At 70.9% G+C, this 56778-nt stretch carries 48 protein-coding genes, 1 tRNA gene and 2 pseudogenes (1 of these 51 only partly in view); 19 read left to right on the top strand and 32 right to left on the bottom strand.

Going from position 1 to position 56778, the window contains the following annotated elements:
• The 4 genes from ACIPYQ_RS37260 to sigK form a co-directional block, all read right to left on the bottom strand.
• On the bottom strand, positions 1-1727 hold the 5' portion of the coding sequence (locus ACIPYQ_RS37260; RefSeq protein ID WP_401258670.1) for a glycoside hydrolase family 15 protein. The gene continues 109 nt to the left of window position 1, outside the view; 1727 of the gene's 1836 nt are visible here — the first part of the coding sequence; the start codon lies at positions 1725-1727; its stop codon lies beyond the left edge, outside the window.
• A gap of 178 nt (positions 1728-1905) precedes the next feature.
• Positions 1906-3987 carry a PQQ-binding-like beta-propeller repeat protein gene (locus tag ACIPYQ_RS37255; protein ID WP_401258669.1) on the bottom strand — a complete coding sequence of 694 codons (2082 nt, stop codon included), beginning with the start codon at positions 3985-3987 and terminating at the stop codon, positions 1906-1908.
• Between the two features lie 127 nt (positions 3988-4114).
• The gene (locus ACIPYQ_RS37250; protein ID WP_401258668.1) at positions 4115-4864 is read right to left on the bottom strand and encodes an anti-sigma factor; all 750 of its coding nucleotides are present in this window, start codon (positions 4862-4864) and stop codon (positions 4115-4117) included.
• Positions 4861-5448 (bottom strand): ECF RNA polymerase sigma factor SigK, encoded by a 588-nt coding sequence (gene sigK, locus ACIPYQ_RS37245; RefSeq protein WP_401258666.1) that lies wholly within the window; start codon positions 5446-5448, stop codon positions 4861-4863. The genes ACIPYQ_RS37250 and sigK overlap by 4 nt, the downstream gene beginning before the upstream one ends.
• Positions 5449-5753: 305 nt before the next feature.
• On the opposite strand from sigK, the gene ACIPYQ_RS37240 reads away from it, so the two are divergent.
• Together ACIPYQ_RS37240 and ACIPYQ_RS37235 are read left to right on the top strand one after the other, a co-directional pair.
• On the top strand, positions 5754-7376 hold the full coding sequence (locus ACIPYQ_RS37240; RefSeq protein ID WP_401258665.1) for a molybdopterin-dependent oxidoreductase: 1623 nt from the start codon (positions 5754-5756) through the stop codon (positions 7374-7376).
• 84 nt (positions 7377-7460) lie between these two features.
• The gene (locus ACIPYQ_RS37235) at positions 7461-8111 is read left to right on the top strand and encodes a fasciclin domain-containing protein (protein WP_401258664.1); all 651 of its coding nucleotides are present in this window, start codon (positions 7461-7463) and stop codon (positions 8109-8111) included.
• Positions 8112-8139: 28 nt separating this feature from the next.
• Here ACIPYQ_RS37235 and ACIPYQ_RS37230 read toward each other — a convergent pair whose 3' ends face one another.
• Complete coding sequence (locus ACIPYQ_RS37230) at positions 8140-8799, bottom strand: hypothetical protein (RefSeq protein WP_401258662.1); 660 nt, start codon at positions 8797-8799, stop codon at positions 8140-8142.
• A gap of 169 nt (positions 8800-8968) precedes the next feature.
• On the opposite strand from ACIPYQ_RS37230, the gene ACIPYQ_RS37225 reads away from it, so the two are divergent.
• Positions 8969-9613: an L-threonylcarbamoyladenylate synthase gene (locus tag ACIPYQ_RS37225; RefSeq protein ID WP_401258660.1), complete on the top strand. Its 645-nt coding sequence runs from the start codon at positions 8969-8971 to the stop codon at positions 9611-9613.
• A 134-nt stretch (positions 9614-9747) separates the two neighbouring features.
• Positions 9748-11154, top strand: coding sequence for a serine hydrolase domain-containing protein (locus tag ACIPYQ_RS37220; protein ID WP_401258659.1), 1407 nt, complete (start codon positions 9748-9750; stop codon positions 11152-11154).
• Between the two features lie 63 nt (positions 11155-11217).
• On the opposite strand, the gene ACIPYQ_RS37215 is transcribed toward ACIPYQ_RS37220, so the two are convergent.
• Entirely contained in the window at positions 11218-11682 is a 465-nt protein-coding gene (locus tag ACIPYQ_RS37215; protein WP_401258657.1) for a hypothetical protein, read from the bottom strand.
• A 236-nt stretch (positions 11683-11918) separates the two neighbouring features.
• Between ACIPYQ_RS37215 and ACIPYQ_RS37210 the strand changes: the two genes are divergently transcribed.
• From ACIPYQ_RS37210 to ACIPYQ_RS37190, 5 genes are all read left to right on the top strand, one after another.
• Positions 11919-12539 carry a TetR family transcriptional regulator gene (locus tag ACIPYQ_RS37210; RefSeq protein ID WP_401258655.1) on the top strand — a complete coding sequence of 207 codons (621 nt, stop codon included), beginning with the start codon at positions 11919-11921 and terminating at the stop codon, positions 12537-12539.
• A gap of 78 nt (positions 12540-12617) precedes the next feature.
• On the top strand, positions 12618-12800 hold the full coding sequence (locus tag ACIPYQ_RS37205; RefSeq protein WP_401258654.1) for a hypothetical protein: 183 nt from the start codon (positions 12618-12620) through the stop codon (positions 12798-12800).
• Between the two features lie 360 nt (positions 12801-13160).
• Entirely contained in the window at positions 13161-14189 is a 1029-nt protein-coding gene (locus tag ACIPYQ_RS37200) for a hypothetical protein (protein WP_401258652.1), read from the top strand.
• A gap of 49 nt (positions 14190-14238) precedes the next feature.
• Positions 14239-15249 (top strand): TauD/TfdA family dioxygenase, encoded by a 1011-nt coding sequence (locus ACIPYQ_RS37195; protein ID WP_401258651.1) that lies wholly within the window; start codon positions 14239-14241, stop codon positions 15247-15249.
• Positions 15250-16170: 921 nt separating this feature from the next.
• Positions 16171-16401 (top strand): hypothetical protein, encoded by a 231-nt coding sequence (locus tag ACIPYQ_RS37190; protein WP_401258649.1) that lies wholly within the window; start codon positions 16171-16173, stop codon positions 16399-16401.
• Between the two features lie 6 nt (positions 16402-16407).
• On the opposite strand, the gene ACIPYQ_RS37185 is transcribed toward ACIPYQ_RS37190, so the two are convergent.
• The 3 genes from ACIPYQ_RS37185 to ACIPYQ_RS37175 all read right to left on the bottom strand — a co-directional run bounded on the left by ACIPYQ_RS37185 (position 16408) and on the right by ACIPYQ_RS37175 (position 19513).
• The gene (locus ACIPYQ_RS37185; RefSeq protein WP_401258648.1) at positions 16408-17115 is read right to left on the bottom strand and encodes a hypothetical protein; all 708 of its coding nucleotides are present in this window, start codon (positions 17113-17115) and stop codon (positions 16408-16410) included.
• An 8-nt stretch (positions 17116-17123) separates the two neighbouring features.
• A complete protein-coding gene (locus ACIPYQ_RS37180; RefSeq protein ID WP_401258646.1) occupies positions 17124-18560 on the bottom strand; it encodes a hypothetical protein in 1437 nt (478 codons plus the stop codon).
• An 879-nt stretch (positions 18561-19439) separates the two neighbouring features.
• Positions 19440-19513: transfer RNA gene (locus ACIPYQ_RS37175), tRNA-Pro, on the bottom strand.
• 110 nt (positions 19514-19623) lie between these two features.
• Between ACIPYQ_RS37175 and ACIPYQ_RS37170 the strand changes: the two genes are divergently transcribed.
• Entirely contained in the window at positions 19624-20109 is a 486-nt protein-coding gene (locus tag ACIPYQ_RS37170) for a DUF309 domain-containing protein (protein WP_361752012.1), read from the top strand.
• On the opposite strand, the gene ACIPYQ_RS37165 is transcribed toward ACIPYQ_RS37170, so the two are convergent.
• From ACIPYQ_RS37165 to ACIPYQ_RS37150, 4 genes are read right to left on the bottom strand one after another with little or no spacing between them, the layout of a single operon-like run.
• Entirely contained in the window at positions 20086-20481 is a 396-nt protein-coding gene (locus ACIPYQ_RS37165; RefSeq protein ID WP_361752010.1) for a VOC family protein, read from the bottom strand. The two genes, ACIPYQ_RS37170 and ACIPYQ_RS37165, sit on opposite strands and share 24 nt — an antisense overlap.
• 4 nt (positions 20482-20485) lie before the next feature.
• Positions 20486-21139, bottom strand: a complete 654-nt coding sequence (locus ACIPYQ_RS37160; RefSeq protein WP_401258644.1) for a lactate utilization protein C — start codon at positions 21137-21139, stop codon at positions 20486-20488.
• On the bottom strand, positions 21136-22629 hold the full coding sequence (locus tag ACIPYQ_RS37155) for a lactate utilization protein B (RefSeq protein WP_401258643.1): 1494 nt from the start codon (positions 22627-22629) through the stop codon (positions 21136-21138). The genes ACIPYQ_RS37160 and ACIPYQ_RS37155 overlap by 4 nt, the downstream gene beginning before the upstream one ends.
• Positions 22626-23381, bottom strand: a complete 756-nt coding sequence (locus ACIPYQ_RS37150) for a (Fe-S)-binding protein (protein WP_401258641.1) — start codon at positions 23379-23381, stop codon at positions 22626-22628. Before ACIPYQ_RS37150 ends, ACIPYQ_RS37155 begins: the two co-directional genes overlap by 4 nt.
• Positions 23382-23399: 18 nt before the next feature.
• Between ACIPYQ_RS37150 and cobF the strand changes: the two genes are divergently transcribed.
• Entirely contained in the window at positions 23400-24152 is a 753-nt protein-coding gene (gene cobF / locus ACIPYQ_RS37145) for a precorrin-6A synthase (deacetylating) (RefSeq protein WP_401258640.1), read from the top strand.
• On the opposite strand, the gene ACIPYQ_RS37140 is transcribed toward cobF, so the two are convergent.
• The 3 genes from ACIPYQ_RS37140 to ACIPYQ_RS37130 form a co-directional block, all read right to left on the bottom strand.
• Entirely contained in the window at positions 24139-25323 is a 1185-nt protein-coding gene (locus tag ACIPYQ_RS37140; RefSeq protein WP_401258638.1) for an aminotransferase class V-fold PLP-dependent enzyme, read from the bottom strand. The genes cobF and ACIPYQ_RS37140 overlap by 14 nt on opposite strands.
• Positions 25324-25540: 217 nt before the next feature.
• A complete protein-coding gene (locus ACIPYQ_RS37135) occupies positions 25541-27214 on the bottom strand; it encodes a glycoside hydrolase family 71 protein (RefSeq protein WP_401258636.1) in 1674 nt (557 codons plus the stop codon).
• A gap of 284 nt (positions 27215-27498) precedes the next feature.
• Positions 27499-28917, bottom strand: a complete 1419-nt coding sequence (locus ACIPYQ_RS37130) for a family 2B encapsulin nanocompartment shell protein (protein WP_401258635.1) — start codon at positions 28915-28917, stop codon at positions 27499-27501.
• A gap of 318 nt (positions 28918-29235) precedes the next feature.
• On the opposite strand from ACIPYQ_RS37130, the gene ACIPYQ_RS37125 reads away from it, so the two are divergent.
• Positions 29236-30417, top strand: coding sequence for a family 2 encapsulin nanocompartment cargo protein terpene cyclase (locus ACIPYQ_RS37125; RefSeq protein ID WP_401258633.1), 1182 nt, complete (start codon positions 29236-29238; stop codon positions 30415-30417).
• Positions 30418-30421: 4 nt separating this feature from the next.
• On the opposite strand, the gene ACIPYQ_RS37120 is transcribed toward ACIPYQ_RS37125, so the two are convergent.
• Positions 30422-30976 (bottom strand): hypothetical protein, encoded by a 555-nt coding sequence (locus ACIPYQ_RS37120; protein WP_401258631.1) that lies wholly within the window; start codon positions 30974-30976, stop codon positions 30422-30424.
• Between the two features lie 89 nt (positions 30977-31065).
• Positions 31066-32442 carry a hypothetical protein gene (locus ACIPYQ_RS37115; protein ID WP_401258629.1) on the bottom strand — a complete coding sequence of 459 codons (1377 nt, stop codon included), beginning with the start codon at positions 32440-32442 and terminating at the stop codon, positions 31066-31068.
• A 317-nt stretch (positions 32443-32759) separates the two neighbouring features.
• On the opposite strand from ACIPYQ_RS37115, the gene ACIPYQ_RS37110 reads away from it, so the two are divergent.
• The 3 genes from ACIPYQ_RS37110 (at position 32760) to ACIPYQ_RS37100 (ending at position 37065) form a co-directional block, all read left to right on the top strand.
• Positions 32760-34169: a family 2B encapsulin nanocompartment shell protein gene (locus tag ACIPYQ_RS37110; protein ID WP_401258627.1), complete on the top strand. Its 1410-nt coding sequence runs from the start codon at positions 32760-32762 to the stop codon at positions 34167-34169.
• 12 nt (positions 34170-34181) lie between these two features.
• Complete coding sequence (locus tag ACIPYQ_RS37105) at positions 34182-36461, top strand: germacradienol/geosmin synthase (RefSeq protein ID WP_401258626.1); 2280 nt, start codon at positions 34182-34184, stop codon at positions 36459-36461.
• 190 nt (positions 36462-36651) lie between these two features.
• The gene (locus tag ACIPYQ_RS37100) at positions 36652-37065 is read left to right on the top strand and encodes a hypothetical protein (protein WP_401258625.1); all 414 of its coding nucleotides are present in this window, start codon (positions 36652-36654) and stop codon (positions 37063-37065) included.
• 15 nt (positions 37066-37080) lie between these two features.
• On the opposite strand, the gene ACIPYQ_RS37095 is transcribed toward ACIPYQ_RS37100, so the two are convergent.
• The 8 genes from ACIPYQ_RS37095 to ACIPYQ_RS37060 form a co-directional block, all read right to left on the bottom strand.
• On the bottom strand, positions 37081-37857 hold the full coding sequence (locus tag ACIPYQ_RS37095; protein WP_401258624.1) for a hypothetical protein: 777 nt from the start codon (positions 37855-37857) through the stop codon (positions 37081-37083).
• A gap of 168 nt (positions 37858-38025) precedes the next feature.
• Complete coding sequence (locus tag ACIPYQ_RS37090; protein WP_401258622.1) at positions 38026-40245, bottom strand: NADP-dependent isocitrate dehydrogenase; 2220 nt, start codon at positions 40243-40245, stop codon at positions 38026-38028.
• A 201-nt stretch (positions 40246-40446) separates the two neighbouring features.
• Positions 40447-40800 (bottom strand): DUF805 domain-containing protein, encoded by a 354-nt coding sequence (locus ACIPYQ_RS37085; protein WP_361751979.1) that lies wholly within the window; start codon positions 40798-40800, stop codon positions 40447-40449.
• A gap of 312 nt (positions 40801-41112) precedes the next feature.
• Positions 41113-41928: a chitosanase gene (locus ACIPYQ_RS37080; protein ID WP_401258728.1), complete on the bottom strand. Its 816-nt coding sequence runs from the start codon at positions 41926-41928 to the stop codon at positions 41113-41115.
• 139 nt (positions 41929-42067) lie between these two features.
• The gene (locus tag ACIPYQ_RS37075; RefSeq protein ID WP_401258620.1) at positions 42068-42697 is read right to left on the bottom strand and encodes a GNAT family N-acetyltransferase; all 630 of its coding nucleotides are present in this window, start codon (positions 42695-42697) and stop codon (positions 42068-42070) included.
• An 86-nt stretch (positions 42698-42783) separates the two neighbouring features.
• A complete protein-coding gene (gene corA / locus ACIPYQ_RS37070; RefSeq protein WP_361751975.1) occupies positions 42784-43866 on the bottom strand; it encodes a magnesium/cobalt transporter CorA in 1083 nt (360 codons plus the stop codon).
• A 73-nt stretch (positions 43867-43939) separates the two neighbouring features.
• Positions 43940-44332: a TOBE domain-containing protein gene (locus tag ACIPYQ_RS37065; protein WP_361751973.1), complete on the bottom strand. Its 393-nt coding sequence runs from the start codon at positions 44330-44332 to the stop codon at positions 43940-43942.
• Positions 44333-44342: 10 nt separating this feature from the next.
• Positions 44343-45260: a LysR family transcriptional regulator ArgP gene (locus ACIPYQ_RS37060; RefSeq protein ID WP_401258619.1), complete on the bottom strand. Its 918-nt coding sequence runs from the start codon at positions 45258-45260 to the stop codon at positions 44343-44345.
• A 69-nt stretch (positions 45261-45329) separates the two neighbouring features.
• Here ACIPYQ_RS37060 and ACIPYQ_RS37055 point away from each other — a divergent pair, with 69 nt between their 5' ends.
• From ACIPYQ_RS37055 to ACIPYQ_RS37045, 3 genes are all read left to right on the top strand, one after another.
• Positions 45330-45953, top strand: coding sequence for a LysE/ArgO family amino acid transporter (locus ACIPYQ_RS37055; RefSeq protein WP_401258617.1), 624 nt, complete (start codon positions 45330-45332; stop codon positions 45951-45953).
• A 100-nt stretch (positions 45954-46053) separates the two neighbouring features.
• Positions 46054-47088, top strand: a complete 1035-nt coding sequence (locus tag ACIPYQ_RS37050) for an NUDIX domain-containing protein (RefSeq protein WP_401258616.1) — start codon at positions 46054-46056, stop codon at positions 47086-47088.
• Between the two features lie 54 nt (positions 47089-47142).
• Positions 47143-48348, top strand: coding sequence for an MFS transporter (locus ACIPYQ_RS37045; RefSeq protein ID WP_401258614.1), 1206 nt, complete (start codon positions 47143-47145; stop codon positions 48346-48348).
• A gap of 44 nt (positions 48349-48392) precedes the next feature.
• Here the strand turns inward: ACIPYQ_RS37045 and ACIPYQ_RS37040 are convergent, their stop codons facing one another.
• From ACIPYQ_RS37040 to ACIPYQ_RS37025, 4 genes are all read right to left on the bottom strand, one after another.
• A complete protein-coding gene (locus tag ACIPYQ_RS37040; RefSeq protein WP_361751963.1) occupies positions 48393-49838 on the bottom strand; it encodes a glyceraldehyde-3-phosphate dehydrogenase in 1446 nt (481 codons plus the stop codon).
• A gap of 140 nt (positions 49839-49978) precedes the next feature.
• Positions 49979-51646 (bottom strand): phospholipase D family protein, encoded by a 1668-nt coding sequence (locus ACIPYQ_RS37035; RefSeq protein ID WP_401258612.1) that lies wholly within the window; start codon positions 51644-51646, stop codon positions 49979-49981.
• A gap of 188 nt (positions 51647-51834) precedes the next feature.
• On the bottom strand, positions 51835-52749 hold the full coding sequence (locus tag ACIPYQ_RS37030) for a hypothetical protein (protein WP_401258611.1): 915 nt from the start codon (positions 52747-52749) through the stop codon (positions 51835-51837).
• On the bottom strand, positions 52746-54155 hold the full coding sequence (locus ACIPYQ_RS37025; RefSeq protein ID WP_401258609.1) for a phenylacetate--CoA ligase family protein: 1410 nt from the start codon (positions 54153-54155) through the stop codon (positions 52746-52748). The genes ACIPYQ_RS37030 and ACIPYQ_RS37025 overlap by 4 nt, the downstream gene beginning before the upstream one ends.
• Positions 54156-54607: 452 nt before the next feature.
• Between ACIPYQ_RS37025 and ACIPYQ_RS37020 the strand changes: the two genes are divergently transcribed.
• Complete coding sequence (locus ACIPYQ_RS37020; RefSeq protein ID WP_401258607.1) at positions 54608-55321, top strand: IclR family transcriptional regulator; 714 nt, start codon at positions 54608-54610, stop codon at positions 55319-55321.
• A gap of 707 nt (positions 55322-56028) precedes the next feature.
• On the opposite strand, the pseudogene ACIPYQ_RS37015 reads toward ACIPYQ_RS37020, so the two are convergent.
• Positions 56029-56499, bottom strand: a pseudogene (locus ACIPYQ_RS37015) (GNAT family N-acetyltransferase); the annotation flags it as partial.
• A 22-nt stretch (positions 56500-56521) separates the two neighbouring features.
• A pseudogene (locus ACIPYQ_RS37010) lies at positions 56522-56778 on the bottom strand (IS5/IS1182 family transposase); the annotation flags it as partial.

Below are 56778 nucleotides of genomic sequence, written 5' to 3'. Positions count from 1 at the left end.
AACAGGCCGAGGTGGTTTCCGTAGGTGAGCATCTTCTCGAAGGCGAGCCTGGCCTCCTCCAGCCGGCCCGCCCGGGCCAGCGCCTCCACGTACCAGAAGGAGCAGATCGAGAAGGTCCCCTCGGGGCCGTGCAGGCCGTCCGGGCTGGCGGTCGGGTCGTAGCGGTACACCAGCGAGTCGGAGACCAGGTCCGTGGTGAGCGCGTCGAGGGTGGAGAGCCACTTGGGGTCGGTGGGCGAGATGAACTTGGCCATCGGCATCATCAGCAGCGAGGCGTCCAGCACGTGGTCGTCCAGTCCCTGGACGAACGCCCCTCGCTCGGCCGACCAGCCGCGCCGCATGATCTGCCGGTAGATCGCGTCCCGGGACTCCCGCCAGCGGGGCAGGTCCGCCGGCAGACCGCGGCGGTTCGCCATGCGCATCGCGCGCTCCAGCCCCACCCAGCACATCAGCCGCGAGTACACGAAGTTCCGCCGGCCCGCCCTGGTCTCCCACACCCCCTCGTCGGGCTGGTCCCAGTGCTCGCAGAGCCAGTCCACCACGGCACCGACCTCGTCCCAGCGGTCACTGCTGATCGGCTGCCCCCACTTGTCGTAGAGGTAGATCGAGTCGATCAGCGCACCGTAGATGTCCAGTTGGAGCTGGCCGGTGGCGGCGTTGCCCACCCGCACCGGTGCGGAGCCGAGGTAGCCCTCCAGGTGCGGAAGCTCGTATTCGGGCAGGTCGGTGCGCCCGTCGATGCCGTACATGATCTGCAACGGGCCGCCCTCCCCCGTGCCCCGCAGGATGCCCCGCTCGGAGATGAACCCCATGAACGCCTCGGCCTCCGAGGTGAACCCCAGGCGCAGCATCGCGTAGACGCAGAAGGCGGCGTCGCGGACCCAGACGTAGCGGTAGTCCCAGTTGCGTTCGCCGCCGATCTGCTCGGGCAGGCTGGTGGTGGGTGCGGCGACGATCGCGCCGGTCGGCGCGTAGGTGAGCAGCTTCAGCACCAGCGCGGAGCGGTTCACCATCTCCCGCCAGCGCCCGTGGTAGCGCGAACCGGCCAGCCAGTGGCGCCAGAACCGGACGGTGGCGTCGGCCTGCTCCTGCGCCTCGGCGCGCGGGCACGACCGGGGCGGGGCCCCTTCTCCGATCTGGTCGAGGGCGAACACGTTGGACTCGCCCTCGAGGAGCTTGAAGTGCGACCACACGTCCAGGCCGTCGGTTTCCAGGGGTGCGGTGGCGGTCAGCGCGAGCGTCAGTGACGGGGAGCGGAACACCGCCGTGTGGCCGTCGAGGTGCGTGGTGTGCGCTTCGGTGCCGTAGCCGAAGCGGGGGGCGATGCGCGCCCTGAACGGGAGGGTTCCGCGGACGCAGATCACCCGTCGGATCAGCCGGTGCCGGGCCGCCTCGCGCGAGTCGTCGACCACGGGCATGAAGTCCTGGATCTCCGCCACTCCGTCCGCGGCGAAGAACCGCGTGATCAGCACGTTCGTGTCGGGGAAGTAGAACTGCCGGGTCCGGGTCGGGACCTCGGCGGCGAGCTCGAACGACCCGCCCCGGTCGGCGTCGAGGATGGACCCGAAGACGCTGGGCGCATCGAAGCGCGGGCAGCAGTACCAGTCGATGGTGCCGTTCGTGCCGACGAGGGCGGTCGTACGGAGATCGCCGATCAGGCCATGCTCGGAGATCGGGACGTATCGGCCGCCGTCCGCCTGCTCGAAACCAGTCGTGTCGAACGCCATACCGGCCTCCCTGCCGCTGTGGGCCCGGGCCTGGAGATGAAGCCTCGCTCTTCATGCTAGACCGCTGCCCGACGCGGGGGTCGTTGCGGACCGTGAAGCAGATCGACGAGGAAGCTCGTGCAGCCTCCTGCGCGAAGATCGAGCAGGTGGCCAGGTCAGCCGCACCGATCAAGGCCTCTCAGGCGGTTACGGAATATACGGTGCCGTCCGTGTCGGAAATGTAGACGACTCCGTCATACGCCGCGAAACTCGGGCTCCGGTCTTTCACCGCGGCCTCGAATCTCCAGCGACCTTTCCCTGTGGCGGTATCGAGCGCATGGAAGCGGCCCTCCGAGGTGCTGAAGCAAACGACATCGCCGGTCACCGAGAGCGGCGAATCCACAAATCCCTCATCGGGAGCCCATTTCCATTTCTCTTTACCGGTAGCCGCATCCATCGCATATAGATCGTAGGGCCCGGCGTATACGACACCACTTACCACCGCCAGCGCCTCGACACCGTTATTGCTGGCAAGTTTCCATTTTTCGCCACCGGTGGCCGCATCCAGTGCCCACATGTTTCCGTAGGACGATCCGACATACACGACATCCTCTGCGAACGCCGGATACATACGACCTGGCTCTCCGGTGCGGAATCTCCACTTCTCCTCACCGGTGGAGGCATCGAGCGCCGCCAGGTAGCCGTCCGAGATGCCGGCGTACACGACTCCGCCCGCCACGGCCAGGGATGCTCGTTCCGTTTCTTTCGCGGCGGCGTGCCTGGACTTCCACTTCTCTGCACCGGTCGCGGCATCAAGCGCGTACACGCTCTGGTCTTTTCCGCTGACGAACACGACACCGCCCGCCGCCGCAGGAACCGCCCACTGATCTTCCGCGGTGGCGAATTTCCACTTCTCTTCACCGGTGACGGCGTCGATTGCGTGCAGATAGTCATCGAAGCAAAGGTAGAGGTTGCCATCGGCCACAGCAGGGTCTCCACCCCGGGAACCGGTCTCCGTGCTCTTCTTCCAGTTCTGGTTGCCAGTGGCCGCGTCGAGCGCATAGAGGGTGTCGTTCGAACTGACGTAGACGACGCCGTCGGCCACCGCGGGCGCTGAAGGCGTGCCGCTCTCGGGGAGCTTGACCTTCCAGCGCTGCTCGGGCTCCGGCAGGCCGAGGAAGTCGTAGATTCGCCAGCCCGTCAAGCCCAGGCCTGCCGCAGCCGTGGCCCCGACGAGTGCCGTCAGTGCGCGTCGACGGGAGATCCACGGCTGGTGCGGACGTACCTCGATCGGCGGCTCGGGGCGTGGACCCTCGGCGGTCATGGACGGCGTAGGGCCGGTCGGGGGCGGCAGCGGTGCCAACAGCGGGGTGGGCGACTGGGGTTGTGCACTGCGGAGACGGACCGTGGTGGCGACCGGGGCGGGCAACCAGACCATGTCCGCGAGGACCGCGGTCACATCGGCATCGCCTCCGACGCCTGCGGCCTCGGCCAGCTGCTCCAGCAGAGCCGCGACAGCGGGCCGGTGACCGGGATTCTTGGCCAGGCAGCTGCCCACAGCGGCGCGCAGACCGGGCGGGAGCTGCTCCAGGTCCGGGCTTTCGTACACGGCACGGAAGTTCACCGCGTGTGCGGAGCCGGTCCCGAAGGGGCCGGATCCGGTGGCGGCGAAGGCGAGGACCGCGCCCAGAGCGAACACGTCACTGGGCGGGCCGACCGGCTTGCCGGTCACCTGCTCGGGCGACATGAACCCAGGGGTCCCCACCACCGTGCCGGTCTGGGTGAGAGCACTTGCCTCGGCCGCGAGCGAAATCCCGAAATCGATCACGCGCGGCCCGTCCGCGGCCAGCAGCACGTTCGACGGCTTGAGATCCCGGTGGATCACGCCGGCGCCGTGAATGGCCTCCAACGCCTCGGCCAGACCCGCGCCGAGGGCCAGCACGGAGCGGTGCGGCCATGCCCCGTGGACGCGCACCGCCTCCTCCAGCGACATCCCGGGTACGTACGCGGTGGCCAGCCAGGGTGGCGATCCGTCAGGGTCGGCATCCACGAGCGTCGCGGTGAAGAACCCGTTGACCCGGCGCGCCGCCTCGACCTCCCGGGCGAACCGTCGCCGGAACCCCGGGTCCTCCGCCAGTTCCGGACGCACCACCTTGACCGCCACGGCGCGTCCGCTCGCCGAGCGCCCCAGGTACACCCGGCCCATCCCGCCCGCCCCCAGGCGCGCGACGATCCGGTACCGGCCCACGTGCCCCGGGTCCCCCGTCTCCAGCCCTTCCAACGCCGCTGCCACCCCCAGCCGAGGACCCCGGCTGCGGGGCCTTGTGGCGACGATTAGACACCAAATCGCCCCTCCCGGAGGGCCGTTCTCCTGTCTACCAGCCTGGCGCGACCACGCCGGAAGTGGATCAGGCGGGGAGGGTCATCAGGAGCAGGGGGGCGGTGGTGGGCTGCGGGGATCCGCCGGCGGGTTCGAGAGTGAGGCCGACGGCGCCGGCGCCGGCGGGGTCTCCGTCGATCAGAACGGTGCCGTCCCGGCGGATGAATCCGGCCGGGCGCATGGTTCCGTCGTGGTCGAGCCACAGCTGGTACGTCCGGTCCGTGGCCGGGGCGGGCAGGCCGGTGGCGCTGAAGACGGCCTTGTTCCGCCGGTCGGAGGCGACGACGGTGGTGAAGGCTCCGTTGGCGGCCCGCCCGTGAACGGTGCGGGCGTCCGGGGCGGCGAGGACGGCGCTGACGGTGTCGAGGCGCTGCTCGGTCTGCCTGGCCTGCTGTTCGAGCCGCCGGTTCTCCTGGTTCTGCCAGGCGGCCAGGCCTGCGAACGACGCGGCGGCGGCCAGGCTCGCGGCCAAGGCGAGAGGGACTGCCCTGCGGCGCAGCATGCCGCGGAAGGAGACCGGTGAGGCGGTGGGGACGCGGGGCGGGAGCTGGCGGATGCCGTCGACCGTCGCCATCGTCCGCTGTTTCATCAGGGTGGGCGGGACCTCGGCCGTGGCAGCCGCCAGGCGCGCGGCGGTGGCCTCGAAGTCGGCTGCGTCCTGCCGGCATGCCTCACACCCGGCGAGGTGCGCGGCGAACTCCTCGCGCTCGTCGGCGTCGAGGGCGTTCAGCGCGTACGCGGCGGCCAGGACGTGGACATCGGATGCGTGGTGTTTCACGCGGTCACCCCCATGCAGTCGCGAAGCCGGATCAGCCCGTCGCGCATGCGTGTCTTGATGGTCGGAAGCGGCGTGCGAAGCGTTTGGGCGACTTCACGGTAGGTCAGGCCCCGGTAGTAGGCCAGGGTCACGGCCTGGCGCTGGAGCTCGGTCAGGCCGCGCAGACAGCGCCGGACCTGCTCGCTCTCCAGACGGGTCTCGACCTGCTCGGCGACCTCGTCGAACGCCGTCCGGTGCTCGCGGGCCGCCTGGGCGTGCTCGCGGTCGGCGGCGGCCTGCGCCGAGCGGACCCGGTCGACGGCCCTGCGGTGCGCGATGGTCGCCGCCCACGTACCCACACTGCCGGAGTCCGGGCGGTAGCGGGCGGCCTGCCGCCACAGGTCGATCATGACCTCCTGCGCGACCTCCTCCGACTGGGCCCGGTTGCGGACGACTCTGATCACGATCCCGAAGACCATGGGCGCGAGGGCGTCGTAGAGGGCCGAGAAGGCCTCCTTGTCGCCGTGGGCGACCCTCTGCATGACCTCGGCGAGGTCGGCACGGCTGGTGTGACCTGCGGAACCGAGCGGGAGGGGCTGGTTCACCGGGTGAACTCCGGCTGTGGCGACCAGGCGAAGGGGCGGCCGGAACCGGCCGCCCGGGGGCGGGGTGTCCATCGCATGGCGGTCCTTGTCCTAGGGCGGGCCGAACCGCCACCGTCGGGCGGTCCGGCCGCGGAGCCGTGTGGGTGTCTGCCCAGTACTTCGTAGCGGAAGCGCGTGCGGATGGGAGGAGATTGCCGTCACCGAAGCAGGTACGGCTCCCCTCGATCGAGGGAACCGCACCCGTTCGGAACGGAGGCTGTCACTCGTTCGGGTGGCTCACCAATCCGCCGGATGGGCGGAGCCGAATGCCGGGTGTGAGCAGCTTCCGCAACACCCTCGTCCGCACCGCACGTGGTGCATCGGCCGGGCCTCTGGCCGGGCTTCTGGCCGGGCTTCTGGCCGGGCTTCTGGCCGGGTTCACCGCGCTGGCCGTGGCCGAGCTGGTCGCGGGCCTGGTGCGGCCGGCCGCCGGACCGGTGACGGTGGTCGGCGGCGCTGTCATCGACCGGACCCCGGCTGCGGTGAAGGACTTCGCGATCCGCACGTTCGGCGAGAACGACAAGATCGTCCTGCAGCTCGGCATCCTGCTCCTGTTGGCCCTGTTCGCGGCCGTCCTGGGTGTTCTGGCCCTGCGCCATCGGCGCGCGGGGGCGGCCGGGGTGCTGGTGTTCGGGGTCGTCGGCGCGGCCGCGGCCCTGAGCAGGCCCGACTCCGAGGGGGCCGGTGACGTGCTTCCCTCACTGGCCGGGGCCCTTGCCGGCGCTGCCGTTCTGTACGTTCTGGCGGGCAAGGCCACCCCCGCCGGCTCCCCGTCGGGTGATGAGGGCACCGGGGGCGGCTGGAGTCGGCGGGGGTTCCTCACCACGGCGACCGTGACGGCCGCGGCCGCGGCCGGCGCAGGCGCGCTGGGTCGCTCCCTGTCCGGGCAGCGGGGCCAGGGCGCCGTCGCCTCCCGCCGGAATCTCGTCCTGCCCGCCGCCGCCTCGCCGGCTCCCGCGGTCGCGTCCGGAGCGCAGCTGAAGGTTGCCGGGATCAGCGCCTTCACGACGTCCAACCGGGACTTCTACCGGGTCGACACCGCCCTGGTCGTCCCGAAGGTCGATGCGGTCACCTGGCGGCTGCGCATTCGCGGCAAGGGCGTCACCCGCCCCCGCAGTTACACCCTCGACCAGCTCCTGGCGCGCCCGCTGATCGAACGGGACATCACCCTCGCGTGCGTCTCCAACGAGGTGGGCGGCCCGTACGTAGGAAACGCCCGTTGGCTCGGTGTTCCGCTGGCCGGCCTGCTCGCCGAATGCGGTGTCGAGCCGCCGTCGAAGGGCGGCGGGGCCGACCAGCTGGTCGCCCGCTCCGTGGACGGCATGACGCTCGGGTCCCCCGTCGAGGAGGTCATGGACGGACGGGACGCGATGCTCGCGGTCGCGATGAACGGCGAGCCCCTCCCCTTCGACCACGGATTCCCCGTCCGCATGCTCGTCCCGGGCCTGTACGGGTACGTCTCCGCATGCAAGTGGATCACCGACATCGAGCTCACCACGTTCGACGCCTACGACCCGTACTGGGTCCGACGCAAGTGGGCCCGCCGGGCTCCGGTCAAGACCCAGTCCCGCATCGACACCCCCAGGCCGTTCGCCCGCCCCGCCGCCGGCACGGTCGTGATCGCCGGAGTCGCCTGGGCCCAGCACCGCGGCATCACCCGCGTGGAGGTCCGCGTGGACGAAGGGCCCTGGCAGGACGCCGACCTCGCCGCCCAGGACACCGTCGACACCTGGCGCCAGTGGTCCCACCGCTGGCAGGCCACCCCCGGCGGGCACACGCTCACCGTCCGCGCCACCGACGGCACGGGAGCGGTGCAGACCGACCAGCGCGCCCGGACCATCCCCGACGGGGCGAGCGGCCGGCACAGCGTCTTCGTCACCGTCCCCTGAGACCCCCGGACCGGCCTCACCCGACGCACGGTCCGGCACGCACCACCCCGCGAACCGAACCACCCCTCCAAGGAGAAAATGATCATGAATAGCATTCAGATCCGCCGTGCCGGTATCGCCGTGGCCGCAGCCGTCCTGCTGCCCTTCTCCCTGGCCGCCTGCTCCGATGGCTCCAGCGACACCAAGGCCGCCCCCGGCGCGGCGGCCGGCGACCCGGCCGGGACGGACGGGAGCACCCCCGGCACGGACGCGATGACGGCGGACCGGCCCTTCGGCCCGGCCTGTGCCGGGGTACCCGCGGACGGGGCGGGCTCCTTCGACGGGATGGCCAAGGACCCGGTCGCCACTGCCGCGTCCAACAACCCCGCCCTGTCCACCCTGGTCACCGCCGTCAAGAAGGCCGGCCTCGTGGACACCCTGAACAACGCCGAGGACCTCACCGTCTTCGCCCCGACCAACGACGCCTTCGCGAAGATCCCGAAGGCCGACCTCGACAAGGTCCTGGCCGACAAGGCGATGCTGACCAAGATCCTCACCTACCACGTCGTAGGCGAGCAGCTGACGCCGAAGCAGCTCGAGAACGGCGCCTTCGAGACCCTGCAGAAGGGCATGGTCACCACCAAGGGCTCCGGCGAGTCCTACCAGGTCAACAACACCGCCGCCGTGGTGTGCGGCAACGTGAGGACCGCCAACGCGCACGTCTACATCATCGACACCGTCCTCATGCCGAAGTAGATCCGCACCGCCTTGTCCCTCCCGGTGATCAGAACGTGTAGCAGGGGCCCGGCGTGGCCGGCACGTCGTTGCGCAGCTCGAAGAACGTACGCTCGGCGGAGGCGGTGAAGGTGTTCACCGCCTCGGCGGAGAGCGTCACGCAGAACCGCTTCTCTACGGCGTCGGGGCTGCTGGCGCGGTGGAGCACCAGCACGCCGTCGTACCGGCCGGGCCTGATGGTCCAGGCGTGCGAGTTGAACAGGATGGTCGGCTGCTGCGGACTGCCCTGGCTGATCACCAGGGGCGAAGGGTCGGACGTGCGCTGGTAGCTGAGCCGGTTGGAGGCGTGTTCATAGGCCCAGGCCCCGGACTCGTCCCAGTAGAACTGCGGGGCCTTCCCCGCGGAGCCGGCCGGGCTCAGCCTCAGCTCTGCGTCCGTGACGATCTCGACGTCCTCGGTGCGGACGCGGCTGGAGATCGTCGGCTGGAGGAAGAGGTGGACGTTCCCGCCCGGCGCCCTCGGCTCGATCCGCACCAGATGCGGCAGCGCAACGTCGATGTCCGGCTGCCGTTGCAGGACACTGAAGTTGTAAAGCGAGATCCCCAAGGCGACCACGCCGGCGGCCGTACTGGCCCACAGGTGCACGGCTTCGAAACGGCCTCGCCGCTCCCGCCGCGGCTGCGGCCGGTCAGGATCCGCATCGGTCATGAGGCGATTCTGGGCCGTGTTCGAGGCGGAGCACGCGCGGCACGCGGCGCGTCGCCCTTCTTCGTACAGTCGCCGGTCGGGAGCAAGTGCGCGCACGGTAGGTGCCAGTACCCTGCCGGGGTACGTCGGCAGGTGCGGGCCCGAGCGCCCGGCGCGATGGAGGTAGGAAATGGCTCTTCGGTACGACTGCTCCACGGCTTCGGGGCGGAGCGACGGACTGCGTGACGCCGCCCTGGCGGTGCGCCGGGGGGAGCTCGTGGTACTCCCGACGGACACGGTCTACGGCATCGGTGCGGACGCGTTCAACCCGGACGCGGTGGACCGGCTGCTGGGAGCCAAGGGCCGGGACCGTGCGATGCCCTCACCGGTCCTGGTCGCCTCCCCGGACGTCCTGAACGACCTGGTCGCCGAGTTCCCCAAGCAGGGGTGGGCCCTGGTGGAGGCGTTCTGGCCGGGCGGGCTGACCCTGGTCGCCCGCCATCTGCCGTCGCTGAACTGGGATCTCGGGGAGACCCACGGCACGGTCGCGGTCCGGATGCCGTCCCATCCGGTGGCGCTCGAACTGCTGGCCGAGACCGGGCCCATGGCGGTCTCCAGCGCCAACCTGACCGGCCGGCCGTCCCCGCAGGACTGCGACGCCGCGCAGGGCATGCTGGGCGACTCGGTCGCCGTCTACCTCGACGGCGGGCCGACCGACGCCGCCGTCGCCTCCTCGATCGTGGATCTCACCGGCCCGGTGCCGGTTCTCAAGCGTGCCGGGGCGATCAGTGCCGACACGTTGCGCGGCGTCGTACCCGACCTGCTGGAGCGGTGACCGCTCGCCAGGTGGCATCAACACCCTGCCCCGCCCGCTGACGGACCGCTGTCAGCAGGCGGTCAGCGGCCTGTCAGCGGCCGGGGGCATCGTCGGGGTCATCGAGAACGACGACATCCGATCAGGAGGCCCCCATGAACGCCGACAGCACCCAGAAGTCCCAGGCCGAGCTCGCCGAGTTCGTCGAGCAGGCCGCCACGAAGTCCGGTGTCCCCGGCGTCACCGTCGGTGTGTGGGCGGACGGCCGTGAGACCTTCGCGAGTCACGGGGTGACCAGCCTCGACAACCCGTTGCCCGTCGACAAGGACACGCTCTTCCAGGTGGGTTCCGCGACGAAGACCATCACGGCGGTGGCGCTGATGCGGCTGGTCGCCGAGGGCCGCGTCGAACTGGACGCGCCGGTGCGCCGCTACGTTCCCGAGCTCGTCCTCGCGGATGAGAAGACCGCAGCCGGGATCACCGTCCTGAACCTGCTCAACCACACCTCGGGCCTCTCCTGGAACGTCATCGTCAACACCGGTGACGGTGACGACGCCCTGGCCGCCTTCGTGGCGGAGATGGCCGGGCTGCAGCTCATCGGCGAGCCCGGCGCCCGGGCCTCGTACAGCCAGGCCGGGTACAACCTGCTCGGGCGCGTCCTGGAGAACGTCACCGGTCTGACGTACGAGCAGGCCGTCTCCTCGCTCGTGTTCGAACCGCTGGGACTGTCGAACAGCTTCTTCGGGACCGCCGATGTCATGACCCGGCGGTTCGCCGTGGGCCACAACGCCGACGAGGACGGCAACCTGACTGTCGCGAAGGAGTGGCGGCTCACCCGGGGGAACAACCCCGGCGGGGGGCTCGCGTCCTCGGCAGCGGACATCCTCCGCTGGGCACGGTTCCAGCTCGGCGACGGTCTCGCGCCGAACGGCGAGCAGCTCCTGCCGGCCGAACTGCTGCACGGGATGCGGGAGCAGACGGTCGAGCTGCGCGGCAGCAATCTCGGCGACGGCTTCGGCATCTGCTGGTTCCTGCGCGAGGTGGACGGTGTGCGGACGATCGAGCACGGCGGTTCGGCCAACGGTCAGTTCGTCGAGCTGCTCATCGTGCCCGAGCGGAACTTCGCCGTCGTCGCCATGGCCAACGCCGGCCCGGACGGCATCGCCTTCAACCGGAGTGCCGTCCGCTGGGCCCTGGAGCACTACCTCGGCTTCGTGGACAAGGACCCGGAGCCGCTGCCGTACGACGAGGCCAGGGCCCGGGAGGTCGTCGGGGCCTACGACAACGACGCCATGACGCTCACCGTCGCCGTCGACGGGGCGGGGCTGACCATCGCGGCCACGATCAAGCCGGAGATCCGCGAGGCGGCCGACTTCGAGATGCCCGCGGACTACGAGCCGGCCGCCATGGGCCTGCTGCCCGGCGACGGCGACGAGTTCATCGTCACCGCCGGTGGACTGCAGGGACAGCGCGGCTTCTTCTCCCGGGACACGAGCGGCGCCGTCGTCGGCATCGACCTCGGCGGCCGGATGTTCAACCTGGTCCCCGCCGCCTCCGCGTGACGGACACGCTCACGACGTCCCGCCTCGTCCCGACTCGTAACGACTCGCGGGTGGTGCTGCTGCTCATCGCTGCGTGCGGCGGGTGAGGCGGGCGGCGGCGAGGTGGACCACATTGTCGATGGCGGTCCGGGGCGGGCTGTCGAGATGGACGGCGTGGCTGCGCAGCATCGAGACCAGGTGCCGGCCGACCGACGGGGCTTCGATGGGGACGCCTCGGTCGAGGGCGGCGGCGAGCATGTCGGCGAGCTCGCGGGTGTGGTGGGCGAGGGCGTCGGCGGTGTGCCGGGCGGCCTCGGCGGGGCGGTGGCGGCGGGTGAGCTGCTGGGCGAGGGTGGCGAACGCTTTCCCGGGCAGGGCGGGGAGGAGCTGCTCGGCGTCGAGCTCGTCGGCGAGGCGCCGCAGCAGGGTGGCGGCGGTGGCGCGCGGGAGGTTCGAGCGTACGTCGGCGGGGCCCTGGTTCGGGAGGGTGACGATCAGGCGGTGAGTGTCGAGGGAAGCGAGGGTGACGACGTCGGGCGTGCGGTTCACGGGGGTGGGACTCCTTGTCCGGGGTCGAAGTGGTGCTCACGCACGCGGACACGGCGAGGGGCTGGAACGGCACCTGTGAGCTGTTGTGCGGGGCCCATGGGTCGTGGGCGGAGCGGATCTCGCCCCAGACGGACACCTTCATAATTTCCTCACATGTGGAAACTAATTTCAACGTATGCTGAAACTCTCGCCGAGGGGAAGCCCCCTCCTGCAACCGTTACGGAAGGTGATGCGGAGTGACCGGCCGAGGCCCTCGGGGTGAACGCGGAGAGCAGGCGGACAAGATCGTCGCCGCCGCCCGCAGATCCTTCGCCACGCGCGGCTACGCCGCGACCTCACTCCGGTCGGTCGCCCAGGAGGCCGGCGTCGACCCCGGCCTGGTGACCTACTACTTCCGCACCAAGACCGGGCTGCTGGAAGAGGTGATGCAACCCCCCGAGGCATTCGGCGCAGCCGTGGCCGCCGCCGCCGAACAGCCCCTGGAACGCCGGGGGCACGCCTTCGTGCAGGCCGCCCTGAACCTGTGGGAGGACCCCGTCTCCGCCGATGTCCTGCGCTCGATCATCCTCACCGCCGCCCAGGAACCCGCCGCCCTGGAACGCCTGCGGCAGCTGTTCTCCGAACTCGTACTGGCCGTCGTCTCCCACAGCCTGCCCGACACCGAACGCAACCTGCGGGCCGGCCTCATCTCCACCCAGATCGTCGGCATGGTCATGAACCGCTACATCTGGCAGATCGGCACCATCGCCACCCTCCCCGCCGCTTCCGTCACCGACCTCATCGCCCCCACCATCCAGCGCTACCTCACCGACCCCCTCCCCCCGAGCCCCAGCGACGACAGCCGGAGCCGGGGCTGACCCGACCGCTTCACCGTCATCGCGGCCTGGCACCGAGAGCGCCGCGGGCTTCGCTTCGTGGCCGAGGGCGCGGCAGTCGTGGACCTCGAACTTGTCGATGGCACACCGACCGGCCTGGTCGCCCGCCCCTATCTCGCGTCCGTCACGGACGAAGACGCCCACATCATCGCCAGGAGCGGGACCGACACCCTGAGGATCACCAACGGTTTGATCAGCGAGGTGTCGTCCGTTTCCTCCGGCCCCGCCGGCCGGACGTTCTAGCGCTAGTTGCTGCCGGCGCTCGACGGCGTTATCCGGTACGGCGTCATCCGGTACGGCGTCATCCGGTACGGCGTCATTGCCGAACGCCGGGAGCAGGAGCAGAAGTCGGGCGTGGGGGTCGGTGCAGCGCCTGTGACGATGGGTGACACGCCGGCTCACAGAACGAACGAAAGCCTGGGCGCCACCTGGCCCTCCCTCCCGACCGCCGCACCGAAATCATCTTGCGGATCAGGGTTTCGTGTGGAGTGTTCTTGGCGAAGTACTTCAACCATGGGCTTATCGCCGGTTGCCGGTCATCCTGCTGTCGCTGTTTTCCGTGAGCCCCGGGGCGGTCGGCCCGTACCAGTGCTGGGTCCACGGGTGGATGCCGAGGCGAAACGGACCGCGTGCGTGCTGGCCGGGGTGGCGGCCCATGCCAGACCTGTCGAGCGGACCCTCGCACTACGGCAGGCCACCGCGACTGCCGGTGAATGGGTGGCCGCACTGTCGGCGCTGGCTCCGGCCTCGGCCGGTGAGGAACTGCCGGCGGAGTCGACCAGTCAGTCCTACTTCCGGGTCCGCGAGGGGGAGCTGTCAGATCAACAGGCCGCCCTGCACGGCGCCCTGGTCATCCACCGCGGTCTGGAAGACCTCTGTGACGCTCCCCTGTCGGGCGCCGACCTGACCTTGGAAGTGGCCGGGATGCGGCAGGCGGTGCTCGACCTCACCGGCGCAGCGCCGGACGCCGACCGTGACGACGCACCGCCGGTGGCCGTCCCCGAGCCCGGCGCGGGGGCGTCGTTGGAGAGTGTGTGGAGTGCCCGGTGGCTCATCGGTCACCACGTCCATGTCCTGTTCAACATCTGCGCCGCGGTCGCCGTGGCCGACGCAACCCGCCATCTGCGGGACGGCGACGACGACACCGCTCTGCTGCGGCTGGCAGATGCGACGGCATACGTACGGGGCTTCCCGGCGGCCATGACCCACGCCAGTACGATCCCGGCCGACTACTACATGGCGGCGATACGCCACACCATGGCGCCCCCGTCGGTGGACATCCCGTTGAGCGGGCGCCAACATCGCGGATACAAGCTGTTCCGGGCGGCGATGAAAGACCTGCTGTCCGTGGTTCCCGACTCCTACGAGCAGTTGGCAGCTCGCGCCCCGGAGCTGGCCGAGGCACGGGGCGCGCTCCTGGAAGCCGACATCGTGGACGGTGAACGGCACGTCACCCTCGCGTACTCGATGGTGCATCTGCGTCGTTCCATCGCTCAGAAGCCCGAAGGCCCCGACAACGCCGTCGCCGAACTACGGCTCATGCGCCATCGCCGCGCAGCCCAGTACGCCTCGCTGATCCGCTTCGGGGACCACTACATCGCCGACGCCGTGGCCGGCCTGCGCCACTCGTGAGTCCGCCGCCCACACCTCCGGCAGGAGAATCAAGAAGGGTAGGACCCTGATGCCCGAGACGACGCCCGGCACCACCCCGAGCTCTGCCGTCGCAGCCGACTGGGCACTTGACCCGGCCGATGCCGGCGCGTGCGCGCAACTGGCACGCACGCTGTGCACCCGCGGGCACGACCAGGTCGACAGCCCCGAGTGGGTGGCCAAGGCCCGGGACGCCTGGGAGGAGCTTCCGCTACGGCTGCGCCTAGAGGTGCGCCGGTTTCGAAGGCATTCCGGCCAGCACGGCACCTTGGTGATCGGCGGTCTGCCCGTCGATCAGGCGGTCCTGCCCGCGACACCGTCCGTACCCGGCTCGGTCCAGCGCCAGGCCACCGTCTCGGCCGCGGTGCTCACCATGGTGGCCTGCGGGCTCGGAGAGCCCCTCGCCTACCGGGCGGAGAAATCCGGCGCCCTCGTACAGGACGTCGTGCCCGTGCCCGGGCAGGAGACCTTCCACGGCAACGCCGGATCGGTGCCGCTGTCCTTCCACACCGAGAACGGCTTCCACCCCCACCCACCCGACTATGTGATCTTCCTGTGCCTGCGTGCCGACCACGACCGCCGCGCCGGCATGCGCATCGCCGGCATCCGCCAAGCCCTGCCGCTCCTCACCCCAGCCAGCCGCCAGACCCTGTTCGCACCGGAGTTCATCACCACACCACCACCCTCCTTCGGCCCCGACACTGCCACGAGTGAGCCCGATGCCAGGCCCCGACCAGTGCTGTCGGGAGCAGCCGAGGATCCCGACATACGTATGGCTCAACTCGTCACCGCCCCTCTCACCCCTCGGGCCGCAGCGGCGCTGACCGAATTCGGCCGCGCCTGCGAGGCGACCGCCCGCACCCTGCGCCTGACACCCGGCGACCTGGTCGTCATCGACAACCGCGTCACCGTCCACGGCCGTACCGCCTTCCACCCTCGATACGACGGAGCGGACCGCTGGCTGCAACGCACGTACGTCACCACCGACCTGCGCCGCTCCCGCGACCACCGCCCCCACGACAGCCACGTACTCGCCCGCTGACCAGCCACATCGTCGCCGTCGCCGAGGAGAACGACCCTGCGGCCGCCCGGCTGCCGGGACACGCTGCATCACCAGCTCGGAGCGCACTGCCCCACCTGCTCACCGACAGCCACCACGGGACGTGGACCTTTGCAGTCGATGTCCTGACCCCGCCAAGGCACTCGTGCTCAAGCCGACCACCATGGCGCGTTACCGGGACTACGTAAAAAACGACCTCGCGCCCGCCTTCGGCACCCTCAAGCCGGCCGAGCTCGGACACGGTCACATCGCGGCATTCGTCACCGGCGAGCTCGCCGCCGGCCGCGGCAAAACCACCCTCTCCAGCATGCCCCGGATGATCACGCATACCACCCGGGGGCAGGAGCGGCCCCCCGGTCGTGCTGCGTCCCGCGGGGGGCACCAGGGTCTATCCCGCATACTCCATGCTGGTGCGGGCTGCGAGAGAGCTTACTGTCCATCACCACCGCAGCTGACGAGTGTCTTCTGTGTGGATCCCGCCTCGGGGACACGGTCGCTGACTGGGTAACCGTGCCAGTACGGCACTTCTCCCGTGCTGGCCACTCTTGGGGGGGGGAGCGCTGAGATGTGTCGTGGTGCCTGCCGTGCCAAGCTGGAAACAGGGGATGAGGTTGGGAGTTGGTTCCCATGACATCACCCACCAAGGGCCGTCGCATGATAGCGCCAGCCTTGATCGTTGCTGCTGCGGCTCTTTTGGCCCCTCAATGTTCTCCCTCACTGATAGATGACGCGGGGCGAAGCTTGGGAAGAGTGGTTGATGATCTTGACATCCGACCGGACGGCACAAGAGTCTTGACCACCCCCACTGGCGAGATAGTCATTCCAACACAGACTGACACTTTCACCACACAGGTGAATCGGAGCATTGGGTCTATCGCTGCCGACTCATTGTCCGGATTGAACATGGATGATGCCCGAATGGTTGCGGCGCGCGGCTGCGCACTCAAGGACGGCGCTGAGGCCCTAGACAAGGAAAAACTTGCAGAGGCAGCTAGGTCCGCGCTGATTAGCTACGGCGGCAATGCCACACTCAAAGATCGCGTAGCCGAACTGGCACGATCCATGGCAGCGGCGGAAAGAACCGAGGCAGCAGTGGGCCAGCTCGCTGTCTTCATGCTTTGCGAGACAGCCTAGTTTCGACTAAGAATGCTTTGCCGCAGTAGAGGCAGGCAGGATTACCGTTGCGCATCCTAGCTTGTGGGGACTGCTACTTGATTCGCACGTTGCTCCATCCTTGTTTTCATGATCGGGGAATGCGCGGACAGTCAGGCGGGTGGCCTTACCTTTCTCCATCACAAATTCCACCTTTTGGTCGATGTCGCCACCATCGTCAGCGTGAAGGATCGTCCGGTAGAGCACACCTTCATCCGTTGGTCGTTCACCCTCAAACGCTTCAGCTTCCACGATAACCATCGTGCTGCCCTGCACTCCGTCCGCGTGTACTTCGAAGCTGACTTTATACGGCGAGCCCGGAACAACTGACAGACTGCGCACGTTGGGTCGACCATTCCCCGTGGCATACTCTGCGACTCCTGTGATAGCGAGCAATAGAGCACCGAGATAGAAGAAAACCCCAACACCCAGCATCAAACTTTGCCTGCGGTTGCCGGTTGGATCAGCTCCTTGAAAGAGCGACCAGATACTCATGCCGATGGCGAGCAGCGCCAACGCGGCTACCCCAAGAAAGCGCAGCGTATCGTTGTTTACCGCCGTCAAGAGAGAACTCTGCGAGAAACCAAATGCCGTGCTGACACCAGCGATAGCAACGAAGACGCCAGCTAGGGTTGTCGCTACTCCTGAGAGATTTCGATCGATCTTCTCGTTTTTTTCATCCGTAGTCTGCGACATGGAACCCGTCACTCTCCCCAGTCAATCCCGTTGAGCCCGTAGGCAATCAAAGTAGCCAACCAAAGGAGTAGGAGCAATCCTCCCGTTGCGAGAGTCCATCCTTTGTTGATTTCAGTACTGAGGGTCGACACCTCTCGCACGATAAGCAAGGACGCAGCAATGGCAGACGGCACGAGGATGACCGCAATGTCCGCACCCGTTAGTGCTTGAGTTCCACCAATCTCGAGCCAGTTGAACACGAAAAAGCAGAAGGCAATCAAGGCTGTTGCTGTGAGCGTGAGGACCACGAGACGGCTTACTCGCGCCGGCAGGCTAGACTTCAGTGGCAGGTGCAGCCAGATTCGGTTTGGACGATCAGGGTTCGCGTCATAGAAAGACAGCAGCTCAGGTGTCGCTCGTTTGAAGTCTGGGGTCAGATCGATTGGCTCGCTATTTTCGTCGAGCACTGTTGGCGATGCAAGTTCTACATTCATGTCAATAACACGAACACTGACATGGTTAGAGCGAGCATCATTAAACGCCACCAACTGTTTGGATGAACGCTGCTTCATCGGGAAGCTCGAATCGAGGTTCAGCCCTCGCCGCTCTGAAGTTTTGATCATGAACGGAGTGGAGAGTGAGACTGTGCAGTCTACGATTGCACTCCAGTGACTGCCGCTCGATGCATAGAAATCGAGAAGCCTACTTGCCGCCTTCCTCTTAGTGTCATCTTTGCTCGCAACCTGACCCAATACTGCAGCAAGGAAGATATTTAGGTCTGCGAGCAACGCAAGAACCGAGGCAGCGTCCGGAACCGTCACAGACATATGCGGCAGTGCGAGGATTGGATTTTCGGCCGCACTCAGCATATTCTCCGGTGCGCGATCCCTTACCAAACCTTTGGTCATCTCAACGGAAGAACGCCATGACTCGACGGCCGTGATGTTAATCGGGCCCGCGTTCCACCCAGGCAGACCATACCTTTCGAGGTACTTGCAGAGGAGACTGTTGATCACCCCTTGCGAGGGGCGTACCTCCGATTGCAGAAATACCTCCCAAGGGTTCGACGCAAATCCGAAGATTGCCACCAGAAGCGGCTCGATGCCGGCATCCATTTCAACCGCCGCGTCAGCAGCGAGCAGGCGAAGATATTTCACATGAATCCGCGAGTGTTTCGCACGGGGAAGTAGAAACGCCGGTTCCTCTGCGACCCTCACGTTAAAGTCAAGCAGCGGCCCCTTATGGAAGCTCCCAATAGGAAGATATAGCCGCATGCTATTGCGCCCCGACACCAACCCTGAGGGGAGGAGGACCGATTCAAGCTCCTTCGCGTGCACGGACCGCCGACGCTCGCACCAATTCGCACTTGTGAGATCGATTCGCTCTACTGCACGCATGCGCCACTTTTGATCTTTGAGCAAGAGAGCCGCGATGGATGCCGCTTTATCTTTGTCGAACTTATTCACTTCAGCCGTACAACTATGACAGTCCTTGCACATCTGACCACTCCAGCGCGCGGGTGGATGGGTACAGACTTCAGCTTTTCTTTCCTCATGCGGAATCTCAAGGGCGGACCTACCTACATTGACCCATCCAGAGCATGAAGTTCACCTGATCAGCCACCTTACGGTGCCCCTATTGCACCTTTGATTACAGAGCGTTACAATGACGGTAGAGGTTGCACAATGAAGGAGGGGAGAGAAAATCGAGAGGCACCATTCAGTGGCAACAAGGCAGAATCAACCACGCCGTCTTCAGACGCTATTGTGGTGGTGATATTCGTGGTTAATCCACGTCACTTCTCCGAGGGGAAACCCAGGCTTGGCCCCACCTCTCGACCTAAGGAGGCAAGGGCGCCGAGCGGCGAAGATGCTGGACGGCCCGCTCCCGCCGAGCCTGCGTCAGAATCCGACAGTTGCTCTTCGGTAAGCGGCGAATACTCTGCGGAACTCATAGCTGCAGCCGCTAAGTACCGTGTCGAACCCGAACTCTTGGCCGCATCACGATGGGTGTCCGATGAGGCAAACCGCCCCGAGGATGAACCTCCTGCGACCAAATATCTACCGAGAGGCGCAATCCAGGGCGGCTATCTTCAGGGCCTCCGTATCGAGAGGTAGCGCCTGTAACCTGCCTTGACCTGTCGTTCACCAAGCGCGTCTATGTCCACCCCGACCTCCAGAGCCTCAAGGCTGGCTCGGACAAGCTGGGTGAACTGCTGGCCGGTGCGGCGTGATCGCCAGCGTCTGTGACGAACTGTGACACGACAGCCCAGAGAAACGATCAAGGGCCTTGCCTCACCGAAGTGAAACAAGGCCCTCAGCTGCGACTAAGGCTTAAGCCCATAGTCGGGACGACAGGATTTGAACCTGCGACCCCTTGACCCCCAGTCAAGTGCGCTACCAAGCTGCGCCACGTCCCGATGTGCCTTCGACCTGCGGGTTTCCCCGTGCTCGGCGGCACATGCAGAACATTACCGCACGCCGAGGGGTGTCCATGCACCGGTGATCGGCGAGGGGGGAGGATGGGGAGGTGAATGCACGGGATCGGGATGGCGAAGGGCGGGCGCGGAGTGCGCGGCCCAGGGATGGACTGGGGCGGCCGTTGCCCTACGGGGAGGCCGGGGTGGAGCGGCAGCCCGAGGGGGTGGTGCGCTCGCCCGGGGAGACGGTGCGGGAGGCGCAGCGGCTGCTGGACGCCGGGATGCCGTTCCACGCACACGAGGTGTTCGAGGACGCCTGGAAGTCGGGGCCCGAGGGCGGCGCCCCGCTCTGGCGGGGGCTGGCGCAGCTCGCGGTCGGGCTGACGCACGCCGCGCGCGGCAATGCGGTCGGCGGGGCGCGGCTGCTGCGGCGCGGGGCCGCCGGGATCGAGGAGGTGGACGGGGGGCCGTACGGGATCGACGTGCCGGGGCTGGTGCGGTGGGCCCGGGAGCTGGCCGGCCGGGTGGAGGCCGGCGGCCCGGCGGTCGATCCCGTACGGGAGGCGCCGCGGCTAGCCGGCGGCGGGCTGGAGTAGGTCCCAGCGGTTTCCGTACAGGTCCTCGAAGACGGCCACGGAGCCGTACGCCTCGTGGCGCGGCTCCTCCAGGAAGCGGACGCCCTCGGCGGTCATCCGGGTGTGGTCGCGCGTGAAGTCGTCGGTGTAGAGGAAGAAGCCGACGCGGCCGCCGGTCTGGTCGCCGACCCGGGAGCGCTGGGCGTCGTCCTTGGCGCGGGCGAGCAGCAGGGCGGTCTCGGTGGCGCCGGGCGGGCGGACCACGACCCAGCGGGAGCCGTCCGGGCGCGCGGTGTCCTCGGCGAGGTCGAAGCCGAGGGCGCGGGTGTAGAAGTCGATGGCCTCGTCGTAGTCGTTGACGACCAGGGCGGTGAGGGCGATGTGGGAGGGCATGCCCCTATTGTGCGCCGAGGAGGACGACCTCCAGGGTGCGGGGGCCGTGGACGCCCTCCACCCGGTCGAGTTCGATGTCGCTGGTCGCCGAGGGGCCGGAGATCCAGGTCAGCGGGCGGGTGGGGTCGAGGCGCGCGAGGGCCTGCGGAACGGAGTCGACCAGCTGGTCGGGGACCCGGACCACGCAGACGTGGTGGTCGGGGATCAGGGTGATGCGGCGCCTGCCCTGCTCCGGGCCGCCGTCCAGGACGATCGTGCCGGTCTCGGCGACGGCCAGGGCGCAGCCGGTCACCACGCTGTCGACGGCGTCCAGTTCGTACGGGGTGGACTCGGCGCGGTCTTGGACGAGGACCGCGCCGGCGGCCGCGAGCCAGTGCGCGGGCAGGGCGGGCGGGACGAGGACCGTCCGGGCGCCGCGCGCGGCGAGGAGCCGGGCGAGGAGCTCCGGGAGGCCGGCCGCGTCGGTGCGGTGGACCTTCGCGCGGTACTCGGACAGGTGGGCGGCCAGCAGGTCGGCGCTCTCGGCGGGGGTGCGGTCGCCGTGCACGTGGAGGTAGTCGCGCGGGATGTCCCCGACGCGCGTCCCCTCGGCTGCGCACCGGGGCGCCTCCGGCAGTGCCCGGCGGATGCGGGACAGGATGCGGTCCTTGCTGGTCACTGAGGGTTCCCCCGTTCGCGGGTCCACCAGTCGCGGAAGGATTCGGGGGGTACGGAGGGCAGCTCGCGGGTGTCGGTCCAGGCCCGGCCGGGGCCGGGCAGCCGGCGCGGCGCGAGCCGGCGGGCCCGGGCCAGCAGGCGCTCCCCCGCACGCAGGGCTCCAGGTCGGTCCAGGAGCAGCCGGGCGGCGCGCAGGGCGGCCCGTTCGGCGGTGTGGCCGTGGGCGGGGCGGATCCGTACGCGTACGCCGTTCCGGGTCACCGGGCCGCCCTGGGCCACCCGTTCGCGCAGATGGACGAGGACCTCGGGGATGTCGATGGCGACCGGGCAGACCTCGTAGCAGGCCCCGCACAGGGTGGAGGCGTAGGGCAGCGAGGCGTCGATCTCGCTGCCGGTGCCGCGGAGTTGGGGGCTGAGGATGGCGCCGATGGGGCCCGGGTAGACGGATCCGTAGGCGTGGCCGCCGGCGCGTTCGTAGACCGGGCAGACGTTGAGGCAGGCGGAGCAGCGGATGCAGCGCAGGGCTTGGCGGCCGGTCTCGTCGGCGAGGGTGTCGGTCCGGCCGTTGTCGAGGAGGACGAGGTGGAAGGCGGAGGGCCCGTCGCCGTCGGCCCCTCCCGAAGGGCCCAGCCCGGTCCACATCGTCGTGTACGGGTTCATCCGCTCGGCCGTCGAGGAGCGCGGCAGCGTCTGGAGGAAGATCTCCAGGTCCCGGAAGGTCGGGACGACTTTCTCGATGCCGACGACCGAGATCAGGGTCTCGGGCAGGGTGAGGCACATGCGCCCGTTTCCCTCGGACTCGAAGACGACCATCGTGCCCGTCTCGGCGACCATGAAGTTGGCGCCGGACACGGCCACCTTGGCGCGCAGGAACTTCTCGCGCAGGTGCAGGCGCGCCGCCTCGGCGAGTTCCCGCGGGTCGTCGCCGAGCGGTTCGGGCGCGGGGCGGCCCCACTTCCCCATCTCCGCACGGAAGATGTCGCGGATCTCGGCCCGGTTGCGGTGGATGGCCGGGACCAGGATGTGGGAGGGGCGGTCGTGGCCGAGCTGCACGATGAGCTCGGCGAGGTCGGTCTCGTACGCGGCGATCCCGGCGGCTTCCAGGGCCTCGTTGAGCCCGATCTCCTGGGTGGCCATCGACTTGACCTTGACCACCTCGCGTTCACCGGTGGCCCGGACGAGGTCCGTGACGATCCGGTTGGCCTCGTCCGCGTCGACGGCCCAGTGGACGGTGCCGCCGGCGGCCGTCACCGCCGCCTCCAACTGCAGCAGGTAGTGGTCGAGATGGCGCAGCGTGTGGTCCTTGACGGCCTTGCCCGCGGCGCGCAGCCGGTCCCAGTCGGCCAGTTCGGCGACGGCCCGGGCCCGCTTGTCGCGGATGGTGTGCGTGGCGTGCCGGAGGTTGGCGCGCAGCACCTCGTCCCGTACGGCCTCGCGGGCGGCCCCGGGGAAGGCGGGGAAGGACGGCATGCCGAGGTGGGTTCCGGTCACAGCAGCGGTTCCTCCTCGGTCGCGGCCAGGATCTCGGCGAGGTGCACGGCCCGCAGCGGGGCGTCCGCGCGGCGCAGCAGGCCGTCGAGGTGGGCCAGGCAGGAGTTGTCCGCCCCGCACAGGACCTGCGCGCCGGTGGCCGCGGCAGCGGTGATCTTGTCGGTGCCCATCGCGGTGGACACGTCCGGGTTCTTGACGGCGAAGGTGCCGCCGAATCCGCAGCACTCCTCGGCGCCGGGCAGCTCGACCAGTTCCAGGCCCTTCACGGCGGCCAGCAGCCGCCGCGGCCGGTCCCCGAGACCGAGGCTGCGCAAACCGTGACAGGAGGGGTGATAGGTGACGCTGTGCGGGAAGTACGCGCCCACGTCGGTCACCCCGAGCACATCGACGAGGAACTCGGTCAGCTCGTAGACGCGCGGCGCCAGGGAGCGCGCCGCGTCCGCCAGCCCGGAGCTGCGCCCCTCGGCGGCCGCCTTGCGGCCGATGCGCGGGTAGTGCTCGCGGATCATCGCGGCGCAGGACCCGGAGGGAGTGACCACGTACGCGTAGCCGGCGAAGGCCTCCGCGGTACGCCGGACGAGTGGTTCCGTCTCGTGCCGGTAGCCGGTGTTGTACTGCGGCTGCCCGCAGCAGCTCTGGCCCGCCGGGAAGTCCACCTCGACGCCGAGCCGCTCCAGCAGACGTACGACGGCGATGCCGGTCCGCGGGTACAGCGCGTCGTTGACGCAGGTGACGAACAGGGCGACGCGCATGACGGGCAGAATAGCCGGGTGAAGAAGTTCTCAGTGATCGGCATAGGCGCGGGCGACCCGGACCATCTGACCCTCCAGGCGGTCAGGGCGATCGGCGCGGCGGACGCATTCCTCATTCTGGAGAAGGGCGAGGAGAAGGCGGACCTGACCGGGCTGCGGCGCGCGATGCTCGACGCGCACGCCCGGCCCGGCCACCGGCTGGTGGAGGGCCGCGACCCGGACCGGGACCGGACCCCCGCCGACTACGCGCCGACGGTGGACGGCTGGCGCAGCGCGCGGGCCGAGATCTTCGAGCGGTTCATCGCGGAGGACCTCGCGGACGGCGAGACCGGGGCGTTCCTGGTGTGGGGCGATCCCTCCCTGTACGACTCCACGCTCGCGATCCTCGACGAGGTGCTGGAGGCCGGCCGGGTGGCCTTCGAGCACGAGGTCGTGCCGGGCATCAGCAGCATTTCCGCGCTGCTGGCGCGGCACCGGACCAACCTGAACCGGGTCGGGCGCCCGGTCCAGATCACCACCGGCCGCAGGCTGGCCGAGGGCTGGCCGGACGACGTGGACGACGTGGTGGTGATGCTGGACGCCCGGCACGCCTTCACCGCCCACCTGGACCAGGACCTCTTCATCTACTGGGGGGCCTACGTGGGCACCCCGGACGAGATCCTGGTCTCGGGCAAGCTCGCGGAGGTCGCCGGGCAGATCGAGGAGCTGCGCACCGAGGCCCGCGCCCGCAAGGGCTGGATCATGGACACGTACCTGCTCAGGCGCGGCTGAGGTACGACGGGAGGACGTCGGCGAGGCGTTCGTACTCCTCGGGCCGGTTGTAGATCTGGCCGCAGACGCGGATGCCTCCGCCGCCCGGCCAGGGCCAGACCAGCACCCGGATGCCCTCCTCGGCCGCGATCCGCTCGCGCAGCGCGCGGGCCCGGTCCGGGGTGTCGGCGACCCCGGCCGGCAGGCGCAGGGTGCGCATGGCGAGGGCGTCGCCGTGCGGGAGCGGGGTGAGCCCGGGGAGCTCGGCGAGCAGGGTCGCGCCGTAGGCGGCGAGGGCGCTGTTGTGCGCCCGGACCTTGACCGCGTCGAGGCGTTCGATGAGGTCCAGTCCGTCGGGGGCGGCGAGCCAGCCGGTGTAGTCGGCGGTGGCGCGGTTCTCGACGGACCGCGGGAAGCCGTGCCGGTCCTCCCAGGACGGTACGAGCGCGCGGATCCGGTGGCGGTGCTGCGGGGCGACGGCGAGGATCGCGCTTCCGGAGGGCGCGTACCCCCACTTGTGGAGGTTGCCGAACCAGAAGTCCGCGCCGCCGGCGAGGGGGTCGGCGAGCATCCCGGGGGCGTGGGCGCCGTCGACGACGGTGATCACTCCGCGTTCCCGCAGGTCGGCGAGGAGCCGCGGCGAGGCGATGATCCGGGCGGTCGGTGAGCTGACGTGGTCGAGCACGGCCACCTTCGTACGGGGCGTCAGCGCGGCCAGCACGGTCTCGCGTACGGCGTCCTCGTCGGGCAGGTGCGGATCCAGGGCGACGGTGGTCACCGGGGCGCGGCGGGCGGCGGCCTCGACGACGGTGCCGTAGCCGTGGTCGGTCACCAGGATCTCGTCGCCGCCCGCGAGCGGGACGGCGTCGAGGGCGAGGTTGGCGCCCTCGGTGGCGTTGGAGATGAACGCGAGCCCCTCGGGGTCGGCGCCGAGGTGCGCGGCGATCCGCGCGCGGGCCGCGGCGAGGCGGTCCGGGACGGCGATGAAGAACGCGTCTGGATCGGCGTGGACCTCGGCGCGGAGTGCGGCCTGGGCCTCCTGGACGGGGACGGGGACGGCTCCGAAGGAGCCGTGGTTCAGGTGGGCGACGCGGGGGTCCAGGCGGAACAGGGCGGGCCCGTCGGGGAACCCTGCGGGGTGCCCTGCGGGCGGCTCGGCGGGGGATGGGGCTGAGCGTGTCGGCTCGGGCATCTGGCCTCCGGGGGTGCGGCGCGGGTTTCGCCCGGATCATCTCCCGGCGGCCGCCGGAGCGGGAAGACCGCCGCCGACGGGCCGCTCCCGCGCGGGCCCCTGGGGCTCCGCCCCAGACCCTCCCCCAGACTCCGTCCGGGGGGACCCCCACTCCTCAAACGCCGGAGGGGCTATATTTCAGCCCCGCCGGCGTTTGAGGCGCACCCGAGAAGGGCCCCTACGGTTCGCGGCCGCTTGTGGCTGCGTAGTACTGGAGGTCCTGGACCTCCACCGCGTGGTCCACCCGGTACGGCAGGTCGACCTTCGCCGCGGGCTTGCCGTCCCGGACGATCTGCGCCGAGCTGGTGCCCGTCTTCAGCGGCAGCAGCCGGGAGTGGATTCCGGCCGGGGCCTCGTGGCTGCCCTTGACGGAGCCGACGGTCGTGCGGACTTCGGCGGGCCCGGAGAGGAAGCTGAGCACCTCCACCGTGTCCCGGGACGGGGCGCTCCCCTTGCGCAGCGACATCACCAGCGACTGGTCGCCCGTCGGGTCGTCGTTCGCGAACTGGGTGCGCGCGGTGAGGTAGAGGGTGTCCCGGACGATCTTCGGCCAGCTGCCCGTCTTGAACCGGGTCAGGTAGTACGAGCTCAGGTCCAGGTAGGCGTGTCCGTTGTGCAGGGAGGGTGCGAACTGGCTGCCCTCCGAGTAGTCGTTCCAGGTGGTGAGCTGCACCCAGTCGGCGCCGTCCTCGATGGCGTGCGTCCAGGTGGAGCGCAGGGTCGCGGTGTTGCCGGCCTCGTCGTAGATGCCCTGGTTGGGGCGGGCGTCCTGGACCGACACGGGCTGCATCCAGATCTTGCCCATGCCGTGGGCCCGCTGGACGTCGCGCGTGGAGCTCTCCTGGCCGACGTAGCTGCGGCTGCCCCACTCCGAGAACCCGTGGCTGATCGGGGCGAACTCCCCGCTGTGGGCGCCGAAGTCGAGGAAGAGCGGAACGAAGGCGGTACGGATGCCGTGTTCGGACTTGAGGGCGCCGATCACCTCGGTCCACCAGGCCACGCCCTTCGCCTCCGCCTTGAACGGGGAGACGACGAGGCGGCCGTCGGGGAGCCGGTGCGCGGCGGGGGCGTCGGCGAGCGTGGCGATCGCCTTCGCGAGCTCGCGGGGGTCGTCGGTCTTCAGCGAGGTCATGTCCGGCATCAGCATGATCTTGAACGCCGGATCCACCGAACGGGCCGCGGCCATCAGCAGGTTGGAGCGGTCCCAGTTCTTGCCGGAGAGGGAGAGCAGGTCGAGGGTGAAGCCGTCGATGCCCGCCGCGCGGGCCGTGCGCACCTCCTGCTGGAGGTTGGCGTACTCCCAGTCGCCGCTCTTCGGCGCCACGGGCAGCGGCCGGTCGCGCAGCAGGCCGCCGTACTTTCCGTGCTTCCCGCTCTCACCGTCGGGGTCGAGGTAGTTGCGCGTGTAGTAGTCGTTGTCCGCGCTCGCGTTGTCGAGGGAGAGCGGGTACGGGGTGAAGTAGTGGGCGAACACCAGCTTCTTGCCCGCTTCGCCGGAGCGCAGGGCGGCCGGCTGCGGCATGTCGAAGGGCAGGGCGCCGGTGGGGCGTTCGGCTCCGGTGTCCACGGCGCCCTGGGGGTTGCCCTTGGCGGCGGCGCCCTTGGTGGGTGCCGGGGTCCCGGCCGGCGGCGGGGTGGTCGGGACGGTGGCGCCGGCCGTGGCGCCGCCGTCGGGCCCGAGGGCCGGCGGGAGGCCGGCGGCCGGGGCCGAACCGCTCCGTACGGAGGCCCCGTTGTACGGGTCCCAGGCGATGCCGGTGGCCGCGCAGACACCGACCAGGAAGAAGGCGGACAGCAGCAGGGCGAGCAGCGGTCTTCGGCCGCGGACGGCGGGCCTACGGCGGTGCGACACGGGTCCGGGAACGCCGGGCGCGCCAGAGGCGCCGGAGGCGCGCGTCGGGCGCCGCCTTCCGCGGCCCCTCCCGTGCCCCGTCCCGTGCTCCGTTCGACGGTCCGCTGTCATCCTGGTCCCTCCCGCGCATATGCCCCGAGCGGGGGCTGCACAGCAGTAGAGCCCATTACCGGCGTGCGGACAACCGTTCCCAGATGCCAGGCCCGGGCACGTACGTCACCCGCACCACCGGAACTACGCCGCCGCCGACGCGGAGGCCACGGGCGGCGGGCCCGCGGCGGGGTTCAGTCGGAGCGGGCGGCGGCGATGTCGGCGTTCTCCAGGATCCCGATGGCGTCCGGTACCAGGATCGCCACCGAGTAGTAGGAGCTGACCAGGTAGGACATGACCGACTTCTGGTCGATGCCCATGCAGCGGACGTTGAGGCCCGGTTCGATCTGTTCGGGGATCGCGGCCGGGCGCAGGCCGATGACCCCTCCGTTGTCCTCCCCGGTGCGCAGGGCGAGGATCGAGCTGGTGTGCCCGCCCACGACCGGGATCTTGCCGCAGGGAAGCAGCGGGACTCCGCGCCAGGCGGGCACCTGTTTGCCGTGCACGTCCACGGTGTCGAGGGTGAGGCCGCGCTTGTTGCACTCGCGGAGGAAGGCGGCGACGGCCTTGGGGTGCGCGAGGAAGAAGGCGGTTCCGCGGCGCATGCTGAGCAGGTCGTCCATGTCGTCGGGGGTGGGCGGGCCGGACCAGGTGCTGATGCGCTGCCCGTAGTCGGCGTTGTGCAGGAGGCCGAACTCCCGGTTGTTGAGCAGTTCGGACTCCTCGCGCTCGCGCATCGCCTCGACGGTCAGCCGCAGTTGCTGCTCGAACTGGTTCATCGGGTCGTTGTAGAGGTCGGCGACCCGGGTGTGGATCTGCAGGACGGTCTGGGCGAGGCTCAGCTCGTACTCGCGCGGGCTCAGTTCGTAGTCGGCGAAGGTGGCGGGCAGCCGGGCCTCGCCCGCGTGGCCGGAGGCGAGTTCGATGTCGGCCTCGCCCCGCCGGTTGACGGGCCGCCGGCCGTTCTCGACGTACTGGTCCAGGTGGGTTCGCAGGCTCTCCGAGCGGCCCAGCACCTCCTGGAAGGCGCTCCACCTCAGCACCATGACGGTGCCCGCGGTGGCGGCCCGGACGGTGTACGCCCAGCGCGGGTCGGCCTCGCCGAGGGCGTCGTCGCCGAGCTGGTCCCCGTCGGCGACCACGCCGAGGAGTTCGCTGCCGCCGTACTTGCCCGACGCCCGCTTCTCGACGCGGCCGTGGGCGATGATGAACACCTCGGCGACGGGGGCGCCGGCCTCGACGAGGACGTCTCCGGCGCGCAGGTCGCGCTTGACGAAGCGCCGGGCCAGCTCCTCCAGGACGGCGGCTTCGGCGTAGCCCTTGAGGACGGGCAGTTCGGTGAGGGTGGGGGCGAGGATGCGTACGTCGTCCGCGCCGGCCTGGACGAAGGAGACCCGGCCGCGTCCGACGGCGTGGGTCAGCCGCCGGTTGACGCGGTAGGTGCCGGCGCCCAGGTCCACCCAGGGCAGCATGCGCAGCAGCCAGCGCGAGCTGATGCCCTGCATCTGGGGGACGGACTTGGTGGTCGTCGCGAGATTGCGGGCCGCGGCGGTGCTCAGGCTCAGCTGCCGGTCGTCTGCGGGGTCCAGGAGTGGCTGCGCCTCTGCGGTCATGCGGGGTTCCTCCCTGCGTCGGTCCACGCGGAGCGTGCTGCACGCTCACCGTGGGGCGCGGGGCGCCGGGCGCGGTAGCCGCCCCGTCCCGGGAGCTGTTGAAAATCCCCGGCGGTTGAAGGCCTGTACGGATGTGCGAACTCCCGGGCGTGCGCACACCCGTGCAGGTTTTCAACGCCGCCGGATCTTCAACGGGCGGACGGGGCGCCGGACCTACCGGACCGGGGGCCGCCCCCGCTCCATGGGTGGGTGTGCCGACCCGCAGGAGGAGCCGTGACACCAGGAGCCCTGACAGCAGGAGCCGTGACAGCAGGAGCCGTGACAGCAGGAGCCATGGCGGCAGGTGCCGTGCACCGCGCCCCCGCGCGCGCCCCGGGCCGTGCCGGCGCCACGGTCGCCGACCCGGCGGAGGTCCTGAGCCGGCTGCTCGGCGGCCGGAGCGGCCTGGGCGCCGCTCCCCCGCGCGCCGACCCCGGCCCCGCCCGCGCGGACACCCGCACGGACACCCGTACGGGTACGCGTACCGGCGCGGGGATCGTCATCCCCCCGCTGTACTGCCCCGACGCCGTACGGGACGACCCGGCGCTGGCCGACGCGGTGAACGAGGAGCTCGTCCGGTGGGCCGACGGCATCGGGATCTACGCCGGCCGACTGGACATGCTGCGCTCGTGCCACTTCGGCCGGCTGATGATGCTCGCGCACCCCGACTGCGACGACGCCGACCGGCTGCTGGCGGCCGCGCAGTGCGGGCTCTCCGAGTGGGCCGTCGACGACCACTGGGCCGACGCCGGGGAGGACGCCGACCCGCGGCTGATCGGCCTGCGCCTGGCGCTCGCGCACGCCGTGGTCGACCCGGTGCGGCTGCCGCCGCGCTACGAGCGGCGGTTCGAGGAGCAGGTGGATGCCGAACCCGTGCTGCGCGCCTTCCGCTCCGCGCTGGAGCACCTCGCCGAGTTCGCCTCCCCCACCCAGGTGACCCGCCTGCGCTACCAGTTGGCGGTGATGTTCGTCGGGTACAACCACGAGGCCGAGTGGCGGACGTCCGCCCGCCGGCCGCCGGTCTGGGAGTACCTGCTGCACCGGTACGAGAACGGCTTCTTCCCCTGCATGGGCCTCACCGATCCGGTCGGCGGGTACGAGGTCCCCGCGCACGAGTTCGCTGACGCCCGGGTGCGGCGCACGTACATGTACGCGGGGGTCGCCAGCTGCCTGCTCAACGACCTGTACTCGATGGCCCGGGAGGATCCCGGCGACACCAACCTCCCCCGCCTGATCGCGGCCGAGGAGCACTGCTCGCTCCAGGAGGCGGTGAACCTGACCGCCGAGGTCCACGACGAGATCATGCACACCGTCGAGGCGGAGTCGGCCGCCCTGGCCGCCCTCGGCTCGCCCGCGCTGGGCCGCTTCCTGGAGGGCGTCTGGAACTGGATGGGCGGGGCGAAGGAGTGGCACGCCACGAGCCCCCGCTACCACGGCCCCGCGGAGGGCGGCACCGCGTAGGGTCTCAGAACTTCCCCTGGAGCAGCCGGATCCGGTGGCCCAGTGCCCGTCCGAAGGCTTCGGTGAAGCGCGGGTGCAGAGGCGGCCAGTCGTCGAACTCGAAGCCGAGGTGGGCGAAGGCGAAGTAGTCGTCGGTCCAGTTCCACTCCGGAAGCGGAGCAGTGTGGGCGCAGGCCGGGCAGTCGAGATCGGCTGCGCCCGTGGCGTACCAGGCGTCGAGGGCCTCGCGGGGCCAGTCGGGCAGGGCACTTCGGCAGTGGGGACAGAGCGCGGACGGGGCGTCGCCCTGGCCTGCGTAGAAGACCGTACGGCCCACCACGACGCGCAGAGCGTCGCAGGGCTCCTCCTCCAGCCCCTTGAGCCGGGCACGCCAGTCCCAGGAGACCAGGTCGACGGCCTCCCGCCACTGCGGACCGGCCAGGTACACCACGTCGCCCTGCCACGGCACCGGGCGGATGAACCCCTCCGCCTCCAGCCAGCCCCTGCCGCGCTCCCCGAGGGCGGCCGCCTCCTCCGGCGGGGCGTCCAGGTCCACCACGGTCTGCCGGTAGATCCCCACGGGCCCTCCCCCTTCACTCGGTGCGGTCGACCCTACTGATCCGGTCCGCCGGAGGACGCGGGAGGGCGCGGGAGGACGTGGGCGGGGCCTCAGCCGAGACTGCGGACGCGGACCAGCAGCGCCCGCGCGGTGCGGTTGCCCCCGACGGTCTGGAGGCGGCCGCGCAGCCGGCCCACGGCGTCGTGCACCCGCGCCGAGTCCAGTTGGGGCACCACGTCCAGCATCTCGTGCCAGGTGGCGCAGGCCCGTTCCAGATGGCCCTGGTTCAGGTGGAGTTCGGCGAGCCGTGCCAGGGTGACGGCCCGCGCGCGGCGCTCACCGGGGGGCCGGTGCCGCAGTGAGGTGCCGAGCGCGGCGATCGCACCGCGCGCGTCCCCGAGGGCCGCCAGCGCCTCGGCCTGCTGGTGGGCGAGAGCGGCGTGGTGGTAGTCGCCGATGGCCGCGCGCTGTCCTGCCGAGCGGTCCAGCAGCCGTTCCGCCTCGCCCAGCCGGGCCACCGCCGCCCGCCGGTCGCCGCAGCCGGCCTCGGCGACCGCCAGCTGTCCGGTGACGAACGCGGCCTGCAGGGTGGGCAGCCGTCCCGCCTCCCGGGCGGCGGCCTCCGCGAGCTCCCACGCCTGGGTGCGGTGGCCCAGGTGGTGGGCCTGGACGCTCATGGCCCGCAGTACGGGCGCCCAGCACTGCGGGTCCCCGGCCTCCTGGCCGAGCCGCAGCCCGGCCCGGTAGTACGCCTGGGCCGTGCCCTGCTGATTGCCGTCGAAGCACAGGAAGCCGGCGGTGTAGGCGAGCCGCGCGGCGCAGCCCAGCAGCCGGTGCCGGACGGCGGGTGCGGCGCCGGCGCGCAGCCAGGGCGCCACGGTGGTGGCGAGGTAGCGGGTCAGGGCGGGCCGGGCCAGGCCGCTGCCGAACATCATGTCGGCGTTGCGGAAGACCGGCAGCACGGCCTCGGCGGCCTCCACGTGGTGCAGCCCGATCCGCCCGGCCGGCCGCGCGGGCGCCCCGGCTGCTTCCGGGGGCGGCCAGCCGGGGGGCCGCCAGGCGGAGGAGTAGACCGGGATCTCCCCCAGCAGGGCCGCCGCCTCGATGCCGGGGCCGGCGGCCGGCGCGGCGCCCGCGCAGACCCCGGCCGCCACCGCCGACAGGTCCGGTGCGAGGACGTCCGCGGCGTGCGGGCCGGTTCCGGTGCGGTCGCGCAGGCGGGCGGCGCCGGCCGGCCGCGCGAGACCGGTGTCGGCCGGGCTGACGCGCCGTCCGGTACGGCGGCTCAGTGCCTCGGCGGCGAGGGCGACGACGTGCGCGGGAGGCCGGGTGCCGGCCAGCCAGTGGGATATGGAGGTCCGGTCGTAACGCAGGGTGAGGCCGGCCTCGGCGGCGACGCCGTTGACGGCGCGTGCGAAGTCCTGCCCGCTCCAGCGCGCGTCGGTGAGGAGGGTGCGGAGTCGTCCGTTGGGTTCACGCTTGGCCATCAGAACCGCCCAGCTCGTACACGTGTCCATCCATTCAACGCGGTCGGACATTCAACACGGCGGGGCCGGGACGGATGTACCGGGTGAGGCCGTCCTGCCCCTAACTAGACGTGTGCGCCGAGTGGCGAACGGTCACACCGCGTGGCCCTGGCGTACGGGAGCACAGCAGATCGCGCGGAGCAGGACCGCCCCTTCCGGTCACTCCCGTACACCACCCCCGCCCGGCCCCGGAGGGAGCAGTGACCGGCAGCACACCCCACCGTCGCGCACGGCACCCGCGCCACTCCCAGGAAGACCGACCGAGAGGAAGGCCCGCCATGTCCGTCGACCCCGGCACCGAAGTGAGCGCCGACCACCTGACCGCCGCCGCCCGGCAGAGCCTGAGCACCGAGGCCGCCCGGAACCTGGCCACCACGACCAAGTCCGCGCCGCAGATGCAGGGGATCAGCTCGCGCTGGCTGCTGAGGATCCTGCCGTGGGTGCAGACCGCCGGCGGCACCTACCGGGTCAACCGCACCGTGAGCTACACCGTGGGCGACGGACGCATCACCTTCGTGAAGACCGGGACCGAACTCCGCGTCATCCCGCCGATGCTGCGCGAGCTCGGCATGCTCCGGAACTTCCCCGACGACCAGGTGATCAAGGCGATCGCGGACCGGTTCGTGAAGGAGGAGTTCCGCAAGGGCGACGTCATCGTCCGGCGCGGCGAGCCCGTCGACAAGATCTTCCTCATCGCCCACGGGCGGATCGAACGGCTCGGCACCGGCGCCTACGGGGACGAGGCGAGCCTGGACGTGCTGAGCGACGGCGACCACTTCGGCCACCACCCGCTGCCCGACGCCCGCTGGGAGTTCACCGCCCGGGCGCAGACCGACGTGGTGACGATGACCTTCAACCGGGGCGACTGGGACGCGGCGCTGAACAGTTCCGCCGCGCTGCGCCGGCACGCCGAGGCCTACCTGGAGGCCGAGCGCGTCGGCCGCCGGGGCAGCGATGCCGTGGACCTGTCCGCCGGCCACACGGGCGAGGTGATGCTGCCCGGCACGTACGTGGACTACGCCCTGGACCCGCGCGAGTACGAGCTCAGCGTCGCGCAGACCGTGCTGCGCGTGCACTCCCGGGTCGCCGACCTCTACAACAAGCCGATGAACCAGTCGGAGCAGCAACTGCGGCTCACCGTCGAGGCTTTGAGGGAGCGTCAGGAGAGCGAGCTCGTCAACAACGCGGAGTTCGGGCTGCTGCACAACGCCGACTACGAGCAGCGGGTCTACGCCCGTACGGGTCCGCCCACCCCGGACGACATGGACGAACTCCTCAGCCGCCGCCGCGGCTCGCAGTACTTCCTCGCCCACCCGCGCACCATCGCCGCGTTCGGCCGCGAGTGCAGCCGGCGCGGCCTGTACCCGGACAGCGTGGACTTCCAGGGGCACCGGGTCCCGTCCTGGCGGGGGGTGCCGCTGCTGCCCTGCAACAAGATCCCGGTGACCCCGGAGCGGACCAGCTCGATCCTCGTCCTGCGCACCGGCGAGGACAACGAGGGGGTCATCGGACTGCACCCGGTGGCCCTTCCCGACGAGTACCAGCCGGGCCTGTCCGTCCGTTTCATGAACATCAGCGAACAGGCGATCATCTCCTACCTGGTCACCGCCTACTACTCGGCGGCGATCCTGGTGCCCGACGCCGTCGGGGTGCTGGAGAACGTAGAGATCTCCCGATTCGACGACTGAGGGGGCCTCGTCATGACCGCTCGGCAGGAGAGCGACCGGACGGACGGCGGCCGGCGGGAGAGCGCTTCGGGGCAGCCCTTCGAGCTGCCCGAGTTCTACCTCCCGCACCCCGCCCGCCTCAACCCCCACCTGGAGGAGGCCCGGACGCACAGCCGTGCGTGGGCCGCGGAGCAGGGGATGCTGGAAGGCTCGGGCGTGTGGGGCCCGGCCGATCTGGAGGCGCACGACTACGCGCTGCTGTGCGCCTACACCCATCCCGAGTGCGACGGCCCGATGCTCTCGCTCGTCACCGACTGGTACGTGTGGGTGTTCTTCTTCGACGACTGGTTCCTGGAGCGGTTCAAGCGCACCGGTGACCGGGCCGCGGGGCGAGCGGCGCTGGAGCGGCTCACGCCGTTCATGCCCGCCGATCCGCACGCCCCGATGCCCGAGCCCTCGCATCCGGTCGAGGCGGGCCTCGCCGACCTGTGGCGGCGTACGGTGCCGGGTCACTCGGCGGACTGGATCGCGCGCTTCACCCGCACCACCCGCGATCTGCTCGACGAGTCGCTCTGGGAGCTCGACAACATCAACATCGGCAGGGTGTCCAACCCGATGGAGTACGTCGAACAGCGCCGCAAGGTGGGCGGCGCGCCCTGGTCGGCGGGGATCGTCGAGCACGCGGTGGGCGTGGAGGTGCCCGCGTCGGTCTCCGGGGAGCGGGCGCTGCGGGTGCTGCGCGACTGCTTCGCCGACTCGGTCCACTTCCGCAACGACCTGTTCTCGTACGAGCGGGAGATCGGGAAGGAGGGGGAGCTGAGCAACGGGGTGCTGGTCCTGGAGCGGTTCTTCGGCTGCACCACCCAGGAGGCCGCCGACCAGCTGAACAACATGATCACCTCGCGGCTCCAGCAGTTCGAGAGCACCTTCTTCACCGAACTGCCCGTGCTGTTCGCGGAGAAGGGCCTCGGCCCGGACGGGATCCTCGCGGTCCTCACCTACGCGCGCGGGCTCCAGGACTGGCAGTCCGGCGGCCACGAGTGGCACTTGCGCTCCAGCCGGTACACGAAGTCCCGGCCGGGCGGGACGGAGGCGGGCCTGCCCGGGTGGCTGCGCGGCCCCTCCGGGCTCGGCACCACCGGCGCCAACGTCAAGGCGCTGCTGGGCGTGACCGGCGGCGCGCGGCGGCGGCGCCGGCACTCCAACGTCCCGCATCCGGTGGGCCCTTCGGTGATCCCGGAGTTCTACCTGCCGTACCGGAACGTGCTCAACCCGCACCTGGCGGGCGCCCGGGAGCGGCTCATCGAGTGGAACCGGGCGATGGGCATCCTGGACGAGGGCATCTGGTGGGAGGAGAAGGCGCGCGGGTACGACTTCGCGCTGTGCTCGGCCGGCATCGACCCCAGGTGCTCGGCGCAGGCGCTGGACATCAGCGCGGGCTGGCTGAGCTGGGGCACGTACGCCGACGACAGCTACCCCCTGGTCTTCGGCACCCCCCGGGCCCTGGCCGCGGCCAGGGCGCAGACGCAGCGGCTGCGCGCCTGCATGCCGCTCGACCTGTCCGCGCCGCCGGCCGCGGTCAACGCGATGGAGCGGGGGCTGGCCGACCTGTGGCGGCGCACGGCCGGGCCGATGGGGACGCGCGGCCGGGAGATGTTCCGGTCGGCCATGGACCAGGTGCTGGACAGCTGGCTGTGGGAGCTCGACAACCAGGCGGCCAACCGGGTCCCGGACCCGGTGGACTACCTGGAGATGCGCCGGGTGACCTTCGGGTCGCCGATGACGATCTCGCTCGCGCGGATGGCGCACATGGACGTGGTTCCGGAGGAGGTCTACGGGAGTTCGGCCGTGCAGTCCCTGCACGCGGCGGCCTTCGACTACTCGGCCGTCATGAACGACGTGTTCTCGTACCAGAAGGAGGCGGAGTACGAGGGCGAGCTGCACAACCTGCTGATCGTCGTGGAGAACTTCTTCGACTGCGACTACCCGACGGCGCTGCGGGTGGTGAACGACCTGATGACCGCGCGGATGCAGCAGTTCGAGCACGTGGTGGCGAACGAACTCCCCGTCCTGTACGCGGACCACGGGCTGGACGCGGCGGCCCGCGCGGCCCTGGACCGCCACGTGGACGAGCTGAAGCAGTGGATCGCGGGGATCGCCGTCTGGCACGCGCAGACGCGGCGGTACCGGGAGGAGGACCTCAAGCGCCACCACGCGCACCGCCCGGCCGTGGCGGCGGGCGCCGTGACGCCGAATCCGCCGGGCCGGGGCCGGCTGCTGCCCCCGGCTCCGCATCTCCCCGCTTGGGCCTGACCTGCGGGGCTCTGGAGCCGCTCGCCGGAATACGACATTCCCCTGGTCTTACGGTGCAAGTGGCGCATAATCATCGTCACGCGGCTCGATCGAACCCTCTTGCCGCATTTGGTCACGCATGCGATGGGGGGCCATCGTGCCAATGACGGAATTACGGACAACCAACATGCTTCCCGCGACATCCAATGAAATGTCCCGCCTGCTCACCGCCGTCCGGCGGGGACGGGTCCTGACCGTGGCGGGGGGCCTGCGCGAACCGCGGAGCCTGCTGGTGCGGGAGATCGCGCGGCGCCTCGCGTCCAACTTCTACGACGGGGTGGCCGTCGTCGCCATGGACCCGCTCCACGGCGGCTACGGCATCCGCGAGCTGACGGCCGAGCTGCGCTCCGTACCCGACATGCCCGTGCCGCCCCGCAGGCCGGAGAACGCCGCGTCGTGGCTGGCCGAACGGGACATGCTGCTCGTCCTGGACGGCGCCGAGCAGCTCGGCCCGGACGCCCTGGCCTGGCTGCGGAACCTGCTGTCGGTCGCCCCCGGGCTGCGGATCCTGGCCGCCGGGCGCTCCCCGCTGGCGTTCGAGCAGGAACGCATCCACCGCCTCTGACCCGCGGGCCCGGCGTCAGTCGAGCTGCCGGCCGAGCTCGCGCCACACGGGGGCCGGGCAGCGCCCCTGGGGCCGCGAGGTGAGGAACATCCGGTAGTCGACACGGCGCGGCGGCAGGCCGCTCTCCACCCAGTGGTCGCGGCCGGAGTACTGGTCCCATCCGTCGTTCGGCATCCGGATGTGGTCGGAGCGCCCGTCCTTGTCCTTGCTGGTGATCTGGGCGACCTCGGCGTGATCGGCGTGGGCCGCCAGCACCACGCAGTAGTGGCGCAGCTGCCGCGCCGGGTCCTCGCGCAGCGGCACCATGGCCAGCCAGATCTCCCCCGGGGCCGGCCGGCGGGGGGACGCGGCAACGGGCGGGCCGCCGCGGGAGGCGTCCCACCGGCGGACCGCGACGACGAAGGCGAGTGCCACCAGCCCGGCGGCCATGCTCTCCGCCGTGGCGCGGACGTTCCACACCGGGTGGTCGCCGACCTCGCCCTCCGTCCACCACAGCGCCGCGGCGACCAGGGAGAGCAGGCCCGCCGCCCGGGCCGGGACCAGCCACCGCGCGTCGGCCCGGCGGCGGCTCGCGAAGAGCGCCAGGACCAGGGCCACGACGACCGGAATGGCGTAGGCGACGAGGTACTGCGCGAAGCCGTGCATCTGCTGCGGCGGTGTCTGCTCCGCCAGCAGATCGGGCAGTGTGAGCGGCACGGCCAGCAGATAGCCGACCGTGGGCAGGACGAACACCACGAGCAGGAGTCCCGCGCATCCGATGCCGGCGCACGACGTGTCGGAGCGACGTCCCACAGATCCCCCTCGAGGTCACGGACCGCGAACGCTAGCGCAGGGGCCCCTCCCCGGCCACCGGGTCCGCGACACGGGTCCGGGATACGGGTCCGGGATACGGGTCCGCCCCGGCCGGGCGCGATGCCGGCCGGGGCGGAACACCTACGGCTGCCTGCCGCGGGCCGCGGGTCAGCCCAGGGTGGCGATCGCCTGGTTGAAGGTCGCGGACGGGCGCATGATCGCCGCGGCCTTCGTGGCGTCGGGCTGGTAGTACCCGCCGATGTCGGCCGGGGAGCCCTGCACCGCGATCAGCTCGGCGACGATGGTCTGCTCCTGCTCGCCCAGCGTCTTGGCGAGCGCGTCGAAGGCCGCGGCCAGCTCGGCGTCGTCGGTCTGCTTGGCCAGCTCCTGCGCCCAGTACAGGGCGAGGTAGAAGTGGCTGCCGCGGTTGTCGATGCCGCCCAGCTTGCGGCTCGGCGACTTGTCCTCGTTGAGGAAGGAGCCGGTCGCACGGTCCAGGGTGTCGGCCAGCACCTGGGCGCGGGCGTTGCCGGTGGTGGTGGCGAGGTGCTCGAAGGAGACGGCCAGCGCGAGGAACTCGCCGAGGGAGTCCCAGCGCAGGTAGTTCTCCTTGACCAGCTGCTGGACGTGCTTCGGGGCGGAGCCGCCGGCGCCCGTCTCGAAGAGGCCGCCGCCGTTCATCAGCGGGACGACCGACAGCATCTTGGCGCTGGTGCCCAGCTCCAGGATCGGGAACAGGTCGGTCAGGTAGTCGCGCAGCACGTTGCCGGTCACCGAGATGGTGTCCTCGCCGCGGCGGATGCGCTCCAGGGAGTACGCGGTGGCCTTGACCGGCGAGAGGATCTCGATGGTCAGACCCTCGGTGTCGTGCTCGGCGAGGTACGTCTTGACCTTGGCGATCAGCTGCGCGTCGTGCGCGCGGTCCTCGTCCAGCCAGAAGACGGCCGGGACGCCGGTGGCGCGGGCGCGGGTGACGGCGAGCTTGACCCAGTCCTGGATCGGCGCGTCCTTGGTCTGGCAGGCGCGGAAGATGTCACCGGCGGCGACCTCCTGCTCCAGGACCGTGTTGCCCGCGGCGTCGACGACGCGGACGGTGCCCGCGGCGGCGATCTCGAAGGTCTTGTCGTGGCTGCCGTACTCCTCGGCCTTCTGGGCCATGAGGCCGACGTTCGGCACCGAGCCCATCGTGGACGGGTCGAAGGCGCCGTGGGCGCGGCAGTCGTCGACGACGACCTGGTAGACACCGGCGTAGCTGCTGTCCGGGAGGACGGCGAGGGTGTCGGCCTCGGCGCCGTCCGGGCCCCACATGTGGCCGGAGGTGCGGATCATGGCCGGCATGGAGGCGTCGACGATGACGTCGGACGGCACGTGCAGGTTGGTGATGCCCTTGTCGGAGTCGACCATCGCCAGGGCCGGGCCCTCGGCGATCTCGGCGTCGATGGACGCCTTGATCGCGTCGCCCTCGGCCAGCGCGCCCAGGCCGCCCAGGATGGCGCCGAGGCCGTCGTTGGGCGACAGGCCGGCGGCGGCCAGGGTCTCGCCGTAGCGGGCGAAGGTCTTCGGGAGGAAGGCGCGGACCACGTGGCCGAAGACGATCGGGTCGGAGACCTTCATCATCGTGGCCTTGAGGTGCACGGAGAACAGCACGCCCTCGGCCTTGGCACGCTCGATCTGGTCGTTCAGGAAGGTGCGCAGGGCGTCGACGTGCAGGACGGACGCGTCCACGACCTCACCGGCGAGGACCGGTACGGAGTCGCGCAGGACGGTGGTGGCGCCGTCGGCGGCGACGTGCTCGATGCGGAGCGTGCCGGCCTCGGCGATCACCGCGGACTTCTCGGTGGAGCGGAAGTCGTTCGCGCCCATGGTGGCGACGTTCGTCTTCGACTCGGGGGTCCAGGCGCCCATGCGGTGCGGGTGCGCCTTGGCGTAGTTCTTGACCGAGGCGGGGGCGCGGCGGTCGGAGTTGCCCTCGCGCAGGACCGGGTTGACGGCGCTGCCCTTGACCTTGTCGTAGCGCGCGCGGATCTCGCGCTCCTCGTCGGTCTTCGGGTCGTCCGGGTAGTCCGGGAGGGCGTAGCCCTGGCCCTGGAGCTCGGCGACCGCGGCCTTGAGCTGCGGGATCGACGCCGAGATGTTGGGCAGCTTGATGATGTTGGCCTCGGGGGTCTTCGCCAGCTCACCGAGCTCGTGGAGGGCGTCGGCGATCCGCTGGCTCTCCTCCAGGTGCTCGGGGAAGCTGGCGATGATCCGACCGGCCAGGGAGATGTCACGGGTCTCGACATTCACACCGGCCGTCGACGCGTATGCCTGGATCACAGGCAGGAAGGAATACGTCGCGAGGGCCGGGGCCTCGTCAGTGTGCGTGTAGATGATGGTCGAGTCAGTCACCGGATGCTCCGCTCCACAGTCTGCGTCTCTCGTCTGCAACATTGCTCGACATCAAGATATCTCGTGATCGGGCCGGACTGGACAGCCCCCTGCCGCCAGTCCGGGAGACGCGTGTCACGCCGGGCCTCCGAACGGCGAAAAGCGCCGCCCCGGCTGTTCCCAGCCGGGGCGGCGCTCAGCCGTGAAGGCTTGTGAGCCGGGTCAGGCCTGGACGGCCTTCGGGTTCACGCCGTACTCGTTCGGCTGGTCGTTGCCGGCGGTGGCCAGCAGGACGATGAGCCAGATGAAGCCGACGAGCGGCACGAAGCTGATGAGGAACCACCAGCCGGACTTGCCGGTGTCGTGCAGGCGGCGCACGGTCACGGCGAGGTTCGGGAGGAGGGTGCCCAGCGCGTAGAGCGCGTACAGCCACGGGGAGGTGCCGAGGACGGCGTCCAGGATCGAGACGACGATCAGCGCGGCCACGTTGAAGAGGAAGAACATCCAGTACTCCTGGCGGCGGGCGCGGCCGGAGAAGACGGTGTACTTCTTGAGGACGTCGACGTAGTAGTTCATGGGTCCCCCCAGAGGACGGTTGGTCGGCCCGTCCTGCTGGAGCAAGCCGGGGCAGAACTTATGCCCCCCTTACGTCGCGGTCAAGCCAGTTGACGCGAAGCCAAATGGGCCGGACGGGAAGATTTCCGGCACCGAAAGTGGGACTGGGGAGCACAGGAGTGATGCCGTGTCCTCAGAAGTCCGAAAAGTCCCCCCTGTGCGCCTACTTGACACCCCGACAGCCACCCTGATCGTTACCCACATCGTTACCGCACCGCGACACCGCGGCCCGGGCAGCCGGAGGGAAGGTCCGGTCCCCGGCCGCGTCGGGCGTCAGCCGATGTGGAAGGAGTCCCCGTAGACCTTCCAGTCGAGCGGGGTGTTGAGGTTCAGGTTGCCCTTCCTGAGGAAGACCCGCTGCGCGGTGTCGACCCGGCTGGTGTCGCTGTGCGCCTCCTCCTGCTTCATCGCCCAGACCCTCGCGTCGAGGAAGGCGTTGAGGTACGCGGTCTCGTTGCCGCCCTGGGACGGGGGCTTGGCCTTGGACAGGGCGCGCTTGCGGATGTTGCGGAAGCTCGTGGAGTCGGTGCCGTCCCCGTGCATGACGATGGCGTCGTAGTAGATGAACTGGCCGAGCACGCCGATCCCGTCGGACTTGCCCTGCTGCACGGACGGGTTGAAGTAGACCCGGTCGCGCTCGTGGTCCTGGGCCTTCCTGAACTCGGCGTCCTGGGCGGCCTTCGCCCAGTCCTTGGTGAAGTTCGGGTCGAGGCCGGCGTGGGAGTCGCTGCCGTCGACCCTGCGCAGGGCGGGCAGGTACTTGGCGAGCACGTTGCCCGGCTTGACCTGGGTGTAGTACTCGACGAGGTCGAGCATGTCGCCGGTGCCGGAACAGAAGCCGATGATGCCGGCCGTGTAACCGCGGCCGTCGTCGATGTCTTCTATGTACTTGTACTGCGCCTTCCAGTCCAGCGAGGAGTTCTCCGCACTGGAGACGATCTTCATGGCGATCTCCTTCTTCGCCGGATCGTCGAGTCCTGCGGCCACGGCCGCCGCGGTCTCCGCCGTGGGGGCGGGGGCCGCGGTGGCGTGGGCGGCGACGGGGACGGCGATGAGCGCGCTGCCGAGCAGTGCGCCGATCGCGAGCATCTTGCGGTGGGGGGTGAACACAAGGCCTCCGTGGGGTAGTTGAGGCGTCCCTACTTCGTTAGGAAACTTTACTACCAGAGCTGACGGCAGCTCAAGACCCGTGCGCCACACGGCGATCGCCGCTACCGCCCGCTCCGCGTCAGGCCCGGCGCGCGAGACGGGCCGTCAGTTCCCGCTTGGCGTCCGGCCATTCGGGGCGGGTGATGCTGTAGACCGCGCTGTCGCGGATCCAGCCGTCGCGCATCACCATGTGGTGGCGCAGGACTCCTTCGTGCGTCGCGCCGAGCCCCGATATCGCCGCCCGCGACCTGCTGTTGCGCACGTCGGTGAGGAACTCGACGCGGTTCATCCCCATGACCTCGAAGGCGTGCGCGAGCATGAGCAGCTTGGCCTCGGTGTTCACGCCCGTCCCCTGCCAGGTACCGCCGAGGAAGGTGAAGCCGATCTCCAGCCGCCGGTACGCCGTGTTGATGGCCATGAGCCGGGTCGAGCCGGCGATCCGGCCCGTCGCGACGTCCACCGTCGCGTACGCGATCTGGGTGCCCTGCGCCCGCGCCGCCAGCGCGTCGTCGATGAAGCCGCGCACCTCGTCGGGGTGCGGGACGATCGTCACCGGCAGCTCCCACAGCCGGCCGTCCCGGATCGCCTCGCACAGGCCGTCGTGGTGCCGGTGCGCGAGCGGCTCCAGCCGGACCCGGTCGCCCGCGAGCCCGTCGTCCGCCCTTCCCGCCGCCGTGCCGCCGGCCCGCTGCCCCGTCGTCCGCTCCATGTGCGACCCGCCCCTTCCCTGTCGATCATCGGTGACAGGCGGACCCTATCCGGCGTCCGCGCCTGCCTCGTCAGGGATTTCGCAGGTCAGAGCCAGCCGTTGCGCCGGAAGCCGCGGTGGATCACGAAGCAGGCGAGCGCCATGACGCCGAGGACGAGCGGATAGCCGTACGTCCAGTGCAGTTCAGGCATGTGGTCGAAGTTCATGCCGTAGACCCCGCAGACCATGGTCGGGACGGCGACGATGGCCGCCCACGCCGTGATCTTGCGCATGTCCTCGTTCTGGGCGACGGTCACCTGCGCGAGGTGCGCCTGGAGGATGGAGTCGAGCAGGTTGTCGTAGGCGCCGATCTGCTCGGTCGCCCGGGTCAGGTGGTCGGCCACGTCCCGGAAGTACGCCCGGCTCTCCGGCGGGATGACCGGTATCGGCTGCGTGGCCAGCTGCTCCAGGGGGCGGCTCAGCGGCGCCACCGCCCGCCGCAGCTCCAGGAGTTCGCGCTTGAGCTGGTAGATCCGGCCGGCGTCGCCGCGACCGCCGTTCTCGCTGAACACCGCCGTCTCGACGGAGTCGATGTCGTTCTGCACGGCGTCCGTCACGGCCACGTAGTCGTCGACCACGTGGTCGGCCATGGCGTGCAGAACCGCGGCGGGCCCCTTGGCCAGCTGGTCCGGGGAGGCCTCCAGCTCCTCGCGGACCGGGCCGAGGGTGCCGCTGCCGCCGTGCCGGATGGTGATGACGAAGTCCGCGCCGGTGAAGGCCATCAGCTCGCCGGTGTCCACCACCTCGCTGGTCGCGGTCAGCTCCTCGTGCTCGACGTACCGCACGGTCTTGAAGACGGAGAACAGCGTGTCGTCGTAGCGCTCCACCTTGGGACGCTGGTGCGCGTGCACGGCGTCCTCGACCGCGAGCGGGTGCAGGCCGAAGAGTTCGGCGAGCCCGGCGAGCTCGGACTGGGACGGCTCGTGCAGGCCGATCCACACGAAGCCGTCGCCCGCCTTGCGGACCCGGCGCAGCGCCTCCTCGACCTCCGCGCAGTCCTCCTGCCGTACGCCGTCCCGGTAGACGATGCAGTTGACCACCGCGCTGCCGAGCGGGGAGCGGGCCGGGTGGCTGAGGTCGACGGCCCGCCGGTAGCCGCGGCGCACGGCGCGGCGCAGGTTGCTGAACATGGACAAGGACGTACTTCCCTTCGGCGGATCACCGGCCAGTCTGCCATCGCCGCCGGGGTGTCCCCGCCGGGCCTCAGGTGCGGTCGATGAACACGCTCGTCGACTTCACCCGCGCCGTGGCCCGCGCCCCCACCTCCAGCCCGAGCTCCTCCACCGCCTCCCGCGTCAGCAGCGAGACGATGCGGTGCGGCCCGGCCTGGATCTCGACCTGTGCGTCGACCGTGCCCAGCTTCACGCCGGTGACGATCCCCGGGAAGGCGTTGCGCGCCGAGGTGTACGGGGTCTCCTCGCCCTCGCCGGCCTCCTGCGCGGCCTCGACGCAGAAGGCGGCCAGGTCCGGGCCGTCGACCATCCGCCGGGTGCCCTCCCGGCGGGTGGGGAACCGTTCCGCGTCCGCCCAGCGACGGGCCGTGTCGACGCTGACGCCGAGCAGCCGGGCTGCCTGTCCGATCGTGTAGGACTCCATGGTCGGCAGCTTAGAGCCCCCGGTGGGAGGGGCTGCGCAGGGCCTCCCCGGCCACTTCCGCGACCACCTCCGCCACCGTCGACAGGGCCGGCGAGTCGAGCTTCCACTGCTGCCAGTACAGCGGCACGTCCATCGGCCGCAGGGGCTCCAGCAGCACCAGTTCCCCGGTCCGCACCAGCGGCCGCGCCTGCTGCTCGGGCACCAGCCCCCACCCCAGTCCCGCGACCACCGCGTCGCGGAACCCCTCCGAGGTCGGAATGTGGTGCCGGACCTTGCCCGCCCCGGCCGCCGCGTCCCCGGTCAGCGAGCGGACGAAGGCGTCCTGGAGGTCGTCCTTCCGGTCGAACACGATCGTCGGCGCCTCGCGCAGATCGCGTTCCGGCGCCCCCGTCAGGTACCGGGCCGCGAACCGGGGGCTCGCCGTCGGCAGGTACCGCGCCAGGCCCAGCAGCCGTACGCTGCACCCCGCCACCGGGTCCGGCGAGGAGGTCACCGCCGCCATCACCTGCCCCTCCCGCAGCAACGCCGTCGTGTGCGACTCGTCCTCGCGGTGCAGTTCGATGCAGACCGGCGGATCCTGCGGCACGCGGGTCAGGGCCGGCAGGAACCAGGTGGCGAGGGAGTCCGCGTTCACCGCGATCGGCAGCCGCACCTGGCCGGTCCCGTCGGCCATGCCCAGCTCGGCCCGCGCGTCCCGCTCCAGCCGGGCCAGCTGCCGGGCGAAGCGGACCACCACCTCCCCCGATTCCGTCGCCCGGACCGGTTTCGTCCGCATCAGCAGCACCCGCCCGGTCCGCTGCTCCAGCGCCTTGACCCGCTGGCTGACCGCGGAGGGGGTCACGTGCAGGGCGGCGGCCGCCGCGTCGAAGGTGCCCTCGTCCACCACGGCGAGCAGGGTGCGCACCTGGTCCAGGGGAAGTTCGTCCATCACGAGCGCTAATGGTACGTAAAAATCATTAGCTGTACTGAACAGCCATCGCTGCCTACGGTCGACGACATGACACACGGCATCCTGACCGCGGCCCTCGCCGGCTTCGGCACCGGCTTCTCCCTCCTCGTCGCCATCGGCGCACAGAACGCCTTCGTCCTCCGCCAGGGCGCGCGCCGGCACGCGGTCCTCGCCGTGGTCGCCATCTGCGCCGTGTCCGACGCGCTCCTCATCGCCCTCGGCGTCGCCGGCGTCGGCGCCTTCGTCACCGCCTGGCCGGCCGCCCTGACCGCGGTCGCCCTGGCCGGGGGCCTCTTCCTGGTCGGCTACGGAGTGCTGGCCGCCCGCCGGGTGCTGCGCCCCGTCCCGGGCGCCGCCCTCACCACGGAGGGGGCCGCCGCCGGATCCGGCCGCCGGGCCGTGCTGACCTGTCTGGCCATGACCTGGCTCAACCCGCACGTGTACCTGGACACCGTCCTGCTCGTCGGCTCCCTCGCCGCCGACCGCGGGGACCTGCGGTGGGCCTTCGGCATCGGGGCCGTCCTGGCCAGCCTGACCTGGTTCGTCAGCCTGGGGTACGGGGCCCGGCTGCTGAGCGGCCTGCTCGCCCGCCCGTCGGCCTGGCGGGTGCTGGACGGGCTCGTCGCGGCGACGATGGTCACCATGGGCGGCATGCTGCTGGCCCGCGCCTGAACCGCATGTCGGCGGCGGGCACCGGCCGGGGCCCGGCATAGTGCTCCTGCCGACGACCCGGCCGACGACCCGACCGACGAGACCGCCCCAGGAGCCCGCCGTGCCCGACCGCCCCTCCCCCGACGCGGTGCGCGCCTACCACGCCGCCCGGCCGGCCCCGCTCGTGGCCGCCACCGGGATCGTCCTGGACACCCGTGGGCGGGTCCTCGTCCTGGCCACCTCGGGCGAGGCGGATCCGGAGCTCCCGGGCGGCACGGTCGAGGCCGCCGAGACCCCGGAGGCCGGGCTGGCCCGCGAGCTGCGGGAGGAGCTCGACCTCCACCTGCCCGTCGGCCGGCTGCTGGCGGTGGACTCCCGGCCGCCGGGGGACCTCGGCCGCGCCCTGGTCGTGCACGTCCACCTGGTCGGGCCGCTGACCCCGGAGGAAGCCGCGGCGCTCTCCTTCCGGGACGGCGCGGTCACCGAGGCGCGCTGGCTCCGGCCGGACGAGGCCTGCGAGGCGCTGCCGGCCCGCAGCGCGCCCCGGCTGCGGGCCGGCCTGGCCGCCCTGCACACCGGCTCCTTCGCCCACCTCGTCGGCGGCGTGCCGCAGCCGGGCTCCCCGGCCGGCCTGGACCCGGCCCGGCGCCTCGCCCTGGAACACTCCGGCGCCCTCGACGCGGCCAGCCACCGGGCCAGCCGGCCCAAGGCCGTGACCGCCGCGAGCGTGCTGTTCACCGCCGCGGACGGCCGGGTCCTGCTGGTCCAGCCCGCGTACGGCCGCAGCGAGCGCTGGAACCTGCCCGGCGGCGGCATCGACAGCGACCTCGGCGAGACCCCGCGGGCCGCCGCCCGGCGGGAGGTCCACGAGGAACTGGGCCTCGATCTCGCCCCGGGCCGGCTGCTCGCCGTGAACTGGTCGCACAAGCCCGGCCGTCCGGCGCGCATCCGCTTCCTCTACGACGGCGGCGTCCTCGACGCCGCCGTCCTCGACCGGATCCGCCTCGACCGCACCGAGCTCCTCCAGTGGCGCACCGTCGCGCCCGCGGAACTCCCCTCCCTGGTCAAACCGGCCCTGCGGCGCCAGATCACCGCCTGCCTGACCGCCCGCGCCACGGGCACCGGCCCGCTGGAGCTCCACGCCGGCCGCCCCTGACGGCCGGGCCCGCCCGGCGCGCCGGGCAGCGGCCGCGGGGTTACCGTCGGCGGCATGGACGGTGATCGCCGAAGGTGGCGCCAGTGCCTGCTCGGCGGGGCCGTCTTCGCCGTGTGCATGGCCGGCACCACGCTGCCGACCCCCCTCTACGGCCTCTACCAGGAGAAGTTCGGGTTCTCCGAGCTGATGGTGACCGTGGTGTACGCCGTGTACGCCTTCGGGGTGATCGGCGTACTGCTGCTGGCGGGCAACGCCTCGGACGCCGTGGGACGGCGGCCGGTGCTGCTGGCCGGCCTGGGCTTCGCGGCGGCGAGCGCCGTCTGCTTCCTGTGCGCCACCGGTATGGGGTGGCTGTACGCGGGGCGGCTGCTGTCGGGGCTGTCCGCCGGGCTGTTCACCGGCGCGGCGACGGCGTACGTGATGGAGCTGGCACCCCGCGGCGGCACCTCGCGGGCCACGCTCGTGGCGACGGCCGCCAACATGGGCGGGCTGGGCTGCGGTCCGCTGCTGGCCGGGGTGCTCTCGCAGTACGCCCCCTGGCCCCTCTACCTGACCTTCGCCGTGCACCTCGTGCTGGTGGCGGTCTCGGCCGGCGTCCTGCTGGCGCTTCCGGAGACCGTGACGGATCGGCGGCCGCTGAGCACCGTACGCCCGCAGCGGCCCGGCCTGCCCCCGCAGGTACGGGCGGTGTTCGCGCCCGCGGCGATCGCCGCGTTCGTGGGCTTCGCGCTGTTCGGGGTGTTCACCTCGGTCAGCCCGGCCTTCCTCGCCCAGTCCCTCGACGTGCACAACCGGGCCGTGAGCGGGGCGGTCGTCGCCCTGGCCTTCTTCGCCTCGACCGCCGGGCAGCTGGCGGTCGGCAAGGTCGGGGTGGGGCGCTCGCTGCCGCTGGGCTGCGCCGGGCTCCTCGCCGGGCTGGCCCTGCTCGCGGGCGCGCTGGTGTGGGACCGGCTGGCGCTGGTGGTGGCGAGCGCGCTCGTCGGCGGCGCCGGGCAGGGGCTGGCCTTCCGCGGGGCGCTGTCCGCGGTGGCCGCGGCCTCGCCGCCGGACCGGCGCGCGGCGGTGATCTCGACGCTGTTCGTGGTGGCGTACGCGGGCATCTCGGTGCCGGTGATCGGCGTGGGGCTGCTGGCCGACCCGCTCGGCCTGGAGGGTGCCGGGCTGGTCTTCATCGCCTGCATGGCCGTCCTCGTCTCGGGCGCGGCCGCCTACCTCCTGCGCCGGCCGGTACGGGCGGGGAGCACGTCAGGCCCGGCCTGACGGCCGGGCCTGACGGGAACAGCGGGAGGAACGGTGTGCCGGGATCAGACCGCCGGGACCGGGTAGGTCGGGTACTCCACGCCGGACACGTGCTGGACCACGCGGATGACCTGGCAGGAGTAGCCGAACTCGTTGTCGTACCAGAGGTAGAGGATGGCGTTGTCGCCGTCGACCTTGGTGGCTCCGGCATCCACGATCGACGCGTGGCGCGAGCCGACGAAGTCCATGGAGACCGCGTCGGGGGCCGTGGTGAAGTCGATCTGGCGCTTCAGCGGCGAGTGCAGGGAGACGTCGCGGAGGTAGTCGAGGACTTCCTCGCGGGTGGTCTCGCGGCCCAGGCGCAGGCTGAGGATGGCGATCGAGACGTCCGGGACGGGGACGCGGATCGAGCTGCCGCTGATCGGCGCCTTGAGGTGGGGCAGCGCCTTGGCGACGGCGGAGGCGGCACCGGTCTCGGTGATCACCATGTTCAGCGGCGCCGAACGGCCGCGGCGGTCGGCCTTGTGGTAGTTGTCCAGCAGGTTCTGGTCGTTCGTGAACGAGTGGACGGTCTCCACGTGACCGCGCAGGACACCGTACTCGTCGTCCATGGCCTTCAGCGGCGGGACGATCGCGTTGGTGGTGCAGGAGGCGCAGGACAGGATCTGCTCGTCCGGCTTGATGGTGTCGTGGTTGACGCCGTGGACGATGTTCGGGACGTCGCCCTTGCCCGGGGCGGTCAGGACGACCTTGTCGATGCCGGGGCGCAGGTGGTTCGACAGGCCCTCGCGGTCGCGCCACTTGCCCGTGTTGTCGATGAGGATGGCGTCCTTGATGCCGTACGCCGTGTAGTCGACCTCGGAGGGGTCGTTGGCGTAGATCACCTTGATGCTGTTGCCGTTGGCGATGATCGTGCTCGTCGCCTCGTCCACGGTGATGGTGCCCTGGAACTGGCCGTGGATGGAGTCGCGGCGCAGCAGGGAGGCGCGCTTGACCAGGTCCTGCTCGCCGCCGCCGCGGACGACGATGGCACGCAGCCGCAGGCCGTTGCCGGAGCCGGCCTTCTCGATGAGCAGGCGGGCGACGAGGCGGCCGATGCGGCCGAAGCCGTAGAGGACGACGTCGCGGCCGTCGCCGCGCTCGATCTTGTTCTCACCGGTGGCGCCGACGACGGCCGACGCGGTGAACTCCTCCACCGACAGGCCGCGGTCGTCGGCCTTGTACGCCTCGGCGAGCAGGGCGATGTCGATCTGCGAGGGGCCGAGGTCGAGGGTGGTGAGTGCCTGCAGGAACGGCAGGGTCTCGGTGACCGAGAGCTCCTGGCCGGCGATCTGGCGGGCGAACCGGTGGGTCTTGAGAATGCTGACCACCGACTTGTTCACCAAGGATCGGCTGTGGACCAGGACCGTGACGTCCCGCTCCCGGTGCAGCTTCCCGATGATCGGGATCATCGACTCCGCGATCTCCTCGCGGTTCTTCCAGCTGGTGAACGAGTCCTCATTGACAGTCACAGGATTATCTTTCGAGCTAGGCGGTGCTCATATGCTAACCCGACGCCGCTCCGGCCCCTCAGGCGGTACCCGCCCGGGCCGGGAACGTGCGCTATGCGGCGTAAAGGTGTCCCTGGTTGCGACGGTTTGACCTTTTGGCCTCAGAAGGCATTCCGCCGCCGCATCCCCATCGGGCGGCCGTCCGGGTCGACCAGCAGCCGGTTCAGCGGAGCCGCGAGCAGCCGCTGCGCGGCGGGCAGGTCCGGCGGGACGTAGCGGCGCAGCCGGCCCTGCGGCCGGGGACCGCGTCGGCCGCCTGCGTGCCAGGCGTCCAGCGCGGCGGCCGACGCCGCGAAGGCCTCGAACGCCGCCACCGGATCGCACAGCACGCCCGCCGCCTCCCGGCCCGCCCGGCCCGGAACGCCCGGGCCGTCCCGCGGGTCCAGCGCGTCGAGGTGCTCGCGCATGAGCTCCAGGCGCAGCTCCCGGGCGAAGGCGCGCGCGCCGTCGCCGAGGCCGCCCGGGTCGCGCGGAAGCCGCGGGTCCGGGGTCTCGTCGTACACGGCGCAGCCGAGTTCGGAGTCGTGGGTCCACGAGCGGAGGTTGATGTTGTCGGAGCCGACGGAGGCCCACACGTCGTCGATCACGCACACCTTGGCGTGGACGTAGACCGGGGTTCCGGCGTGGTTCTCCAGTCCGTACAGCGCGACGCGCCCGCCGCCGGCGCGGCGCAGTGCCGCCAGGGCGTCGATCCGCCCGATCAGGTTCATGGGCCCCGTGAGGCGGCCGTCCTGCTCCGGGACCGTGGGGATGACGCCGATCAGCCTCAGCCCCGGATGCCCGCGCAGCGCCCGGGCGAAGAAGGCCGCCACCCGCGGGGACCACAGGTACTGGTCCTCCAGGTAGATCAGCGTCCGGGCCCGCCGCAGCGCCTTGTCGTACGCGCGCGCGATGCTGCGCTCGCCGTCGGGGGCGAAGGGGTAGCCGCTCAGCAGCCGGTTGGGGTAGGTCCGCAGCACCTGGACGGTCTGCGTGCCGCAGGGCGCGGGGTCGGCGGCCTGCGGGGGCAGCCGGTCCGCGCTGGTGTCCTCGCGGTGCGCCAGCGCCCGCAGCCGGGTGAGCGGGCTGCGGCTGAGCGGCGCCGGGTCCTCCCAGCGCTCGCGGAAGACGGCCTCGACGTCGCCCACGACCGGTCCTCGCAGGGCGAGCTGGACGTCGTGCCACGGCGGGTGCGGCCCGTAGGCGGAGGCCAGCGGCAGCGACTGGCGGTCGCCGTGGTGCGCGGCGTCGTCGTGGCGGTTGTGGCAGAGGTCGATGCCGCCGACGTAGGCGACGTCCAGCCCGGGGCGGCCGGGGTGGCGCAGCACCACCATCTTCTGGTGGTGGGAGCCCCCGGGCCGCACCCGCATGTCGAGCAGGCACTCGCCGCCGGCCTCCTGGATCTCCTCGCCCAGGTGGCGGTTCTCCGCCTCGCTGAACTGCAGGCTGTCGAGGTGGGAGCGCCAGAGCAGCCCCTTGACGACGACTCCGCGCCCGGCCGCCCGGGCCAGGACCGCGCCGATCTCGGTTCCGGGCCCGTCGAGGCGCTCGTCGCGGTCACCGCGCCAGTCGGTGAACAGCAGCAGGTCGCCCGCGCGCAGGGCGCGGATCTCCGCCAGCAGCTCCGCGAAGTACGCCGCTCCGTGGACCAGGGGCCGTACGTGGTTGCCCCGCGACCAAGCCGCGCCGTCCGGACGGCGCCGGTCCAGGCGCGTCGCCGGGTTGCCCCGTTCACCGGAGGCCAGCAGCCAGTCGGCGCCGCCGGGGCCGACGGCGTCCGCCGGTCTCACGACCGGCCCGTCCCAGGATCCACCGCACCGCTCCGATTCCGATCATGCGTGCGTGCGTGTCGTGCGTGCGTGCCGCAATCCCAGGCTAGCCGCCGCCGGGGCGGGCGGCCGGGCGGGCGGCCGTCCGGTGGCGACCCGGGCCCGCGCGAGGTCGTGCTCCCGCGGGCCCGGGCGTTCGTCGGGCCGGGTCAGCCCACGGGGTGCGCTTCGGCGCTGCGTACCGGGGCCGGCCGCACGGCCGCCGCCTGGTTCCCGCGGAAGGGCACGTCGGCCATCCGCCGCTCCGGGCCGCGCCTGCTCAGGAACAGGTAGCCGATGAAGGCCGCCGGGCCGAAGAACACCTGGGCGGGGATGAGGCCGGGGGCCTCACCGGTGGCCCGGGCGATCAGGTGCAGGGCGGCGACGGGGGCCACGGCTCCGAAGAGCACCACGAGGGCGATCCCGGTCCGCAGGCCCGGCTTCGCGTACGCCTTGTAGGCGGTGGTGGTGAAGAGGGCGTAGGCGAGCAGATCGCCCATGCCGACGACGGCGCCGAGGTCCTCGCCGATGCGCAGCCCGGCGGCCGGGGCGTACGGATACCCCTGGACGGCTGCGGCGAGCTCCTGGGTCAGCGGTACGACCCAGGCGAAGAAGGCGTCGTAGACGGCGAGGGCGAGCAGGAACCAGGCGACGTTCTTCAGGCGCATGCCGCCCTGGACGTTGAGGTTGGTGGCGGAGACCACGACCAGGCCGACGACACAGCTGTTCGCCACCCAGTAGGGCGGCGCGGTCTCGCCGAACGCCAGGTGGGTGACGAGCACGCTCGCGATCAGCACGGAGATCAGCGCCCAGCGCAGCCGGCCGTTGCCGATGAGGGGCTGGTAGCCGACGGACAGCCCGCCCGCGAAGACCAGGGCGAGCACGGCCGGGAGGGCGGCGCCGGGGAGGGCGAGGTAGACGTACGGCAGGGCCAGGACGAAGCCCATCATCAGGAAGATGTCCTTGCCGTTGAACACGCCGACGGGCGGCCTCGCGGCGCGTACGGCGCGGAAGTAGGCGATCGCGCCGACGACGACCGCGAGTGCCAGGGCGGCCGTGGCCGCGATCTGGAAGAAGACCGTCATGCGTGGCTCCGGGTGAAGGTGTGCTCCAACAGGTCACAGCGGAGGGGGAAGCGGCGCGCGGCCTCCTCGTCGTCCAGCGGCAGGACCGTGACGCGCGCGGCGATGCCCCGGGCCAGCAGCCGCCCGGTCACCTCCGCCGCGGTGGCGTTCCGGGAGGCGACCTCCACGTGGAGCCGGCCGTCGGCGACCGTGGCCCGGTGGCGCAGGGGCCACGGCATTCCGGGGGTGCCGTCGAGTGCCTCCACGATCTCGCGCGGCGTCACGACGGAGTCGGCGGTGCGCAGCAGCGTGCCCGCCTTGCCGAGGATCTGGGAGACGGCGGGCACGGCCGCGAGTTCGCAGTCCGGTTCGCCGTCCAGGGTGCGGACCACGTCGCCGGTGTTGTACCGCAGGACCGGCATGCACTCCCGGTAGGGGTAGTACGGGGTCACGGTCAGCTCCCCGATTCGTCCGGGCCCGGCGGGCTCGCCCGTCTCCAGGTCGAGCACCTCCGTGTATCCCATGTTGGGGTCGATGTGGAGGTGGCGCCGGCTGCAGGTGCGACCGCCGACGGGCAGCAGTTCGGTCATGCCGAAGTTGTCGCCGATGGTCTCGGCCCCGAAGGTCTCGCGCAGGGCCGCGGCGAAGGCCGGGGACACGATCTCCCCGCCGGCGTAGATCGCCCGCAGGCCGAAGTCGTCCGGCCCGTAGCCGCGTTGCCGTGCGGCGGTGAGCATCCGGGCCAGGTAGCTGGGGTTGCCGGTGAGCAGGGTGGGCCGGGTGCCGTTGCGGCCGAGCAGGTGCTCGACGGATTCCTCCGGCGGGACCTGGCCCACCACGTGGCACGAGGCGTTGACCATCCGGCACACCTCGACGTCCTCCTGCACGGCGGCCGTCGCCCGGGAGCTGAGGTTGATCTGCATCCGGTCGCCGGGGCGGATGTCGCCGCGCAGCACGACGGACAGGGCGATCAGCGCGGGCCAGAGCTCCATCTCGTAGCGGGAGAGCCACATCTGCACGGGGCGGCCGGTGGTGCCGGTCGTCTGGGTCGCCAGGTAGGGGGTGCTGCACAGGAAGTCGGCGGGGCGCTCGATCAGGTCGGCCTTGCGGGTCACCGGGATCCGGGTGAGCGTCTCGGTGGTCAGCCCGTCGAGGTCGATGCCGGCGAGGCGTTCGCGGTAGAAGGGGGAGCGCTTGGCGAGTCGGCCGACGGTCCGCTGGAGCGCGCGGTTCTGCAGGTCGCGGCGCTCGGCCGGGTCGGCGAACGGTCCGTCGGCCAGTCCGTCGACGTCGTCGCCGAGCGAGCCGAACTCCTCCAGTGTGGCGAGGGCGTCGGCGACCAGCCGCTCCACGGCCCGGACGTTCAGCCGCCGGCCGAACACCATGGCCATCGCCACCCGGACCTGCCGGACACCGGTTTCCAGCACGCGTGCCTCCCCAAGGCGTCGAGAAGAGGGGTGGGGGCGACGGGCCGCCCCCACCCCCCGAAACAGCGTCAGCTGGCGGAGCAGCTGCCGAAGAAGACGGCCGTCATGGCACCCATGACGTACTTGAACTGCTTGGCGCTGGTCTTGATCGCGCTCATCGGATCCTCCTTGTTCGTTGTTGTGGGACGAACGCCCTGTGGCCCGTGGGGCACCGAAACGTTTCATCCCCGGACCGACAACACACTGGCGCGTTCGCAACACACGGGCAATCATCGGGTCCGTTCAACGGACCGGCGGAAGCGGAGGACGGCACCACCGTTCTCGCTGATGAGCCGGGACGAACGGGGAGTTACGGGCCCATCCGACCGATGGGCTCCGGGCGGAAGGGGGACTCGCTCATGGCCAGATCCGGCGCAGAGGGGCGGGGTGTACTGGAGGGTGCGTTCGCCCTCATGGAAGTGCTCGCACACGGCGAGGAGGTCGGCCTGACCCGTCTGGCGGCCGACGCCGAACTGCCGAAGGCCACGGCCCACCGGCTCCTGGGGCAGCTGGTCGCACTCGGCGCGGTGCAGAGCCGCTCGGGCCGCTACCGGCTCGGGCCGCGCACGTTCCGCCTGGGACAGGCCTGGCACCCCGCGCGCCTGCTGCGCGCGGCCTCGGCCCGGCCGCTGCGCGAACTCGCGGCCGCGAGCGGCCGGCTGAGCCTCAGCCTGTCGGTGCCCGAGGCGGGACACACGATCGTCGTCGGGGGCTTGCGGGGCGAGGTGGACGAGGTCTTCCCGCTGCACTCCGGCATCGTCCTGCCGCCCGGGAGCGCGGCGCAGCTGATCCTCGCGACGTCCGGCCCGTCGGCCGAGCCGCCCGAGGGGTGGACGAAGCCGACGTGGACCCGCGAGGTCACGCGGGCCCGGGAGCGGGGTCTCACCTTCGAGTACGGACAGTGCGTGAGCACGCTGTCGTGCGTGGCGGCGCCGGTGTTCTCCGCATCGGGCCGGGTGGTGGCCGCCGTGGCGGCGACCGCTCTGGACGGCAGACAGATCGCCCCGCTGGGCGAGGCCCTGGGCCGCGCGGCGGCGATGATCAGCGCCAACCTGACCAAGCTGCACTCCCCCGCACCGGCGCCCGGCGCGCAGCTCCGGCACCCGGCGATGGCGCGTCCGCACTAGGCCGGCACGGTGTCACCGGCTGGCGGACTCCCGATCACCACCAAGATCGGGAGCTGCCCCACCTGTACGAGGCATGCCGGTGGGAGCAGTCCCGGGGGCGGACGGCCTGGCCGTACTCACGGCCGCCGCCGGCCGAGCCACCGTCCGCGACGGGAACCGGGGCCGTGTCCCCATCGAGCCCCGGACGCACGAAAGGCCGCTCTCTCACGTATGAGAGAACGGCCTCCGACCTGCGTTTCCGCACAGTCGGGACGACAGGATTTGAACCTGCGACCCCTTGACCCCCAGATCGTTGGGCCGGGGGACTAATCGGGACATACGCGGCCAGTCGAGGGCGTATTGCGTGCACAGACGGGCACCTCGCGCACCCATAAGCATGGATGCTGGTCCCCAACTGGTCCCCAACACCCTCGGCACTCGCTACCCGACCGGAGGGCCGAAGCGACCCTCCCGAGATCACCGAAGCGCCGTGGCCTCGACATTCTGACTATCGAAAAATGCGTGTCGTGCACACTGGTCCCCAGAACTGGTCCCCAAGCCCAGCTTCGTCCGGCCGGAGCTCACCGTCCGACCGGGCCGCAGAAACCGCGCCACCCCACCGCCCACCGTGCGCCCTGCCTGACCAATCACACCGGGCAGGGCACACTGTCGCCGGGCCCAGCATCGCCTCGACTCCCGTGGACTCCGGATCAACCGGCACCACACGTTCAACTCGCCTCACGAGGACTTTCGCCGGACTCCCCGAACTTCGGTACTTGCATCGGATGCATCTCCGCACGGACCCGCGCCACACGGACCGGATGCCGCCACCTACCGTGATCAACAGCTGTGTCACCTTCGAACTCGACCACAATCTCTGGCGCGACCGTCAGATACTCCAGAGAGTCCGTCCTGCCCCAAGACGACGAGAACCGCACCCCCTCCCAGGCGTGTCCTGCGCCGCCAGGTCGTAGGAGCACGATCTTTCGGTAGATCACGGCCTCGCTGGGATAGAAGGCCATGGCGGCCTCACCTCGTGCGGCCATGTCCATGGCCGCAGCGAAGAACATGGACCCCAGCACACCGCGCCGGGTGGCGTGCGGCAACACGCCGGTCTTCGTGATCGCTGCGATCGGGATCGTGTCACCGCCGGGCACGGTCAGTCGCGAAGCATAGAGCGCCATCGTGCCGACCATGTTCCCTTTAGAGCTCGTAACACGATCATGATCGGTATTTCTTGAGTCGGCGCCAGCAGATCAGGCTGCAGGCAAGGGAGACGAAGGCGTAATGGAGTTCGGTGCGGCGTTCCCAGCGGACGGCGAGTCGTTTGAACTGGTGGAGCAGGGCGAAGGTCTGCTCCACGACGTAGCGGGGCTTGCCCAAGTTCCTGATGTTCGGGCAGCCCTTGCTGGAGATCACAGGCAGGATCCGGCGCTTGCGAAGCTCTTCGCGGTTGGGGTTGGAGTCGTAGCTCTTGT

Source organism: Streptomyces sp. NPDC090045 (assembly GCF_044747975.1).
Classification (GTDB): Bacteria; Actinomycetota; Actinomycetes; order Streptomycetales; family Streptomycetaceae; genus Streptomyces.
Note: the sequence above shows the minus strand (reverse complement) of the source record. Positions and strands in the feature narration are given on the sequence as shown.

Excerpts from the sequence above, each read along its gene's own strand:
- ACIPYQ_RS37240 (WP_401258665.1), top strand. The coding sequence starts at position 5,754 with ATGCCGGGTGTGAGCAGCTTCCGCAACACCCTCGTCCGCACCGCACGT.
- ACIPYQ_RS37150 (WP_401258641.1), bottom strand. The coding sequence starts at position 23,381 with ATGCGCGTCGCCCTGTTCGTCACCTGCGTCAACGACGCGCTGTACCCG.
- ACIPYQ_RS37225 (WP_401258660.1), top strand. The coding sequence starts at position 8,969 with ATGGCTCTTCGGTACGACTGCTCCACGGCTTCGGGGCGGAGCGACGGA.
- ACIPYQ_RS37085 (WP_361751979.1), bottom strand. The coding sequence starts at position 40,800 with ATGAACTACTACGTCGACGTCCTCAAGAAGTACACCGTCTTCTCCGGC.
- ACIPYQ_RS37055 (WP_401258617.1), top strand. The coding sequence starts at position 45,330 with ATGACACACGGCATCCTGACCGCGGCCCTCGCCGGCTTCGGCACCGGC.
- ACIPYQ_RS37045 (WP_401258614.1), top strand. The coding sequence starts at position 47,143 with ATGGACGGTGATCGCCGAAGGTGGCGCCAGTGCCTGCTCGGCGGGGCC.
- ACIPYQ_RS37105 (WP_401258626.1), top strand. The coding sequence starts at position 34,182 with ATGACCGCTCGGCAGGAGAGCGACCGGACGGACGGCGGCCGGCGGGAG.
- ACIPYQ_RS37140 (WP_401258638.1), bottom strand. The coding sequence starts at position 25,323 with ATGCCCGAGCCGACACGCTCAGCCCCATCCCCCGCCGAGCCGCCCGCA.
- ACIPYQ_RS37165 (WP_361752010.1), bottom strand. The coding sequence starts at position 20,481 with ATGCCCTCCCACATCGCCCTCACCGCCCTGGTCGTCAACGACTACGAC.
- ACIPYQ_RS37080 (WP_401258728.1), bottom strand. The coding sequence starts at position 41,928 with ATGCTCGCGATCGGCGCACTGCTCGGCAGCGCGCTCATCGCCGTCCCC.
- ACIPYQ_RS37100 (WP_401258625.1), top strand. The coding sequence starts at position 36,652 with ATGTCCCGCCTGCTCACCGCCGTCCGGCGGGGACGGGTCCTGACCGTG.
- corA (WP_361751975.1), bottom strand. The coding sequence starts at position 43,866 with ATGTTCAGCAACCTGCGCCGCGCCGTGCGCCGCGGCTACCGGCGGGCC.
- ACIPYQ_RS37020 (WP_401258607.1), top strand. The coding sequence starts at position 54,608 with ATGGAAGTGCTCGCACACGGCGAGGAGGTCGGCCTGACCCGTCTGGCG.
- ACIPYQ_RS37130 (WP_401258635.1), bottom strand. The coding sequence starts at position 28,917 with ATGACCGCAGAGGCGCAGCCACTCCTGGACCCCGCAGACGACCGGCAG.
- ACIPYQ_RS37110 (WP_401258627.1), top strand. The coding sequence starts at position 32,760 with ATGTCCGTCGACCCCGGCACCGAAGTGAGCGCCGACCACCTGACCGCC.
- ACIPYQ_RS37065 (WP_361751973.1), bottom strand. The coding sequence starts at position 44,332 with ATGGAGTCCTACACGATCGGACAGGCAGCCCGGCTGCTCGGCGTCAGC.
- ACIPYQ_RS37115 (WP_401258629.1), bottom strand. The coding sequence starts at position 32,442 with ATGGCCAAGCGTGAACCCAACGGACGACTCCGCACCCTCCTCACCGAC.
- ACIPYQ_RS37220 (WP_401258659.1), top strand. The coding sequence starts at position 9,748 with ATGAACGCCGACAGCACCCAGAAGTCCCAGGCCGAGCTCGCCGAGTTC.
- ACIPYQ_RS37185 (WP_401258648.1), bottom strand. The coding sequence starts at position 17,115 with ATGTCGCAGACTACGGATGAAAAAAACGAGAAGATCGATCGAAATCTC.
- ACIPYQ_RS37075 (WP_401258620.1), bottom strand. The coding sequence starts at position 42,697 with ATGGAGCGGACGACGGGGCAGCGGGCCGGCGGCACGGCGGCGGGAAGG.
- ACIPYQ_RS37235 (WP_401258664.1), top strand. The coding sequence starts at position 7,461 with ATGAATAGCATTCAGATCCGCCGTGCCGGTATCGCCGTGGCCGCAGCC.
- ACIPYQ_RS37060 (WP_401258619.1), bottom strand. The coding sequence starts at position 45,260 with ATGGACGAACTTCCCCTGGACCAGGTGCGCACCCTGCTCGCCGTGGTG.
- ACIPYQ_RS37230 (WP_401258662.1), bottom strand. The coding sequence starts at position 8,799 with ATGACCGATGCGGATCCTGACCGGCCGCAGCCGCGGCGGGAGCGGCGA.
- ACIPYQ_RS37195 (WP_401258651.1), top strand. The coding sequence starts at position 14,239 with ATGCCCGAGACGACGCCCGGCACCACCCCGAGCTCTGCCGTCGCAGCC.
- ACIPYQ_RS37190 (WP_401258649.1), top strand. The coding sequence starts at position 16,171 with ATGGATGATGCCCGAATGGTTGCGGCGCGCGGCTGCGCACTCAAGGAC.
- ACIPYQ_RS37030 (WP_401258611.1), bottom strand. The coding sequence starts at position 52,749 with ATGACGGTCTTCTTCCAGATCGCGGCCACGGCCGCCCTGGCACTCGCG.